The organism is Cohaesibacter gelatinilyticus, from assembly GCF_900215605.1.
Taxonomy (GTDB): domain Bacteria; phylum Pseudomonadota; class Alphaproteobacteria; order Rhizobiales; family Cohaesibacteraceae; genus Cohaesibacter; species Cohaesibacter gelatinilyticus.
In genome coordinates, this window is the sequence record NZ_OBEL01000004.1 from 57,672 (window position 1) to 115,342 (window position 57,671).

The window sequence follows — 57,671 nt, forward strand, 5'->3', positions numbered from 1 at the left end:
GTCCCTTGGCGGCATGTTCCGTCATACCTGCCATGGCGCGCTGAAAGGCATGACTGTGCAGGTTGGCGAGCGATGGCAGCAAAATATCGACCGAGCTATCCCCAGCTACTTTTGGGCTATTTGGCGTGATGGACGTGATTGATCCATCAGTCAGTTCAAGCCTTACATTCTGCGCCCAGCCACTTGCCAGATAAGCCTGATTGGCGAAAATTGCCACCATTGCCGAAATCCTTTTGTCTAGACATAGATAATATATGTCGCAATTTTGTATAGACATGAAAATTATATTATCATACAACTGAAGTACAAGAGCAAAAGCGGTGAAAAATCGTATCTGTTAAGTTTAATAGGAAATGTGAGGCTTATGGGAGAGACAGCACGCATTTTGCGCAATGGGGCGATAGCTACCATGCAGCAGGGCGAAGATGCCTACGGTCTGATTGACAAGGGCGCTTTGGTGATTGAAGGCAATAGGATTGCCTGGGTAGGGGCAGAAGCTGATTTGCCGGATGTGTATGCAGATCTTTATGCCGAGGATCTGCAAGGCCGCTTGGTCACACCTGCATTGATCGATTGCCATACTCACATTGTGCATGGTGGGGATCGTGCGCGCGAGTTCGAAATGCGCCTGAATGGTGCAAGCTATGAAGAGATTGCCAGAGCAGGTGGTGGCATTATTTCCACTGTGAGGGCAACGCGAGAGGCAAGCGAAGAGCAGTTGCTAGCCGATGCTCTGCCCCGCGTTGATACCCTGATTGGTGAAGGTGTCACTCTGCTGGAGATCAAATCCGGTTATGGGCTGGATATGGAAACCGAGCTGCGTATGTTGCGTGTTGCTCGCCGGATAGCTGATGAACGTCCTGTCGAAGTCCGGACCTCATTCCTTGGCGCTCATGCCGTTCCTGCAGAATATAAAGATCGAGCTGACGCCTATATAGATAAGGTCTGCATCCCCGCTCTGCGTCAGGCGCATGCTGAGGGGCTGGTTGATGCGGTAGATGGCTTTTGTGAGGGCATTGCTTTTGATGTTGCGCAGATGGAGCGGGTCTTTATCGAGGCCAAGTCTTTAGGTCTTCCCGTCAAACTCCATGCCGAGCAATTGTCCAATCTCGGTGGCACAAAATTGGCTGCTGACTATGGTGCTCTCTCCTCTGATCATATCGAATATCTCGATGAAGATGGTGTAAAAGCCATGGCCGGTGCCGGTGCCGTCGCTGTGTTGTTGCCTGGCGCTTTCTATTGCCTGCGCGAGACACAGGTTCCGCCGATTGCGCTATTGCGCGAGCATGAAGTTCCGATGGCGCTGGCAACGGATATCAATCCTGGTTCCTCTCCGATCAACAGCCTGCTTCTGACCATGAATATGGGCTGCACGCTCTTTCGTATGACGCCAGAAGAAGCTTTGGCTGGCACCAGCCGCAATGCGGCCAAGGCATTGGGGCTGAATGATCGTGGTATCTTGAGCGCAGATATGCGGGCGGATCTCGCTATCTGGGATGTGAAACACCCTGCCGAGCTTTCCTATCGCATTGGTTTCAATCCGCTACATAGCCGTATCTTTGGAGGGCGCTCATGAGCCAGTCTAACTCTCCTTTTGCCAAAAGCCTTGAGCTCACGCCCGGCGCAGTAACGCTGGAGCAATTGGCCGATATCTATTGGTCTGAATGCTCTGTCACGTTGTCACGTGATTGTAAGCCTGCAGTTGAGCGTGCGGCTGGCAAGCTCCATGATGCGGCGATGGGTAATGATGCTGTCTATGGCGTCAATACTGGCTTTGGCAAACTGGCCAGCCTGAAAATTCCACCAGAAGACACTGCCACTTTGCAGCGTAATCTGATTATTTCTCATTGTTGCGGTGTTGGTGAGCCGATCAGCCGCCGTATGGCGCGACTTGTGATGGTGCTAAAGCTTCTATCCCTGGGGCGTGGAGCTTCCGGTGTGCGATGGGAGTTGATTGAACAGATCGAAGCCATGCTGGCCAAGGGCGTGACACCGGTGATCCCGTCGCAAGGCTCTGTTGGCGCGTCCGGCGATTTGGCGCCGTTGGCTCATATGACGGCGACTGTCATTGGAGAAGGGCAGGCCGAGATCGGTGGCGAAGTGCTCTCGAGCCGTGATGCGCTGGCCAAAGCTGGATTGGAACCTATCGCTCTTGGCCCCAAGGAAGGTCTGGCTTTCATCAATGGCACGCAATTCTCGACTGCCTTTGCGCTGGCTGGTCTGTTCAAGGCTTGGCGGTCCGCCAGCGCAGCTCTTGTGACATCGGCCCTTTCGACCGACGCCATCATGGGCTCAACCGCGCCCTTGCAGCCCGAAATTCACTCGCTTCGTGGCCACAAGGGGCAGATTGAAGCCGCCAATGTGATGCGTGAGATCTTGGCTGGATCTGATATTCGCGAAAGTCATCGTGAAGGTGATACGCGCGTGCAGGATCCCTACTGTATCCGCTGTCAGCCTCAAGTAACCGGTGCTGCGATGGATGTGCTTCGCCAGGCAGCTGCTACGTTGGAGATTGAGGCCAATGCCGCGACAGACAATCCTCTGGTATTGACCGAGGCTGATCGCATTGTTTCTGGTGGCAATTTCCATGCAGAGCCGGTTGGCTTTGCTGCTGACATGATTGCGTTGGCGGTTTCTGAAATCGGTGCCATTGCCCAGCGGCGGATTGCACTGATGGTGGATCCGGCTTTGTCTTTCGATCTTCCACCTTTCTTGACGCCAAAACCGGGGTTGAATTCAGGTTATATGATTGCCGAAGTCACAACGGCCGCCTTGATGAGTGAGAACAAGCATCTTGCCAATCCATGTGTGACCGATAGCACCCCAACCAGTGCCAATCAGGAAGATCATGTTTCCATGGCTGCCCATGGAGCCTTCCGTCTAGGCAAGATGGTGGACAATCTCAATCACATTCTGGGTGTTGAGCTGCTTTGTTCTGCGCAAGGCGTTGAATTCCGGGCTCCTTTGGCAACCAGTCCTGCCCTTAAAAAGGTGATTGCGCATCTGCGTCTCTCAGTGCCGAGTTTGGAAGATGATCGCTATCTGGCACCTGAGTTGGAGGTTGCGGCCAGACTGATTGCCAACGACGCAGTTTCCGGTTCTAGCGAAATTCAAATGCCAATTCTGTAGGGATGACAGACATGACAGTCTTTGATGTGATTGAAGGGCATAGCCCCATCATCCTTGGCCAGCCTCATGGTGGCACGTATGTGCCAGATGACTTGCTTGCCCGCATGAATGATGTCGGCAATGTATTGGAAGATACGGATTGGCATATCACTAAGCTTTATGACGGCTTGCTGGATGGCACAACGGTCGTGAAATCCAACATCCACCGCTATGTGATTGATTGCAATCGTGATCCGGCAGGTGTTTCGCTCTATCCGGGTCAAAATACGACCACTCTGTGTCCGACTACCAGTTTTGATGGTGTTAATATCTGGCTTGATGGTCAGGCGCCAAGTGAAGATGAAATATTGGAGCGTCGCGCTCTGTATCATGTGCCTTATCATAAGGCGCTTGAGGAGCAGATCAGCCGCGTCAAAGCCAAACATGGCTATGCCATACTCTATGATTGCCATTCTATTCGTTCAAATATTCCATTTCTGTTTGAAGGCGAGTTACCGATCTTTTCCATTGGCACAAATCTGGGTGCAACTTGTGATGCGCGGATTGAGGCCATCGTCAAGAAAGTCTGCTTCTCTGATGACGCTAAAGCCAGCGGTTTTGACGCTGTGCTGAATGGTCGCTTCAAAGGGGGATGGACGACACGTCACTATGGCCAGCCCGATCAAGGTGTTCACGCCATTCAGATGGAGCTGGCACAGCGCGCTTACATGCTGGAACAGGCCCCATGGTCGTACCTGCCGGATGTTGCCAACAAGGTTCGGCAACCGCTTTCTCAAATTCTCAACCAGATCAATGATCTCGCTCGCTCGGACGCATTGCAGCCAGACGCTTGACGGCGCAAGGAGTTTTAAAAATGTCTGATAATCTCGATCGTAAAAACAGCCGTGATATTTATCCGCCGACCGGCACAGAGCTAAATGCCAAAAGTTGGCTCACCGAAGCGCCTCTGCGCATGTTGATGAACAATCTGCATCCTGATGTGGCTGAAAATCCCCATGAATTGGTGGTTTATGGCGGCATTGGCCGTGCGGCCCGCACATGGAAAGATTTTGACTGCATGGCGGCAACGCTGAAGGAACTGGAAGCTGATGAGACCATGGTGGTTCAGTCTGGTCGTCCTGTGGCTGTTGTCAAAACCCACAAGGATGCACCGCGGGTTCTGATTGCCAACTCCAATATCGTTCCCCATTGGGCCAATTGGGATCACTTCAATGAGCTCGATAAGAAGGGCTTGATGATGTATGGCCAGATGACCGCTGGTTCCTGGATCTATATCGGTTCTCAAGGCATTGTGCAGGGAACCTATGAAACCTTTGCCGAGGCGGGTCGTCAGCATTTTGATGGCGATCTGAAAGGCAAATGGATTCTGACTGGTGGTCTCGGTGGCATGGGTGGAGCACAGCCTTTGGCCGCCGTGATGGCTGGAGCTTGCTGTTTGGCCGTTGAATGCAATGAAGCTTCCATCGATTTTCGTCTTCGCACAAAATATGTCGATGAAAAAGCTGACAACCTTGATGAAGCACTGGAAATGATTGATCGCTGGACCAAGGCAGGCGAAGCCAAGTCCGTGGGTCTTCTGGGCAATGCAGCGGATATCTTCCCGGAACTTGTCAAGCGTGGTGTCCGTCCGGATATCGTCACCGACCAGACCTCAGCTCATGATCCAATCAATGGCTATCTGCCGCAGGGATGGACCATGGGTGAGTGGATCGCCAAACGTGAAAGTGCGCCGAAGGACGTTGAAAAAGCTGCCCGTGCCTCGATGAAAGTGCATGTTCAGGCAATGGTTGATTTCTGGAATGCTGGTGTTCCAACGCTTGATTATGGCAACAACATTCGTCAGATGGCGTTGGAAGAAGGGCTGGAAGATGCATTTGCTTTCCCAGGTTTCGTCCCAGCCTATATCCGTCCACTCTTCTGCAAGGGTGTCGGGCCATTCCGCTGGGCAGCTTTGTCCGGTGATCCGGAAGATATTTACAAGACCGATCAGAAGGTCAAGGAAATCCTGCCAGATAACAAGCATCTGCATAATTGGCTGGACATGGCGCGAGAGCGTATTTCCTTCCAAGGCCTGCCTGCCCGTATTTGCTGGGTTGGCCTTGGTGATCGTCATCGCCTTGGCCTGGCCTTCAACGAGATGGTCAAGAATGGTGAACTGAAGGCACCAATCGTGATTGGTCGTGACCATCTGGATTCAGGCTCGGTTGCTTCGCCAAACCGGGAAACGGAATCCATGAAGGATGGATCAGACGCGGTCTCCGACTGGCCATTGCTGAATGCCTTGGTCAATACCGCTTCTGGGGCAACTTGGGTGTCGCTTCATCACGGTGGTGGCGTTGGCATGGGGTTCTCGCAACATGCAGGTGTGGTCATTTGTGCAGATGGCACCGACGATGCCGCTGCTCGCCTTGAGCGAGTGCTATGGAATGATCCTGCCTCTGGCGTGTGGCGTCACGCTGATGCTGGCTATCAGGAAGCGATTGACTGTGCTCGCGAGAAGGGACTTCGCTTGCCAACGATCTTGGGGAATTAAGGAACAGTACCAATAGGTTATTGCCTTAATTCTATGCAATTCAGCGCCTCTCGATGGTTGAAATATGTTCATTGAGGGGCGCGCCTCACAAGGGCGGGGAAGAACAGCATCTTATGCCGCTTCATCGCCTTGACAGAAAATTATGGACAGACATAATAAAATAATAACAATCAATATATCCCTGCTGCCAATCTGTTCTGTTGCGGCTCGGGGCTCCTACGGCTTGGCGTGCTGCTCTCTTCTTCGCTCGCCATCTTTTCCAGATTTTCAGGTCAGTACCTGAAAACATGTTTCATATCTTCAATCCAGTTGGGGAGGTTTCCATGGATAGACGTTCATTTCTAAAAGCCGGTCTTGCAGGTAGTGCAGCCACAGGCGCAGCTTTGGCGACACCTGCCTTGGCCAGCGGCAAAATCAAATGGAATATGGTCACTGCCTGGCCAAAGAACCTTCCTGGCCCCGGTGTTGCTGCGCAGATGCTGGCAGACCGTATTGGCATTCTCTCAGGTGGCCGCATTGAGGTGAAGCTTCATGCCGCAGGTGAGCTGGTTCCAGGCCGTGGTGTATTCGACGCCGTCGGTGAAGGCACCGCTGAGCTTTATCACGCAGTGCCTGCTTATTGGGGTTCCAAATCCAAAGGTATTTTGCTGTTCGGTTCCCAGCCATTTGGACTTTTGGCGGATGAGCAATTTGGTTGGATGGCCCATGGTGGCGGTCAGGCACTCTATGACGAAATGTATGCGCGCTTTGACCTGAAACCTTTCCTTTGTGGTAACTCTGGTCCACAAATGGGTGGTTGGTTCCGTGAAGAAATCAAAAGCGCTGATGATCTCAAAGGTTTGAAATTCCGTACAACAGGCCTTGCATCTGAGATGTGCTCAAAAATGGGTATGGCAGTTCAGGCCATGGGTGGCCGCGATATGTTCCAGGCTTTGCAGTCTGGTGCGCTGGATGCGGGTGAATTCATTGGTCCATGGACTGACAGTGCTCTTGGCTTTTATCAGGTTGCGAAAAACTATTATTGGCCAGGTGTTGGCGAGCCATCTTCTGCTGAAGAATGTGGTGTGAATGCCAAGGTCTATAATGACCTGCCGGATGATCTGAAAAATGCCGTCTCCATGGCATGTGAGAGCCTTTATAACCCGGTCTGGACCGAGTATACCACCAAGCATGCTCTGGCACTGCAAAAACTGGTTGCCGAGCAAGGTGTTCAGCTGCGCGAGATGCCAGAAGATGTGATCATGGCCATGGGCAAAGCTGCAGGTGAAGTGATTGCGGAGTTGCGCGAAGACGAAGATGAGTTGGTCAAGCGCATCACCGAGAGCTTTGTTGCTTACCGTGATAGCGTTGGCGCATACAAGTCCAAGGCTGACAATGGTCAGATGAACGCACGTGCCAAGGTTCTTGGTCTTTAAGAACCGGGTCAACAAGAGATTGTGATCTCTTCATAAAATTTGCCATCCCGTACAAGGATCAAATCTTGTGCGGGATGGTCTTTATCACCGGTGTGATCCAATCTAGGCTAAGATTGATAAGTCTCCCCCACATAGGCCCTTGGCCTAAGCTAGTCCGAGGGCTGTGATGGAAAAATTTGCCTCATATCTCGACCAGATAAATCGCAGCGTCGGAATGACCGCGCGCTGGTTTGCGCTTGCCATGGTCCTGCTGCAATTTGGTGTGGTGCTGCTGCGCTATGTTTTTGGTTTTTCGTCCATCGCGCTGAATGAAAGTGTCTTGTATCTGCATTCAGCTCTCTTCATGCTCGGCGCTGGTTATACCCTTCTGATCGATGATCACGTGCGGGTGGATATCTTCTATTCCGGTCTTGGCCGTCCCGGAAAGGCGCGAATTGACGCTTTTGGCCATAGTCTGCTGTTGTTGCCTTCCATGGCGGCGTTGCTTTACTGGTCCTGGCCGTCGGTCCGCAACAGCTGGGCCATATGGGAGGGACCACTCTCCGTGGGTGGCATACCGGCTCTCTGGTTGATGAAAAGTCTGATCCCGGCCTTTTGTATCCTTCTCATCATTCAATCTCTGGCCTGCCTTTTGCGCCAGCTCATCACGTTAAAAGTATCTGACAATCATTCGGAAGAAGGCCCGGCAGTATGATTGAATATCTGGACCTCTTGATGTTTGCGGCCTTGATGGGCTGCATTCTGCTCGGCTTTCCTGTGTCCTTTTCCATTGCAGGCGTCGCCGTTGTCTTTGCCTATCTCGGCTGGGCTGCGGGCGAAATGAACATCGCCTTGTTGGGAGGCTTGGGACAACGTGTCTTTGGCATTCTCACCAATGATGTCTTGATCGCTATTCCGCTTTTCGTGCTTATGGGCGTGGTGCTGGAGCGCTCGCGGATTGCTGAAGAGCTGCTCGATACCATGGGCCGCCTGTTTAATCAGGTGCGTGGTGGATTGGGTATTTCCGTTGTTCTGGTTGGTGCCTTGCTCGCTGCCTCCACCGGAATTGTCGGCGCAACAGTGATTGCCATGGGCATGATTGCGCTGCCGACCATGTTACGCACGGGATATAACACCTCCCTTGCTTCCGGTATCGTCTGTACCTCCGGCACCTTGGGGCAGATTATTCCTCCATCCACTTTGCTGATTATTCTCTCAGATGTGATGTCATCGGCCTATCAGCAGGCGCAATATGAGCAGGGTAAATTCACTATCGAGACCATCTCGGTCGGGCAGATCTTTGCCGGAGCCCTGATGCCGGGTCTGACGTTGGTCGGGATTTATATTCTCTATATCCTCATTCGTGGCTTCTTTCGTCCGCAAGACATGCCGCCAGCTCCAGCCTTGGAAACCCCTCCGAGCCGGGCCGAGATTGCCGCCGCCATAGCTCCGCCAATCATGCTGATCATTGCTGTCCTCGGAGCTATCCTTGGCGGTATTGCGACCCCAACAGAAGCAGCTTCTGTTGGTGCTATTGGGGCCATTCTGCTAGCTGGTATCAAGCAAGGGGCAAGCAAAAAGCTGATGCTTGGCGGAATTTTCTCACTGCTGATTTTGGCTATTGCTGCGGGTGTTGCGCCCGTTCGTCTTCAGCGCAGCGATGTGACCATCGCAGACTATATGCTTGGGGGTGCTTATGTCACTCTGGCGCTCGTTGGGGGCTGGGCTATTCTACGTGCCCTGCTGTTATCCTACAAAAAAGAAGTGTTGGCTTCTGCTTTGACGTCGACCATGACGGTCACGGCAATGATCTTTGCCACGATCTTGACGGCTTCGATTTTCTCGCTGGTCTTTGTTGGCTTGGGAGGTGATGATCGTGTGGCCGAAATTCTTCAGGCTATGCCAGGTGGCCCAATTGGCGCGCTGATCTTCTGTATGATCCTGATTTTCATCCTTGGCTTCTTTCTGGATTTTGTCGAGATCACGGTGATCCTGCTGCCACTGATCGCACCGGTTCTGATCATCATGGGACATGACCCGGTCTGGTTAGCGGTATTGATTGCAATCAATCTGCAAACAAGCTTCCTGACACCACCCTTTGGCTTTTCGCTCTTTTACTTGCGAGGTGCGGCGCCACCGGAAGTTACCACCATGCATATCTATAAAGGCGTGGCACCCTTCATCCTGCTGCAAATTGTGGCCGTGATCCTGATCTGGTTCATCCCCCAAATCGCCACCTGGTTACCTAAATTAGTGTTTTAAAGCAGGGCAGGTGCGAATTTTGATATATTTTGCACCCGGGATTGAATTGTGAATAATCGTGTAAACGGATTTCTGACCTTCGGGCAGTGCTCCATCACTGGAAGTTACACTTCATTTTCTTTCATAAACGTCCTTGTAACGAGTAATATCGTCTTCTCCAAGATAGGTGCCGGTCTGGATCTCTATCAAGACCATCGGTATTTTCCCTGGATTTTCGAGCCGGTGAATTTCGCCCAACGGAATATAGACAGACTGATTTTCACTCACCAATTGCTCATTTTGGCCGATCGTGACTTTGGCTGTTCCTTCGACCACAATCCAGTGTTCTGAGCGGTGAAAATGGCTTTGCAAACTCAATGAGCCACCGGGTTTTACCACGATGCGTTTGACCTGAAATCGATCAGCTAACACGAGTGTCTCAAACCAGCCCCAAGGACGATGGTCGACCGGAAAAGTTTCTGCTTGTCGAATGGTTTTCTGTTTCAGGGTCTTAACTGCTGTTTTAACATCTTGCGCTTTGTCCTTATTCGCAATCAGAACTGCGTCAGGCATAGCAACAGCTATTAGATTTTCGAGACCTATCCCCACTAGGGTCAATCCCTCGTTTTCCGATCGAAGCAATGTATCTTTGCAGTCAATGGCCGTTGTATTTCCAGACAATGCTACACGGTTTTCATCTTGTTCACTTTCTCGCCAGACCGCATCCCAACCACCAAGGTCGGACCAGCCAGAAGAGAAAGGAACAACAGATAATTTATCTGCTTTTTCCATTACGGCATAATCAATTGAAATATCTTCAGCTTCCGCCCAGGCTGCCGGATCAAGCCGCAGAAAGCCAAGGTCTGGTTTTCCGTTCTGGATGGATTGCTCTACAGGGGTCAGAAGCTGCGGGCAAGACGTGCGGAATGCCTCGATGATTGTTTTCACCTTGAACAGGAATATGCCAGCATTCCAGAGAAAATTGCCAGATGCCAGCATCTTGTCTGCCGATTGTCGATCGGGCTTTTCAATGAATCTTGATAAGGGAATTGTACGGCTGTATTCACTGTCAATTTTTTCTGACAATTCCAGATATCCATATCCGGTTTCCGGATAAGTGGGTGTAATGCCGAACGTAACCAGATGTCCGGCATTTGCAGCTTCAATACTCACTGAGATGGCTTTGTGAAATGCAGCTACATCTGGAACGATATGATCGCTTGGTGCAATCAGCATCAGTGCTTCAGGATCATCTTTTTGCAACCAGAGGGCAGCCGCCAGAATGGCTGGTGCCGTGTTGCGGCTCTCTGGTTCAATCAGGATGGCAGATGGATCAATCCCGATTTCGGATAATTGTTCCGTCACTATAAATCTGAAATCGGAACTTGTCAGGATTACCGGCTTGCCAAACTGCTCGCCTGATAAGCGTTGAGCAGAGGATTGAAACATCGTTTCCTGACCCATAAGCCTCGCAAATTGTTTTGGATAGCTCTTGCGGGAAAGTGGCCAGAGGCGTGTTCCGGATCCACCACACAAAAGGATGGGTATAATCTTGTTTTCAACCGTCATAACAATAACTCAGCATCCCATGATGTGCATATGTCGCTTTCTCACATGGCCCATCGTGATGGCCTGACTGATTGGTCGTAAGACGCTCTGGCTGATATTTCAGATCGTCGGATGAGAAATCATACGGCCACAACTTTCACCAGAAAACCCGCCCCTTTACAAGACAGAAGACCATTTTCTCCAAATTTGTTCTCCGTTGGTGATGAGGGCGGCTTGTCAACATTGATACGCAAGACATCTTTTGCAAGCACTGAAAAGCGCTCATGACTCTTAAATCCAGTGTTGGTTTTGCAAGAATAGTTGCAGCTATTCTTGCAAAACTGGTTTATATAGTCCGTCGTTTTATGTGTGCAAAATATTCGAGATCCAGCCTTTTGACCAAGACAATCATACATCTGACAAGCAATAACGATCTAAAGAGCTTCATACGTCAGACCCCGGCCGGGGATGGCATATGGGATGACTATCAGTTTGATTTTGTCAATGGCAGGCATGACGCAGACTGGCTGATTGCGTTCGATGAACCTCATCGAGAATGCCAGACCAATCTCCCGAAATCACGCCGTATCCTGTTTCGCACCGAGCCTCAAAGTATCAAATTTTATTCTGCTGATTTTTTGAATCAGTTCGGAACGATTGTTGCGATTGATGCCAACCCATCTTTTCACGGCACCACCATTCTCTCTCAAACGGCTCTTCCATGGATGTATGGTCTTGACTTTTCAAATCCCGGCAAGGCTCTTCAATGGGATGCGTTGAGGACAAATCGGCCCCATACTGCCAAAGGAGAGATTTCTGTCGTTTGCTCAACCAAAAATATGAACATCAATCAGAGCCGCCGTATCCGGTTTTTGGGTCTATTGAAAGAAGCATTGGGCGAACGTCTGACAATTTATGGTCGGGGTTTTGAGCAGATTGCTGACAAGAAGGAAGCGATCGATGGATTTCGCTATCATCTTGTGCTGGAAAATAATCTTCTCACTGATGGCTGGACAGAGAAGCTGGCTGATCCCATTCTGGGGGGAGTATTCCCAATCAGTGCTGGGGCACCCAATCTGAACGACTATTTCGACCCGCAGGGATTTGCCAGTATTGATATCACCAAGCCCAAACAGGCTGTGGCTCAGGTTCTGAACATTCTCGAACAGGATCGTGCCGCTCTGGCTGGCGCGGCAATGGCTGAGAATAGAAGGCGCCTCATGTTTGAATATAACATGTTCCCGCTCTGTTGTAAGATAATTGAACAACTTCAGCAGGAACAGGAAACAAGTATCTTGCGCCCGAGTGAAATATATTCGTTTCACCCGAACATCAAACCCGCATGGAAAAAACTGCTTGCCATTCCAAAGCCTTTGCGCCCAATGGCGCGCAAGCTCTATCTTTCTCTGACAGAGACGCAATAATGAGTGATTATGCAATGGCTGAGCATCCAGACTATGACAAGATCATTGTCACCAAATTGCAAGGCGGTCTGGGGAATATCCTGTTTCAATATATTGCCGGTTTGTCATTGGCGCGTAAGCGTGATTGTGCGCTTTTTTGTGCACAGGATGGGGGCGTTATTCATCAATCGGGTTTGGAGCTCGTTGGTATCAATCCCAACTACCTTGATTTGCCGGCGGACTTGATGCGGCGCGCAAGGCGTAAAAAAGATCGCAGACTGAGCGAGCATTTCAAAAGTCGCTTGAGCCTGTGGCCCCTAAAACCGGTGTCAGAACCACATTTTCACTATTGGCCAGGCTTTGAAGATTTGCCGACAGGTATTCTGCTGTCCGGATATTGGCAGAGTTGCCGGTATTTTGATCTTTTTAAACACGAACTGAATGACATCATCAATCTGGAAGCGATTGTGCAGACATGTGATCCGGCTCTACTAGATACAATAACATGCAACAACACAGTTTCGGTCCATATCCGCCGTGGCGATTTCAGCAAAGATCCAACAGCGCTTTCGGTTCATGGCATTGTGGAAGAAGACTATTACGATTGCGCTCGAGCCTTGCTGGATCGAGAGGTCCAGCCCGATCTTTATTGTGTTTTTTCCGATGCTCCCGAGACGGCAAAGGAAATGTTGGCGCATTGGGATAAGACATTATTCATTGAAGGGAACAGTCAGCAGCAAGATCTGGCCTTGATGAGCTTGTGTCACCATAACATCATTGCGAATAGCAGTTTCAGCTGGTGGGGAGCCATGCTAAACAGACATTCGAAAAAGAATGTCTGTGCACCGAAGGCCTGGTTTACCCCTCATGCTCTGCAAACCCGTTCAACAGCAGATTTGTTTCCCGGGGACTGGAACGTAATCTGAAACCTCAGGATCATTGGCGCAGACAGAAGAAGAAATGCGAGCCTTTGCAAAGATAGGTAAAGTATGAAGAAAGCACTGATTACCGGAATCACAGGGCAGGATGGATCTTATCTCGCCGAGTTTCTGCTTGATAAAGGATATGAAGTTCACGGTATCAAACGGCGGGCGTCCAATTTTAACACCAGTCGTATTGATCATATCTTTCAGGATCCACATATTGAGGGCTCCCGTCTGAAATTGCATTACGGTGATTTGGCAGATACATCCAATCTGACCCGGATCATGGCCGAGGTGGAGCCGGACGAGGTTTACAATCTCGGGGCCCAGTCTCATGTGGCTGTAAGTTTTGAAAGTCCGGAATATACCGCGGATGTTGACGCGATCGGTACTTTGCGTCTATTGGAAGCCATTCGTTTTTTGGGTCTTTCCGACAGGACACGCTTCTATCAGGCTTCAACATCAGAGTTATATGGTCTGGTACAGGAAACTCCGCAAAGAGAAACCACGCCTTTCCATCCCCGCTCTCCTTACGCAGTGGCAAAGCTGTATGCCTATTGGATTACGGTTAATTATCGTGAGGCTTATGGGCTCTATGCTTGCAATGGCATTCTCTTCAATCATGAAAGTCCGCGTCGTGGTGAAACCTTTGTGACCCGCAAAATTACACGTGGGCTGTCCAATATCGCCCAAGGTCTGGATAAATGCCTCTATATGGGCAATATCGACGCCTTGCGGGATTGGGGTCATGCCAAGGATTATGTGCGCATGCAATGGATGATGTTGCAGCAGGATAAACCAGAGGATTATGTGATTGCCACAGGGCAGCAGTTCTCGGTGCGTGAATTCATCTATTGGAGTGCCGAGGCCCTGGGTATCAAATTGCGATTTGAGGGACAGGGATTGGATGAAGTGGCTATTGTAGAAGCAATCACGTCCGATAGAGCTCCAGCCTTGACTGTTGGGGATGTTGTCCTACGTATCGATCCACGCTATTTCCGTCCGGCGGAGGTGGAAACCTTGCTTGGAGATCCGACCAAGGCGAAGGAACAATTGAACTGGTTGCCAGACATCACCGCTCAGGATATGTGCCGGGAAATGGTTGAAGAAGATCTGAAAACTGCCCGCCGTCATGTGCTGCTCAAGGAGCATCAGCTTGATTTGCCGGTTCCGTCCGAAATTCAAGACTAATAGGGCAGAGGATCAATGAGCAAGCAACGCACTATCATGCTAACTGGCGGCCGTGGTATGGTCGGCTCCAATGTCAGGGAAAGGCTGGCCGGGTCTGATTGGAACCTGCTTGCTCCCTCGCACAGTGATCTGGATTTGCTGGATGCAGAGGCGGTGCACGACTATCTTGCTGTCCACCGCCCGGACATTATCATTCATTCTGCGGGTCTTGTTGGTGGCATTCAGGCCAATATAGCCAATCCCGTTGCATTTCTGGACAAGAACCTTGTTATTGGTCGCAATGTGATAATGGCGGCCTATGAGGCGAACATCGAGCAATTGATCAATCTGGCGTCAACCTGCGTCTATCCACGTTCAGCCTTAAATCCACTCTCTGAGGATATGATCCTTACCGGAGAACTGGAGCCAACCAATGAGGGTTATGCGATCGCCAAGCTAATGGCGTTAAGGCTTTGCCAATATGTGAATCGTGAACGGGGCAAGGCATGCTTCAAAACCATTATTCCTTGTAATCTTTATGGTAGGCATGACAAATTTGATCCTGCGCGCTCGCATCTGATACCTGCCATCATCCATAAGGTGCATCATGCCAAGCTGAACGGTAGCAAAGTGGTTGACATCTGGGGTGATGGTACCGCCAGACGTGAGTTCATGTATGCAGGAGATTTGGCAGACTTCTTGTACAGGGCTCTGAACAATTTCGATACTTTGCCAGATCTGACGAATGTCGGACTCGGGCATGATTTTTCGATAAACGATTATTATGCTGCTGTTGCCGAAGTGGTTGGTTGGACAGGGGAGTTCAGTCATGATCTTTCCAAACCTGTTGGCATGAAACAGAAACTGGCGTCCGATGCCAAACAGGCTGCATGGGGTTGGGCTCCAAAAACCAGCCTTAAAGATGGCATTCAAAAAACCTATGATTTCTATTTGGAGACACTGAACAAATGAGTGTTCGCTTTCCCCTTGCAACATCCACATGGGACGATGCTGAATATCAGGCATTACAGAATGTTATCGAGTCGGACCGGTTTTCCATGGGGCCGCAGGTTGCGCGCTTCGAGGAAGAGTTCAGCAAGGCATTTGGCAGCAGATACGCGATTATGGTAAATTCCGGGTCTTCTGCTAATCTTCTAATGGTGGCGGCGCTTTTTTTTAGCTCTAATCCGGATATCAAGCTTGAGCGGGGTGATGAAATCATCGTACCTGCAGTCTCTTGGAGCACAAGCTATTTTCCACTCTGCCAATATGGGTTGAAGGTAAAGTTCGTAGATGTTTCCTTGGAGACTTTGAATTTCGACCTTGGCGCCTTGAGCAGGGCGATCTCTGATAAGACACGCGCCATAATGGCCGTTAATCTCTTGGGAAACCCAAATGATTTTTCTGCCATTGGCGATCTGATAGAAGGTCGAAATATTGTATTATTGGAAGACAATTGTGAAAGCATGGGAGCCACATTCGAAGGGCGTCAAGCTGGTACATTTGGTTTGATGGGATCTTTTTCATCATTTTTCTCGCACCATATTTCCACTATGGAAGGTGGAGTGGTTGTCACCGATGACGAAGAGTTGCATCATATCATGTTGGCTTTGAGGGCTCATGGTTGGACGCGCAATCTGCCAAAGTTCAACAAGGTTACGGGTGAGAAAAGCGATGATCCATTTGAAGAAAGCTTCAAATTTGTTCTACCCGGTTATAATCTCAGACCATTGGAAATGTCGGGTGCTCTGGGTATCGAGCAGCTGAAGAAATTACCAGCGCTCATAGAAGGGCGCCGTAAAAATGGCGCTCTGTTCCAGGAGAAGATTGCTGATCATCCGCTATTTCTAATTCAGCAAGAAATCGGTCAGTCAAGCTGGTTTGGTTTTTCACTGATATTGCGCCCTGATACGTTACTATCTCGAAAAGATATTGTACGTCAGCTGGATGAGGCCGGATTTGAATGCCGTCCTATTGTTGCTGGAAATTTTGCCAAGAATGATGTTCTGAAATACTTCGATTTTGAGATATTTGAAACACTCGATAATGCTGATTATGCCGATCAAAATGGGCTCTTTATCGGAAATCACCACTATCCAATTCCTGATGCTTTTGATGTTTTGTCACGAATTCGATAAATCGACATCTTGTTGGTTACGCGAGAGCGGGACAAACTTTGGGATGCTAAAATGGCTTGAATTTGTGGCGTAGTGCGCGCGATGGGTTGAGTTTGAAGGCAAAGACCATTGCTTTTCGGCGCAGCTCTTTCAACTCTCTTCGCTTTGCTTCCTGCACCAAATGATGTGACAGCAACTGTCTGGATTTGGCGCTGCTGAAAAATCTTGTATGGATCATAATATCAAGTAGGAATGAAAGATCGTCGGATGGGAGAGCGTCAATTGCTTCTTGGTTCAGGATTTGATCTATAATGGAATAGGTGCGAAATAGCGTAAGTATGTCATTCGGTGCATTGGAGAGCTCTGGTGAATTGCTAGACCAGGAAAATTCAGGTGGTGTCGTCCAAGATTGAGAGGGATCAGGACGATCTGCCTCAATTTCGCGTGCAATCAGTATGATCATATCCTGAGAAAAGCGTTGGCGAACAAGATTGCGTTGGGTTACTTGCCCTGTATGTAGGCGATAATCTAGCAGCACATCCGAAAGGCCGACCAGTTTGGTTTTCTTGCTCATACGATACCATAGATCGAGGTCTTCAGCGCCTTTGAAGACTTCTCTATATCCTCCGGCGGCCAGCATTTCGGACTTGCGCGCCATGACGGTTGGATGATGAGGTAAGCAATTGCCTTCTTTAAGTGCTTTTGCGATTTCTTCTGCTGAAAGAGGGGTATTTGTCACCTTTTGAACTGGTGCACCCTGATCGTCAATTTTCCGCATCTGGGTAAAGACAAGTCCCACATCAGGATTGTTTTCCAGAAAGCGCCGTTGAATGGAGAAGCGGTTTGAATAGGAAATATCATCCGCATCCATTCGAGCAATGATATCAGCTTTTGCCTCTGCCAGCCCCCAGTTCAGGGCTGAAACCAGGCCAGCATTCTCTCGACTTAATATGCGGATACGATTGTCTTGGCGGGACATGCGTTCAAGAATTGCACCTGTGCCATCGATTGATCCGTCGTTTATTGCCAGAACTTCAAAGCTTCTAAAATCTTGTTCCAGTATACTAGCGAGAGCCTCTTCCAAATATTGCTCTCCATTATAAATCGGCAGAATAACGGAAATTTCAGGTAGGTTGGGCATAGTATAGCAGGTTCCAATCAAATCTGTCTTTTATCAATTTCTGGCTTTGGAAGCCTCGATCAGCTGGTGCTGATAGAATTTTGCGATGCGTATGAAACGTGAAAAGGCATAGTTAACCGACACCACAACACCCCACCAGCCATAAAGAAAGGCTTTGCGGGCAAAGTAGCTTTTGAAAAAGGCGAGAGGGAATTCGGTCAGAAGACGCCAGGAAGAGACGCTTCTGCCGCGTTTAATCATGTCTGCGACCTGCATGTCCGAATAGCGATTGAGCTTCTCGACAGAGAATTGGATGGATCGCTGGGAATAGTGATCGACCCGACCGGATAGTTTGGCCAGTTTGACATCTTCCTTGGGCCTGACTGTGTCATGGACCGGCGACTCGGAGAAGCGCCCTTTTCCCTTGTTATAAAGACGATATTGCCAATATCCAAAGGCCCAATCCTTGGCCGTTTTTTCATGCGGAAAGACATCGACGATATAAACTTTGTAAATATCATCCTCAGGTGCTGGAGTGAACAGAGAGATCATCTCTTGCGCCAGCTTTGGCGTAACCGCTTCATCAGCATCAATATTCAGAAGCCAGTCATTGCGACACTGATCCTCTGCAAAGCGCTTCTGATTACCATAGCCGTCCCATTCGTTGAAAAATACGATTGCTCCTGCGCCTTTTGCGATTTCAACTGTGCGATCAGTCGAGCCAGAATCGACAACAATGACTTCATCTACCCAGTCTTTGACGCTATTGATTGCCTTGAGGATCCGATCTTCTTCATCTTTGGCAATTATGAAGGCTGAAACGGGTAGCTGAGTATCCAAGAGACTATCTCGCAACTGAGGATGAATTCCAATTCGAGATATCGTATTGCCCTTGCTTTTGCAAGCTGCATCAACCGCGAGATTGAGTTGTATCAGCGTGCCTGGTCAGGTACGTAAAGTTCGGAAAAGGCCAGTTTTACGGCTGCTCGGACTTCTCCGCTTCGACGCTCGATATGGATGCGAATGGCACTGACCGTGTCATCCATATTGCGGGTTGCCAACGTATCCAGAATTTTGAGATGTTCTGCTGGGGTTCGCAAATGTTTGCTTTCCATATCGATGCTGCGCACAAACCGCATTCTTGCATTGATATTGGCAATCATACGCATCAGTTCATCACTTTGCGAAAGGGCAACAAGACTGGAGTGGAAGCTCTCATCCAGATCGACCATATCGGTAACAGAGGCATCCGCTTGATAGCCGGGTTCACTGTCGACAACTATTGTGCGAATTTTCGCGATGTCCTCATCCGTTGCGCGTAGGCAGGCAAGTCTTAAGGCTTCGCATTCCACTGCAACACGCGCTTCATAGAGGGAGAGAACCTTGTCAGGATCAAGAGAGCGGCAGAAGAAACCTTTGCCAGCTTCAAAGCGAATGAAGCCTTCCGCGGCCAGACGGTTCAGCGCTTCGCGAACAGGTGTGCGGCTGGCACCCAATTGTTTGGCGAGGGCTTTTTCGTTGATTTTCTGATCGGGCAGAAATTCGAAATCGGTGGCCTTTTTGCGAACAATTTCATAAATTGCATGAACGCTATTGGATGTCTCATTCATTCTGTCACACCTCTGATTGCAAGTGACGCGTTTCTTTGCAGGGTTGATGTGACCACGGGCTGTGAAAGAGCTGGAGTGTGATTTGATCAATTTCAGATCGTTGGGACATAGAGCCGGGAATAAGCGCGACGGACCGCTTCAGCTGCTTCTTCTCTGCGTCGTTTGATATGTTCGCGTATTGCCTCATAGGCTCTGTTTGCATCGCGTTGTTCCAGTATTTCCAGAATTTTCAGATGATCACTTCCTGCTAGATGCTTTCTCTCCTCCATATCAATCCAACGAATATATCGCAGTCGGGCATTGAGATTGGTGAGAATACGCTCCAGCTCCTGATTGTGGGAAAGGCGCAGAAGGCGCATGTGGAATTCCTCATCAAGAGCAACCAGAATATCCACCGGGGAGGCGCTGCAATAGGCTTCTTCACTCTTCTTGATAAAGGTCCGGATGGAGTGGAAGTCTGCGTCACTGGCGCGTAGCACAGCCAACTTCACCCCTTCACTTTCTATCGCCATGCGAGTTTCATAAAGATCGAGTACACTTTGAGGATCCAGCGGGCGGCAGGAAAATCCCTGTCCTTTTTTAAAGGCTAGAAAACCCTCGGCAACCAATCTGTTCAGGGCCTCACGCAAAGGTGTCCGGCTCGTTCCCAATTTGCGGGCCAGATTGCTTTCGTTAAGCGGTGCATCGGGTTTGAAGTCAAATCCGATAGCCATCTTGCGGACTTGTATGTATATGCGCTCAACATTGCTGATTTCCGCAGTCATTTTGCATTCCTCACGCTTTGTGCCTCATCTCCTTGTGAGCGGAGACAGGAGGTCAGTCATGGAAGCTGTCGGGTCAAACAACAAGATTTCAGAACAGAATGTCACCCCAGTGCATGACAATATATACAGGACGACAGATATGCACTTAGAGTATAATACATATCTGTATACAGAATGGAATGTTGATGGTCAACGTTGATCAGGATTTGTTTTATATGAGTTTTCGTCTCTTATCCGACTTGAGGCGGTCGTTAATACCAAAAATTGGTACATTCAATGGCCACCTACGAGATATAGACGGCCTGGATTTTTATCTTCACCGTTATGGATAGAACGGGTGTGGGCCATCAAAACGGCCGACCGGGATGACGTGAGAGACGAAACCATCGCGCCATTCATGCAGCATGAAAGCCCCGGGTTCCTTGGTCAGACAATTGGCGGCATCTTCACGCAAATCCATACTGACCGCGTGAGATGGTCCGGGGCAGGTCAGGCAAATACGGTTTGCAAACAGACTGGTGCTTGAGCGGTGCACATGGCCTGTTATCAGCCGAATGTCTCCCTCATATCGCTCTAGCAACTCGGTCAGGGCTTCTGTTTGCCAGAGATTATTCTGATCCATCACATGCAATCCGATGGTGACAGGGGGATGATGAAAACCGACAAGCAATGGTTTCCCGTCCGCAACATCCATCACATCTTCAAGATACTTTAGGTTCTGCCTGGATAATTCGCCATGGGATTTTCCCTGAACCAGACTGTCCAGACCGATGAGAATGAAGTTTTCCAATTCCATATGCCAACAGATGGGACCGGATGCCGGCATCCAGCTCTCGCCAGCGAAAGCGAAGCGCATATTGTCCCGACTGTCATGGTTTCCCGGTAAGGCGAGATAAGGCAATTGGAGTGGAGCCATGATCGCCTTGAAACGCTCGTAATCCTCCCGACTGCCATAGTCGGTGAGATCGCCGGTGATTGCGACAGCATCCACCGGTCCGATCGCGTCCAATATCGAATTGATCGTCTCCACAGTTGCTTCCAGTGCGTGGGTGGTATCCACGCGTCCATAGGCCAGATCGTTCGGCGGAACAATATGAGTATCGGTGATTTGCAGGATTTTTGACATGGCAATTCAGACTTCAGGAAGCTTCGAGTGTAAGTGTATTGAATTAGGCAGGATCGAGCATCAATAGTGCTGATGGATCGATGGAGAGTGAGACTGTTTCGCCTATGGCGGGAGCCGTTTGGCCGCTATGCAGGCAGTACAGTGCGTCTTCCATGATGCCTGAGAGAGCGATTTTGTAATGAGTGCCAAGGAATGTGACGCTGTTGACCGTCCCTTCCAAACTGCCGGTTTGATCGAGTGTCACATCTTCTGCTCGCACATAGAGATCCGGTGTGGAGGATGTTTTTGACTGGGCCTGTACAGGAAGGGCAATTTCCCCACCTTGCATCTTGAATTTCTTGTCTTGAAAATGACCGTCCAGCCGCATGGCATTTCCGACAAATTCTGCGACAAAGGCAGAAGATGGCTTGCGATAGAGAATTTCCGGGCTACCTACCTGGGCAATGACGCCGTCTTTCATCACCGCAACGCGATCGGCAATGGCAAGGGCCTCATCCTGATCATGGGTAACAAAAATGGCGGTGATGCCAAACATACGTAAAAGCAGGGCCAGCTCGTCGCGCAGTTCATCACGCAAGGCGGCATCAAGAGCAGAGAGTGGCTCATCCAGCAACAATATACGAGGGCGCGGGGCCACGGCGCGGGCCAAGGCGACACGTTGGCGCTGCCCGCCAGAAAGAGCATTGATGGAACGGTCTGCATAAGGTGTCAGATGGCAGAGTTCCAAAACATGGTCGACCCGTTCTGCAATCTCGGAGGTCGATAGCTTCTGCATCTTCAACCCATAACCGATATTGCCGCGCACAGACATATTGGGAAAGAGTGCATAGCTTTGAAAGACCATGCCGATGGCGCGTTTTTCAACCGGAAGCGCGGTGACATTGTCTGTGTCGAAGAAAATGTCACCTCCCTTGTCCGGTGTTTCCAGACCCGCAATAAGCCTCAACAATGTTGTCTTGCCACAACCAGAAGGTCCTAGCAGCGAGAGGATTTCTCCCTGTTCAACCTCCAACTCGGTCGGAAGCAGGGCTTTGGTGCCATCAGGATAGGTTTTGGCGAAATTTGAAACTTTAAGTGTCATGATGCAATCCTTTGTGCCCGGCTGGAGGCCCATTGCATGGCACTCAACAGCGGAACAATCAGAACAAAGAAAATCAGGGTATAAGCGGAGGCGATTTCAAGTCGCATGGATGCGTAGGAATCGGCCAATCCAACCGGCAGGGTCTTGAGATAAGGTGTATGCAACATCCAGGTAAGATTGAACTCGCCAATTGAAAGCGTGACCACCGTCAGTGATCCAGCCAGAATGCCAGGCATGGCATTCGGCACGATGACATCGCGAAAGCGTTGCCATGGCGAGGCACCAAGGCTGGCCGCTCCCTCTTCCAGACTTTTTAGATCCATGGCGGAGAGTACGGCCAGAACGGAGCGGATCATGAATGGTAAGGTATAGAGAACATGTCCCACCAGAATGAATGTCCAGTTGGTACGAAACCCCTTCATGGAGCCATAAAGTTGCAATAGGGCGAGAGCCAAAGCCAATCCGGGAATGGCAAGCGGCAAGGAGATGAATTCCTCCAAAAGGCGCGCCATACGGCCTTGATGTCGGGCCAGGCCATAGGCTGCCGGGACGCCAATGATCAGGGTCACTATAAGACAGGTTAGTGCCAGCCACAGAGACAGCAGAACGCTATCGGCATATAGCCCCCAGACCTTGTCGACCCATTTCAATGTGAAGCCGGATGAGAGACCGCGAAAGTAATTGACCGTAAGGCCTGCAAGAATGGACTGAATGGCGGGTACCAGCAAAAATGCACAGGTGAGCAGAGTGATGAAAATCTGAAAGGCGCGGATTTGAGTACGCATGATCTAACCTCCTGCCGCTGAAACGGTGCCCGAAAAGGATCGGGCGATAAGAAGCAGAATCCAGGTTACCAGACCGAGCAGTACGGACAGTGCGGATGCCATGGCGATATTCGCGGACAACGTAAATTCGGTGTAGATGACCATGGGTAATACATCGATGTCTGTTGCCAATGTGAAGGCAGTGCCAAAGGCGCCCATGGCGGTAGCAAAGGCGATGGCACCAGCTGCAATCAGTGAAGGAGCCAAACCAGGCAGGATCACATCCAGGACGACCCGGTAAGGAGGTGCGCCAAGAGAGCGGGCGGCTTCTTCCAGGGCCGGATCCAGCTTTTCTGTTGCAGCCATCACGGTGAGCAGGACGCGAGGAATGGAGAAATAGAGATAACCAAGAAACAGTCCGAACATGGAGTAGGCAAAGACGACATGTCCTGGCGTCAGCTGATTGATCAGGCCTTGCCGACCGCCAAGCAGGATGATCAGAAAGCCAATGACAACGCCGGGAAAGGCAAGAGGAAGCGTCAGGATAGAGACGAGTATACCGCGACCCCAAAAATCATTGCGTGCCAGAAACAGTCCGACAATGGTCGAGATAACAAGAGCCGTAAAGGTAACGGCAAGTGAGACCAGAACTGTCTGGACCAGACTATCCAAATAGCGTTCATTGCCAAGAATTTCACGATAGATCTGCCAGCCATATTCGCCTTCTCCAGACGCCAGAAACAGCTTCGCAATTGGCAATGCCAAAAAGGCGAAAGAGAAGATCAAAAGAGGAAGCAGACAAAGAAAGATGAATGTTCGTGCTGTCATGCCAATTCCAGATGATATGAAAGACGGGCGGATTGCAGATCGCCCATTGCCGGTTGCAGGGTCCGGCGGACAGACCCAATTCCCTCCGCCGAACCCGTTCACTGTCCGAAGTTCTACTTCACTTCAGACAGATAGCGCTCGCCAAAGCCTTTCTGGGCTTTTTCCATGGCAGCATAATCAACTGCCTTTGCACGGGCGTAATCGCTGGCTGGCAGGAATTTGGCGGCAACCTCTTTTGGTAGCTCGACAGGGCGAGCGGGCTGGAGATAGGCATTGGTCCAGATGGCCTGTCCCTCATCAGAGAGAATGAAATCCAGTACCTTCTTGCCTAGTTTTGGATTTGGACCATTGTTGACCAAGCTCATGACATAAGGCACACGCACGGACCCTTCACATGGCAGCACGAATTCAAACTTGCCGTCTTCTTCATATTTGCCGCGGTAGGCGTTGAAGTCATAATCGAACAGGATTGGAATTTCGCCGGACACAACGCGTGCATAAGAAGTCTGTTTTGGCACGATCGGATCATTCTTGGCCAGATCCTTGAAATATTTGATGGCAGGATCAAAGTTGGTAAGATCGCCACCAAAGGCCATATTGGCGGCAACGGCGCCGGCATAGCCAACAAAGGCGGAAGATGGATCCAGATAGCCAACCATGCCTTTGTAGGCTGGTTTCTTCAAATCGGCAAAGCATTGTGGCACAGGGGCATCGCCAAGGGCTTCGACATTCACGAAGAAGCCCAGTGTGCCATAATGGATGGCGAACCATTTGCCATCGGCGTCTTTCAGGCCTTCCGGGATTTCATCGAAGCCTTTTGGCTTGTAAGCGGTTGCTACCCCTTGATTGCCGGCCTTGATGCCGGTCGTTACGCCATAATAGGCGACATCGGCAACCGGATTATCTTTTTCCGCTAGCAGCTGACTAAGAGTCTGGCCCGAATTCTTGTTGTCATGTGGCATCTGCACATCGATTTTCTCATCAATGGCTTTCAACATGGAAGCCCAATCAGCCCATTGTGGGGGACAATTATAACAAATGGCATCTTCTGCCTGGGTTGGAGCTACCAGAGCGGTTGTCATCAGGACAGCGGTCAGGATATGTTTCACGGGTCGTTCTCCCTGAGGTTATGAAGAAATTGAGGGTGTGGGATGGCATGACGGTGAGGAAGTTGCAGCTTCTTCGCCGTCCGTTGTTTTCACTTCGGGCGGGGCAAGGCTTCCACCGGAGCGAAAATGGTAGGGAAGGCGCAAGGCCTTCTGATCGGGCTCTATCAATTTGAGAGTATCCGATTTGGCGTCGTTGACGAGCCGGGCAAGGACATGCCGGGCAGCCATGCAGCCCATTTGACGAGCATTGGTTTCAATTGTCGCCAGACTGGGGTCAACCATACGTCCGATCTCAATGCCGTCAAAACCGACAATTGATAGGTGCTGCGGCACCTGTCGGCCAAGGCTTTTGGCTTCACGAATAGCGGCAATCGCCAGAAAATCGTTGGAGGCAAATATACCAGTTAGGCCACCGTGGGCGGCCAACAATTCATGAAGCAACAGTGAGAGATCTCCGCTTTGCTCTTCGATCTGAAGCAGAACTGGTTCCGCCATACCAAATGACTGACAACCTTTTTGAAATCCCATGAAACGCTCACGAGAGCGATCAGAACTCTGGAAATTCAAGGCCAAAAAGCCCGTATGGTGATGACCTTCGGCGTGAAGCGCTTGCGCCACCCTGTGAGCTGCGGCGAAGTTATCGATGCCGCTGGCCGGGAAATCCGAAACTGAGCGGTTGAACATCAGACATGCGGGAATGCCGCGATCTCTGATCATGTCGAGTGCTTTGCTTGTCCCGGTGTCATTGACAGTTAAAATGATGCCATCCACCTGTTTGGCAATCAAAAGCCGTGTTACATTCTGCTCTTCTTCTGCGTCATATTTGGAGCATGCCAAAAGCAGTTGATAGCCCTGTTTTTGCACTTCTTCCTGAATGCCCTGAACGGCATCGGCAAAAATCGGATTGGCCAGTGATGGGACAATGCATCCAATGGTGCGTGTGGTGCTGGATTGAAGCGAGCGACCAATATCGCTGAAAACAAAGCCAAGATCTTCAGCTGCAGCAAGGACCTTTTTGCGTGTTTTCTCACTGGTGGAGCCAGTCCCATTGAGTACTCGGCTGACGGTTGCAACACCGCATCCGGCTTTTTGAGCTACATCCTTTATGGTCACTTTGCTCTTCACAAATCTACCTGTCACTCTCGTATTAAATCAGCCAAGGAACAGCATGATGATAATATGGAAACGTTTCCAAAAGCAATAGCAAGAGTAAATGAAGGTTATGTGACGATCAGATTTCAGTCCAAAGACATCGAAAGAATAGTGTGAAAAATCTCCGCTTTGATACCAAAATCTGACCTGGATCGAGTGCTTTTCAGGTCAGGTTTTTCATAGAGAAGTCAAAGATATCAGCTGGTGATTTGATATTCTCAAACGCACTTTTGTTCTGGCGTGGTTGTTGCTTTTTAGAAATGTCGGAGCGCAAATAATCTCATAAAAACGTTTGCGCAAACGTTTTTATGAGATTATAACGGATTTCAGAGAACAGAACTGAGATGGATGTCGTGAAGAAATCTGCTTTGTTAAATTCTGATATTACACGGGTCATTGGCACAATGGGTCATGGTGATGGGTTGGCCATTGCTGATGCCGGATTGCCCATTCCATCTTCAGCCCAGCGTATTGATCTCGCCCTGACCCAAGGCGTTCCAGCTTTTTTGCCAACCTTGTCGGTTATTGGAACGGAATTGTTCGTCGAGAAGGTTTTGCTGGCAAACGAAGTGATCGATGTCAGTCCTGATTTTCATGCAGCGCTTCTTGTCCAAGTCAGGGATCTGTCCGAAAAGCAGGGCAGCGCGATTTCTATCGATTATCAGTCTCATGAAACCTTCAAGACGCGTTTGGCTGATTGCAAGGCCGTGGTCCGCACTGGGGAATGTACCCCTTACGCCAATATCATTCTCTATTCCGGGGTGACCTTCTAGCGATTGGCGAATGGGAGAAAGACAATGACGGCACTTCTGGAACTGGAACAGGTAAGTAAGTCTTTCTCGACGGTGTCTGTGCTCAAGCAGATTGATTTTCGCGTTGATGCAGGCCGGATTGTGGCGCTGGCTGGTGAGAATGGTGCCGGCAAATCCACCATGATGAAACTCATCACCGGCATTTATCCTCGTGATGAAGGTGTGATGAGGCTCGGTGACCGTGAGGTCAATTTCTCCTCTGCCCGACAGGCCATGGATGCCGGGATCGCGATGATCCATCAGGAACTCAATCTTCTACCAGAACTGAGCGTTGGTGAGAATATATTCCTTGGCCGCGAGCCGACTGATGCATTTGGTCGTATCCTCTGGAGTGAGATTGAAAGTCAGTCCCGCCGTTGGTTGGAAGAATTGAAGCTGAGCATTGATCCAAAGGAAAAGCTCGCCAATCTCTCCATCGCGCAGCAGCAGATGGTGGAAATTGCCCGAGCGCTTTCCATGAATGCCGACATCATCATCATGGATGAGCCAACCGATGCACTGACCGATATTGAGACCACGATCCTTTTTGAGATTATGGATCGCTTGCGCCAGAGCGGAAAAGGTTTGGTTTTTATCTCCCACCGCTTGGGAGAGATTTTTCAGATTTGCGATGACATTGCTATTCTGCGTGACGGCCAGATGGTGCATCAGGGACCGGTTGCTGAGATCAGCGAAGATGATTTGATCCGCCATATGGTTGGGCGCGAACTGACGGACCAGTATCCTTACGAAGCATTGCAGCGCGGTGATGTGCGTCTTTCAGTCTCTAATCTGGTTGCCCATAATGTGAAGGGTGTTTCCTTTGAAGCTCATGCTGGTGAGGTTCTTGGCTTTGCCGGTCTGGTCGGAGCAGGGCGAACCGAACTAGCCAAGGCCATTTATGGTGCCAATTCAGTCAAATCCGGAAGCATAGAGATTAACGGCAAGTCCTGTCGTCTGAAATCTCCCCAAGACGGAGTAAAGGCGGGCATCGGCTATGTGACGGAAGATCGAAAGCATGAAGGCTTGATCCAGATGCATGCCCTAAGTGCCAACATGTCTCTGACCGGTCTTTCGCGATTTCTCAATCGCCTTGGTATTCTTGATAAGGCCAGTGAGCGAGAACAGATTGAAAAATATATCAAGGCCTTCTCGGTGAAGACCCATGGCATGGATGCCCAAATTTCACAATTGTCCGGGGGTAATCAGCAAAAGGTCTCCATCGCCAAATCCCTGATGCCACGTCCGGATATTCTTATTCTTGATGAGCCGACACGAGGCGTGGATGTCGGTGCTCGTCGAGAAATCTATACCCTCATCAATACACTCAAGAGTCAAGGTTTGTGCATTTTGCTGATGTCGTCCGACATGCCCGAATTGCTCGGTATGTCAGATCGCATCCTGGTGATGTCCGAAGGCAAGCTGACCGGGGAATTTTCCCGTGACGAAGCCGATCAGGAAAGCATCATGCGCTGCACCGTTGCCGAACATGTCTAGGAACCGATTTCCATGAACCTGAAATCCTTCTTTTTCAATAACATTCCGCTGTTCGGCCTGCTGGTGCTCATGGCATTGGTCGCCATGATCAGCCCCAGTTTCCTGACGGTTGACAATCTTCTGAACATTCTGCGGCAAACGTCCGTCAATGCGATCATCGCAGCTGGCATGACCTTCGTCATTCTGACAGCAGGGATTGATTTGTCCGTTGGCTCAATCTTGGCTTTTGCAGGCGCGATCTGTGCCTCCATGATTGCCATGGATATGCCAATCTTTGCAGCTTTCTCTGCAACCATTGCCATTGGTGCCGTGCTTGGAGCTACACAGGGCAGCATCATCAGCTATTTTGGCGTTCAGCCATTCATCGCAACCTTGGTGGGCATGACGATGTTCCGGGGGGCGACCTTGGTTTATACCAATGGTCGCCCAATTTCGACCGGGGATTTTGATGTTGCCGAGACCTTCTATCAGTTGGGTGGTGGCTATATAGCGGGCATCCCGGTGCCGGTTGTTATGGCCTTTGTGGTTTTTGTGGGTTGCTGGTTCATTCTCAATCACACAGCTATCGGGCGCTATGTCTATGCCATCGGCGGCAATGAGCAAGTGGCCAAGTTGGCCGGTATCAATGTCAACCGCGTCAAGATCATTGTCTATGCATTGTCCGGTGCACTGGCGACTCTCGCCGGGTTGGTTTTGACCGCCCGCCTGGAATCCGCCCAACCAACGGCGGGTCTTGCCTATGAGCTGGATGCCATCGCAGCCGTTGTGCTTGGAGGAACGTCCCTCGCTGGCGGTAAAGGGCGCATCACGGGTACTTTGATCGGTGCGCTCATCATTGGCACGCTCAACAATGCGCTCAATATTCTCGACGTCTCATCCTATTACCAGATGATCGCCAAAGGCGGCGTCATTCTTCTTGCCGTGATGCTGGATCAGCGCGGCAAGGCGGACAGATAAGCAGACCCAATACACTTTTATTCAGACACTATATACAGGGAGTGAAATCATGAAAAAGTTTATCGGTATGGCACTGGCAACCAGCCTGATGCTTGGCACCTCCGTTTCCGCCAAGGCTGAGGAAACACTGGCGCTGGTCATCTCCACCTTGAACAATCCGTTCTTCGTGACCCTCAAGGAAGGCGCTGAAAAGAAAGCGGCTGAGAAGGGTTATAAATTGTTGGTTCTGGATAGCCAGAATGATCCTGCGAAGGAACTGGCCAACGTTGAGGATGTGCTGAACAAGAAGATCTCTCTTATGATGATCAATCCGACAGATTCTGACGCTGTGCGCAGTGCCATCAAGGCAGCGAACCGCAAGAATGTGCCGGTTGTGACCCTCGATCGTGGTGCCAATGGTGGTAAGGTTGCCTCCCATATTGCTTCTGATAATGTTCAGGGCGGCGAGATGGCAGGTAAACTCATCGTTGATATGCTGAAAGGTAAGGGTAAGGTCGTTGAACTACAGGGCGTGCCTGGCACTTCTGCTGCTCGTGATCGCGGCGAAGGTTTCAACAAGGCCGTTGCCATGGCATCTGGTATTGAAGTGGTTGCAAGCCAGGCCGCTGACTTTGACCGCACCAAAGGCCTGAATGTGATGGAAAACATCCTGCAGGCTCAGCCAGAGATCAATGCGGTCTTTGCTCATAATGATGAGATGGCGCTGGGTGCAATCAAGGCGATTGAAGCTGCCAAACGTGACATTTTGGTCGTCGGTTTCGATGGCACCGATGATGCCGTTTCTGCCGTGAATGAAGGTACTCTTCTGGCAACGGTTGCCCAGCAGGCTGCGAAAATCGGTTCCATGGGTGTGGATGTGGCAGAACAAATTCTCAAAGGTGAGAAAGTTGCCGACTATACTCCGGTAGCCTTGAAGGTTATCAAGAAATAAAGGATAGTCCGGCTCCGCAACTTATGAGAGCTGGATTCTTGAATCTGGATCCGGTGCCGATAAGCGCCGGATCATCAACCTCGATCACTGTGGGTGGACATGATAAGTATCAAAGATGTGGCGCGAGCCGCCGGAGTCTCTCCCTCCACCGTGTCTCACGTCATCAACAAGACCCGATTTGTCGCGCCTGAAACCAAGGTAAAGGTTGAAAAGGCCATCGACGAGCTGGGCTACCAGCCAAGCTCTCTGGCCCGTGCTTTGAAGATCAAGAGCACCCGTACAATCGGCATGCTTGTCACCTCCAGTACCAACCCCTTCTTTGCCGAAGTTCTTCGTGGTGTGGAAGAGGGCTGCTACCACAATGATTACAGCCTCATCCTTTGCAATTCCGGCGATCAACATGAGCGTCACATCAGCTATCTCAAGGCTCTGATCCAAAAGCGTATCGACGCGCTCATCGTCATGACGACGTTGGCCGATGAGATTTTTTACGAAAAGCTCGCGGCATTGGACAGTCTGCCAAAGGTTGTTCTGGATTCCGAGCAAACCGGTTTTGCCTGCACCATTGGTGACGATTCCGTTCATGGCGGTGAATTGGCAACCGAGTTTTTGCTCAAGCGCGGCTTTAAGCAGATTGCCTGTTTGACCGGGCCTGCGGGCCATCCTCGTTCGCGCGATCGTCTTCGTGGTTTTCATCGCGCCATGAACGAAGCCAAGGTTGAAGTGAATTCGAGCCTGATTATTGAAAGTGAATTGACCGCTCCTGGTGGTTATGAGGCCATGAGTAAGCTGTTGCAATCAGGTCAGCAGGTTGAAGCTGTCTTTGCTTTCAACGACATGATGGCAATTGGTGCCTATAAAGCTGCGCAGGAACGTGGTTTGGCAATCGGCAAGCATATCTCGATCATAGGCTATGATAATCTCGAATTGTCCAAATATATCACCCCAACGCTGACCACGGTAAACCAGCCAAGCTATGAATTGGGGCTGAAAGCGGCAGGTCTGCTGATCGACCATCTGGAGAATAAAAGCGAGCTCCCAAAAGTCATTGAGATGGAGCCAAGCTTGATTGTTCGTCAGTCTGTTGCAGATAAATTCGAATAAAACCCGATACTCTTACAAATCCAAGGAAGCCTCATGTCCATTTCAGTGTTTGGCAGCATCAATATCGATCTGACTACCTATGCTCAGACACTTCCGGCTCCCGGTGAGACTTTGCTGGCGGACCGTTATGTCCTCGGTCTTGGTGGTAAGGGCTGCAATCAAGCGGCGGCTGTTGCCAAATTGGGCGCTGATCCTGTTCTGGTTGGGCGTGTGGGTGTCGATAGTTTCGGTAAAAGCGCTCTGGAAGAAATTGGCAAGCTTGGCTTGTCCACCTCTCATGTTCATATTGATCAAGACAATAATAGCGGTTTGGCCGTGATCGGCGTTGATGCCAAGGCGGAGAACTCCATTTCCGTGATTGGCGGAGCCAATATGGCGATTGATCAAAGTGATGTCGCTCGAGCCGACGATGTATTCAAGGCTGTCAACATTCTGCTTTTGCAAATGGAAATTCCACTGAAGGCCGCAATGCAGGCTGCTGAGAAGGTACGTACCAATGGCGGATTGGTCGTACTGGATCCAGCTCCAGCCCCAAAGGTTGGATTGTCGGAAGATATTCTCGGACACATCGATATCATCACACCGAATGAGACGGAAACAGAAATCCTGACCGGAATTCGCCCAAGGAATCGTGAAGAAGCGGCGCAAGCCGCTCGCCTGTTGCGAGAGAGAGGCGTTTCAATTGCTATCATCAAGCTGGGTGCAAAGGGGGTCTATTTCCAAAGTAGCCATGAAGAAGCTTTCGTGGAGCCGTTCAAGGTCAGCAGTATCGATAGCGTTGCTGCGGGAGATTGCTTCAATGGCGGTTTGGCCTTCGCGTTGGATGAAGGCATGCCATTGGTTGAGGCTGTTACCTTTGCTTCAGCCTGTGGGGCGCTTTCCACCACAAAGAAAGGGGCATCCGCTTCTGCCCCAACCAGAGAAGAGGTTGAAACACTTCTTAGGTCTTGCATGTTCAATCCGTGAGGTCATCAGGTATAGGATATAGTAGTGCATCACCATTCTTATAATTTTACCTTTTGATAAAATTATAAGAATGGTGATGCTATTGGTAATTAAAAAATTAGTTGTAATATCTGATTGTGCTCTTTTGGGGTTGTTATGGCGAATAAGGATTTTAGCTAAGATTTTTATGATGTAGAGAAATTTTTCTAAATATTATTTTTCAAAATAAGAATATATGAAAAGTATCTCCTAAAATTGATATGATAGGCTCATTCAATCGGCTTGTGTTGAAAATTTGTCCAGCCATATCAAATATCTATTCTGAAGATTATTATTATTATTTTTTTACCAATTGATAAATTTAATTTATCCACTAGAATATCCAAAACCAAGATTGGTATCCTGAAAAGAATAGCGGCCCTGTGGCTGCTTTTTTGCGGTCGCGAACAGCCCGACTTCAGAAGTATCAAGGGGAGGCGCCTGATATGGTATTTGATCTGATCATTCGAAATGCATCCTTACCGGATGGGCGCACAGGTGTCGATATAGCTTGCGACAAGGGATATATCGCATGTTTGGAACCCAATATCAGTGCCGAGGCGGTAGAGGTAATTGACGCCCACTCCATGCTGGTTTCACCGCCCTTTGTGGATTCCCATTTCCATCTGGATGCCACTTTGTCTCTTGGACGACCCAGACTGAACAGATCGGGCACCTTGTTGGAAGGTATCGCTCTTTGGGGTGAGTTGAAACCACTTCAGAGTGTTGAGGAAATTGTGGCAAGGGCGCTTCGCTATTGTGATTTGGCTGTAAGTCAGGGGTTGTTGGCCATTCGCACTCATGTGGATGTGAGCGATCAGGACCTGAAAACCGTCGAAGCCCTGTTGCAGGTTCGTGACAAGGTGAAAGATTATATCGATTTGCAATTGGTGGCCTTTCCCCAGGATGGAGTGTTTCGCGCCAAAGGGGCTGATGAGCATCTTTTGCGAGCATTGGATATGGGGGTGGATGTCGTGGGAGGCATCCCGCATTACGAACGTACCATGGCGGATGGAGCCCGGTCGGTGCGTTGGTTATGCGAAGTGGCTGCGGAGCGCGGGTTGCAGGTCGACATGCATTGCGACGAGTCTGACGATCCGCTGTCACGACATATTGAAACTCTGGCCTATGAGACCCAGCGTTTGGGTTTGCATGGACGGGTTGCGGGTTCGCATCTGACATCCATGCATTCGATGGACAATTATTTTGTTTCCAAACTGATGTCATTGATGGCGGAGGCGGGCGTGCAGGCAATCGCCAATCCGCTGATCAATATCATGCTGCAGGGGCGTCATGACACCTATCCCAAAAGACGGGGGCAGACACGGGTGCGTGAATTGCGCGATGCGGGCATTTCTGTGGCCTTCGGGTCTGATTGTGTCATGGATCCCTGGTATTCATTAGGATCGGCAGACATGTTGGAGGTCGCTTCCATGGGGCTGCATGTGGGGCAATTGTCGTCACGAGAAGACATGCGTTGGTGCTTTGATGCGGTGACGGAAATTCCGGCACGGATCATGGGGTTGGAGGGATATGGCCTGAAAAAGGGCAAAAAGGCCGATATGGTTTTGTTGCAGGCCCATGATCCGATTGAGGCCATCCGCATGAAGCCCAACCGGCTGGCGGTGATCCGTGCAGGCAAGGTCATTTCCCAAATGGAGAGGCGCGTTGCGCATCTGGCATTGAGTGATCGGCCTGCATTACTTGATCCGACAGATTATCGCCCTCAAGAATAGCAATGCCTCTGTTCTGTCCGGAGGTATTTATTTGGCAGGCAGAGTTTCAAATCATAGAGCAAGGCCAAGACAATCAAAAACCCATAAATCGAACATTCCAGAATCTTGAACGGAGGTTGATCATGAAGAAATATCATATCAATAGAAGACGCTTTCTTAAAACCGGGGCGACCTTGGGCGCTGTTTCATTGCTTCCAGCGCCGGTGGTGTTGGCACAATCGCCTGTTAAGGTTGCTGGAATTCACTCTTCTCCGGTAGAGAATGCTTGGAATTCTCGCTTGCATGTTGCAATGCTGGAAGCGGCAAAACGTGGCGAAATCGATTATGTCTTTTCCGAAGGGATTGCCGGAACCGATTATTCCCGTGCGATGCGCGAATATGCAGAGCAAGGTGTCGAGGTGATTGTCGGGGAGGCCTATGCGGTCGAACGTGAAGCAAGGCAGGTGGCGGGTGATTATCCCGATACGACCTTCCTCATGGGCTCAAGTGGCAAACCTCATGGTGATAATTTTGCAACCTTTGGAACCTGGAATCATGAAGCGGCCTATCTGTGTGGCATGCTGGCAGGAAAGATGAGCAAGTCCGGAATTTTCGGTTCGGTCGGGGCTATTCCCATTCCTGAAGTGAACATGCTCATCCATGGTTTTCGTCAGGGTGTGAATGCGGTGCGTCCGGATGCAAAACATCTGATCAATTTCATTGGAACGTTTTTTGATCCTCCCAAGGCACGGGAGGCCGGTTTGGCACAGATTGATTCCGGTGCGGATATTCTATTTGGGGAGCGTATTGGTACTGCCGATGCTGCCAAGGAGCGTGGCATCAAGGCCATTGGATCGCTCACTGATTATTCTGCTCGCTATCCGGAAACAGTCTTTTCCAATGCCATCTGGAATTTCGGGGCCATTCTTGCAGCGGCTCTGGCGGATCGCAAGGCGGGCAAATCCAATGGTCAGGAATATACCCGTTTTGGCCTCATGAAAGAGGGCGGCAATGATATCAGCTATGTGAAATCCATGGTGCCTGCCGATGCCATCGAGCCGATGGAAAAGGTAAGAGCCGCCATCAAGGCAGGTGAGTTTGAGGTGAAGATCGATTTCAGCGAACCAACTTGATCCTCTGTTCATTGATGGTTGGCGTGAGACAGTCCCACGCCAACCCTTTGTCATATCTCTGAAGGAGGCATGGACATGGCTGAACCTGTCGTGCTGCATTTGGATTCGATTACCAAGCGTTTTGGATCTTTTGCCGCCAATGATGCCATTTCGATCGAACTGCGTCGCGGCGAAGTGATTGCCCTTCTGGGGGAGAATGGCGCAGGCAAGACGACCTTGATGAACATACTGTTCGGGCATTATGTGCCAGATGAAGGAGAGGTCTATATCGAGGGCAGAAAAATTCCCCATGGGAAACCCAAAGAGGCCATAGCTGCAGGAGTGGGTATGGTGCATCAACACTTTTCGCTGGCCAAGAATTTAAGCGTGCTTGAAAATGTTATGACCGGGACCGAACCCCTGAGCAGCTGGAGATCGGAAACGGCAAAGGGTAAGCGCAAGCTTAAAAGTCTTGAAGAGAAGTTTGGCCTGCTTGTCGATACAGATGCCCGGGTGGGGGATTTATCGGTTGGGGAGCAGCAGAGGGTGGAGATTCTCAAGGCTCTTTACAATAATGCGCGCATTCTGATTTTGGATGAGCCAACGGGCGTCCTCACCCAACAGGAGGCTGAGGGACTTTTCAAGACCTTGCGAGCCATGGCAAAGGATGGCTTGTCCATCATTTTTATCTCGCACAAATTGCATGAGGTTATGAGTGGGGCCGACAAGGTGGTCGTGTTGCGCGCAGGCAAGGTGATTGCGGAGCGAAATACAGATGCAACCAGTAAGGAAGAATTGGCGGAACTAATGGTTGGCCGTCAGGTGGAACGTCCGGTACGCGAAGCTTCCAAGCCCGGAGACGTGGTTGTCCAGGCGCGTGATGTAGCCTTGCATGCTGGTTCTACGGCGCGCCTTACAGATATCACTTTTGATATTAGGGCAGGTGAAGCCCTTGGAATTGTTGGTGTTTCGGGTAATGGTCAGGCTGCACTTTGTGACCTGGTTGCCGGTGTGGCACATGCCGATCACGGAACCTTTGAGATCAATGGCCGCGAAGTCAGTCACATGACACCTCGTGACCTCAGTTCGATGGATGTTGGACGTACGCCGGAAGATCGTAACAGTCAAGGTGCTGTCGGAGAGTTGACGCTCTGGGAAAATGCTGTTCTGGAGCGGATCAATGATAGACGTTTTTCCAAACATGGTTTTTTGAACAAGCGCGAAGGGCGATCCTATTGTCAGGATCTGATTGATCGTTTTGATGTGCGCGGTGGTACGCCCAACAGCCGGATCAGTCTCTTGTCGGGTGGTAATATGCAGAAATTAATCCTTGGAAGAAGTCTGTCCAAGCACCCTGTCTTTCTTCTGGCCGCGCAACCGACCCGAGGGCTTGATGAAGGTGCCATAGCGGCTATTCATCAGGATATTCTTGAGGCCCGAAAAAATGGCACTGCAATTTTGCTGGTTTCGGAAGATCTGGATGAAGTGGTGTCACTGTCTGACCGGATCATGGCGATCCATGGGGGTCGGTTGTCACCGGCGGTGGATGCAAAAGAGGTGGACTCGCGTCAACTGGGTTTGATGATGGCAGGTGAATGGGGAGGCCTGGGCTGATGCGTATAGAGCGACGGGAAACACAATCGCGATCCTTGATGTTTATCGTGCCCTTGTTGGCAGTGGTGGCTTCGCTGGGCTTGGCGGGTATTCTGATTGCCTTGGCGGGGGCGCCTGTCTTTTCTGCCTATAAAGCTCTGTTTTTGGGAGCATTTGGGTCGAAGTTTGCCATAACGGAGACACTGACCCGGGCTACGCCCTTGATTGTTACCGGATTGGCGGCGGCGGTCGCCTTTCGCGCCCGGATCTGGAATATCGGGGCGGAGGGGCAGTTTTATATGGGCGCGTTGCTGGCAACGTTGCTTGGCTTCCAGAACTTTCTTGATCTTCCGAGCTTTGCTCTGATTCCCTTGCTGATTCTGGCCGGAGCTGTTGCCGGAATGGTGATGCTTGTTATTCCTCTTGGTTTGCGGTTGCGTTTTGGTGTCGATGAAGTGGTGACAACCTTGTTGCTCAACTTTGTTGTGTTGTTGTTTGTTTCCATGATGCTGGATGGTCCGATGAAAGATCCATTGGCTTTTGGCTGGCCGCAATCGGTGCCCGTGGTTGATGAAGGATTGTTGCCCAAGATTGTTGAACGTTCGCGTCTGCATCTTGGTCTGATCATAGCGATTGGTGCGGCTCTGCTCGTCTATGTTCTGAACTCCTACACGGTGTTTGGCATGGAATCCAAAGCCGCTGGCTTCAATCCCATGGCTGCGAGATTTGCAGGGGTGCCATTTGAGAAAACGCTGATCAAGGTTGCATGCCTGTCCGGTGGCCTGGCCGGGCTTGCGGGTGCAGTGGAAGTCTTGGGGGTCAAGGGTCAGGTTTCCAATGATCTTTCCGCTTCTTTTGGTTATGCGGGAATTGTTGTGGCCATGCTTGCAAGCCTCAATCCCATAGGAGTTATTTTTGCCGCGATCTTTACTGCCACGATGTTTGTTGGCTCTGAAAGCATGAGCCGGACATTTGGCATTCCCAGCTTTATTGCCGATGTGGTGGTCTCGCTTTCCCTGATCACCATGCTGGTTGCCATCTTTCTCTCCAACTACAGGATCCGCCGATGACCGATATTATCGATATTCTCTTTACGGTTGGGTTATGGTCCTCTGTTTTGCGTATTGCCACACCGCTTATTTTCGGGACGCTTGGAGCCCTGTTGTGCGAACGGGCCGGAGTGCTCAATCTGGGTATTGAAGGAATCATGACCTTTGGTGCAATGATTGGATGGTTGGCCGTTTTTCAAGGGGCAGATCTTTGGACAGGGTTGCTGGTTGCAGCTCTGTGCGGTGCTCTGTTTGGCTTGCTGCATGCCAGTCTGACGGTAACCCTTGGCCTGTCTCAGCATGTGACAGGTCTGGGAATCACGCTCTTTGCATCCAGTTTCAGTTATTATATTTTCCGTATTGCTATTCCGGCCCAGAATACACCACCCACAGTGGAGCCATTCCAATCTCTTGATATACCATTTTTATCTGACCTTGCTTTTGTCGGCCCAGCTCTGTTCACTCAAACTGCCCCAACCTATCTGGCTATTTTCGTGGCCTTGATCATGGCTTATCTGCTAGCCAGAACCCCTCTTGGACTGGCCATTCGCATTACGGGGGAGAACCCGCATGCAGCAGAAGCGCAAGGCGTTGACCCCATTCGCGTGCGTTATGGTTCAGTCATCGTGGGCAGTGCATTGATGGCAGTGGGTGGGGCATTCTTGACGCTTTCCGCTTTCAATTCCTTCTTTCCTACCATGATGCAGGGGCGAGGCTGGATCTGTATTGCGCTGGTGGTCTTTTCTACCTGGAAACCAAGCAGAGCGATTTTGGGAGCAGTTTTATTTGCCTTGTTTGATGCCTATCAGCTGCGTCTTCAAAATGTGCTGGGTCAGGCCGTGCCTTATCAGATCTTTTTGATGATGCCTTATTTGCTTTCCATTCTGGCGCTGGTCATCATGTCTCGCAGTGCTCGTGTTCCTCAAGCCTTGATGCAGCCTTATCGCAAGGGAGAACGATAGAAGAGTTTTCGCGCATCGTGAAACAGGATTTGAGAATGAGCAAAGACAGGATGATTTGTCAGAAAGCAGTTAATCGCCAAGTGGTTGAGGGCCTGTGCGGCCATGATAGGCCGTCAAAGATGCTCGGATGCGGCGCAGATTTTCGTTGGTTCTGTCCGATAAAGTCTGTGCCACTGCCAAGGCAAGTGCATCAATGAGTATCAGATGTGCATATCGTGATGCAGTGGGCTTATGAATGTCCGGATCTTCCGGCAGGTTCGCTACAATGGCGATATCCGCCAGATTGGCGAGGGAAGTATTTGGCTTGGTGATGCAGATAACCTTGGCGCCATAGCCCGATGCAATTTCAGCTGCACTCAGAATTTCCCGCGCCTCGCCGCTATTGGAAACCAGCAAAAGAGTATCCTGTGTTTCCAGCGTCGCTGCTCGCATTTGCAGCATATAGCTATCATTCACTGCAATTGATGGAATGCCGAGCCTGAAAAAACGATTGGCTGCTTCATGAGCCACCATGGCTGAACCCCCACCGATGCCAGCCAAGAGCAATTGTCTGGTTTGGATTAATTGTTCTTTTGCTGCATCCAGAATTCCCGGATCTATCTGTTGGCGCATCACATTGGCAGTTGCATAAAGCGCGCCCAGAATGTGATCGACCGCAGTTTCGCTATTAACCGGGCTGGTTGTGGTGCCTGGATCCAGATATTGCAGACTTACAGCCAGATTTTGTGCCAAGCGCAGTTTGAAATCGCGAAAGCCATCACATCCCAGAGATCGGCAAAAGCGGATCACGGTCGGGGTACTCACCGCGCATGCTTGTGCCAGTTGCGCAATCGTCATCGATGAGATGCTCTCGAGATTGACGCTTACATAATTGGCGACCTTCTGCTCTCGTGCTGCAAGTTGACCATTTTTCTGCCGGATGGCCGAAATCAGATCGATTGCTGGCTTATCCAGCATCTCAGCCTTACCTGTGCCACCATCCGTCTGATCACTTCTCTCACTCATGGTTTGCTTTCGTGTGTCTTATCCGACTCATTACCAGTGCTTTTGTACTTTAAGTACATTTATTATTCAAATTTATGACCTTTAGATCTCAAAATGTATCAAAAATGTACTTAAAGAACAAATTTTCATTGACAATATCGGATTTTGCCATCATTTTTCTATCTTAATTACAAAATTGTCTCTGGGAGGAGAGAATGAAAGATTGGACAGGGCATCTAAGCCGACGCACCAATCAAGCCGTGGAGGCCATCGTAGCAATATTGATGGCGGCACTGGTTCTTGATGTTTGGCTTGGCGTGGTGGATCGATATTTCTTTCACTGGCAGCTGCCTTGGCCTGAGGTTCTGGCAAGATATCTGATGATCTGGGCTGCCATGCTCGCTGTATCCTGCGGCATAGCCCATAGAGAACATATCGGCCTGACAACTTTTGTCTTCATGATGCCACTAAAGCTACGTCGCCTGGTTCTGATCATCATGGACCTGTTGGCACTTGCTCTCTTCGCCTATCTCTTTTGGTTCGGGCTTGGATTTGCCCAAAGCGGTGCCAACCGATTTGCGATGATATTTGGTGCGAGCCTTCGCCCATTCTATGCCGCTATTCCAGTCGCAGCCGCTCTCGCATGTTTTCAGTTGATGCTCGTTCTCATTCGAGATCTTGGAGAGCAACTGGAGCTGGACCCCGATCAGGATGACCCGCAAGCACAAACCACCGGACCTGCACAATGATTGTTGGATTGACCTTTGTTGGCTTGATCATTCTGGGTATGCCCATCGGCTTTGCGATTGGTTTGGCCGGGCTTGTCGGTCTCATCGATATGGGCGGCAGTCAGTTCCTGGCCGTAGGACCTGGTAAGGTTTTCAATGGCTTGAACATATTTCCCTTCCTAGCCATGCCATTCTTCATCCTGGCCGGCGAGATCATGAACCATATCGGGATTACGGATCGGTTGGTAAAGCTGGCGCAGGTTCTGGTTGGCCATTTCAGAGGCGGGCTCGCGCACACGAATATGCTGGCCTCCGTTTTCTTTGCAGGCTTGACCGGGTCTGCGACTGCGGATGCCGCCGCTTTTGGTCGAACCCTTGTTCCAGCGATGGTCAAGCAGGGCTACAAACGGGACTATGCCTGTGCGGTCACTGCAGCGGGCTCAATCATCGGGCCGACCATTCCACCGTCTGGATTGATGGTGGTCTATGGATCTTTGATGGGAGTTTCCATCGGTGGCCTGTTTGCAGCAGGTATTCTGCCCGGATTGGTCATTTGCGGAATTTGCATGATGGTCATTGCGCTTGGGGCCAAACGCAACAAGCTGCCAAAGTCCGAGGAAAGTGCAGGTTTCAAAGAAATCATCGACACTTTCATCTCATCTTTCACGGCTCTGATGATGCCAATCATCATTCTGGGCGGCATTCTGGGTGGGATCGTCACCCCAACTGAAGCTGCATCCATTGCCGTTGCTTATGCTCTTTTCATTGGCACCTTTGTCTATCGCACGCTGAGCTTTGGTGCGCTCTATCGCATGCTGGTCAGCACTGCTCGTATTACCGGCGTGATCTTTGTGATCATTGCTTTTGCCGGAATTTTGGGATGGTGGATGAGTTTCGAGCGTATACCTCAGGCAATCGCGGAATCCATTCTGGTTATCTCCGACAATCGCTATGCGGTCATCGCAATTATCATTGGCACATTGCTGGTGGTCGGCATGGTCATGGATATCACCGCCATCCTGATCATTCTTGCCCCTGTTCTGGTGCCGTTGACTGAGCAAATCGGGCTTGATCCCATTCATGCGGGTATCGTTTTCGTTGTGGCGCTCAATATTTCTTTGATGACGCCGCCGGTAGGAGCCTGTCTCTTCGTGCTCTCCTCAGTTACCGGCGAAAAGCTGGAACGCATAGCCGTCAAGCTGATGCCATTCCTGCTGGCAGAGGTCGCCATACTCTTCATCTTCGCATTCTGGTCGGACGCAGCGCTCTTCCTGCCGCGCCTGTTCGGGTTTGCCAGCTAAATCAAAGGTCGAAAGACCATCAATTCACCAATACCTGTCTCAATCTAGTGGAGGATTAAAGAATGAAAAAGGTATTCAAGGGACTGGCCGTTAGTCTTGTTGCACTTTGTGCCGCAACAAGCGCCATGGCAGACGGCAAAGTTCTGAAGTTTGGCCATGACAACAAAGCTGATCCGTTTGAGAATCCGGCCCATGCTTGTACTGCTGTCTTTTCCAATATTGTCGGTGCAGACACGAATGGTAAGGTCAAGGTTGAAGTGTTTCCATCCAACCAGCTGGGCTCAGCAGCCGAGCATGTCCAAATGGTTCGAGATGGTGTCATTCAGGCCACGTTGACCTCAACCGGTGCCTTGGCCAGCTACTATCCGCGCATCGATGTACTTAACTTGCCATTTGCATTTGGCAGCAATGCCGCCACCTATAATGTGTTTGATGGTGAATTTGGCAAGACACTGGCCGACGATATTGAAGCAAGCCTTGGTGATGTCGTGGTGCTTGGTTTCCCAGATACTGGTGGCTTCTTTGCCGTTACCAACTCCAAGCGCAAGATTGCTGATCTGAAAGACTTTGACGGTGTGCGCATTCGTACGATGACCCTGCCATCTCATCAGGCCATCATCAACGCTTTGGGGGCTGAAGCTTATCCGCTGAGCTGGGGTGAAGTTTATTCCGGTCTTCAGACTGGTGTGATCGATGGGCAGATGAACCCGGTTCCGATTATCTCCTTCGCCAAATTTTCTGAAGTACAGAAATATATGACGCTGACCAACCACCTGTTCTCGCCTTACACCTTCATGGTCAATCGTGCTTTCTATGAGGGCTTGAGCGATCAGCAACAGGCAACCTTGCGCTATGCGGCACAAAGCTGTGTTGCTGCGAGCCGTGGTTTGTCTCGTATCATCGAAGCGTCTGATCGTGGTTTGGCTGGTTTGATGGACAAGATTGAAGTGACTGCATTGTCAGATGATCAGCGCAAAGCCATGGCCGGTGCAACACAGCCTGCCTTTGAGAAACACATCAAGGAAAATCAGGATGCAAAAGCTGGCGAACTGCTGACGCTGTTCAAATCTGAAGTCAAAAAGGCCAATGACGCGAGCTATATCGACTAGTTCACAAGCGGGCAGGTCATTGTACTGAATGACCTGCCCCTGAGTGGAGTGTCAAAGCCCCACTTCTCACGACACATATGTCATGGCAGGCCGCTATGAGTGAAGCCCTACGGCCTGCCGCATTACTTTATCAGACAATGAGGGATGGAACAGCCGAACTTTTTATCTGGTCTGTCAAATCCCAAGGATTTTCGAATGCGGGTTTTTTGCGCCTCTATCGCAACCGAGACCAATACCTTTTCGCCGTTGCGCACGGATCTGAGTGATTTCACCCAGAGTTTCTACGCGCCTCCGGGAAGCCATCCGGAAACTCCTACTCTCTGCACCGGAATTTTCCCTGAATTGCGTCGGCGTGCTCGTGGCGGGGAAATCGAGTTGATTGAGGGCACCGCAACCTGGGCGGAACCTGGTGGCTTGGTGAATGCCAAGACATGGCATCATCTTCGCGATGAAGTTCTTGGCCAATTGCGCGCAGCCTTGCCGGTGGATGCAGTTCTTCTGGGACTGCACGGTGCCATGATTGCTGATGGATGCCTTGATTGCGAAGGAGAACTCCTCAAAGCGGTGCGAGAGATTGTTGGGCCAAATACCAAGATCGGCGCCAGTTTTGACCCCCATAGCCATTTGAGCGAAAAGCGGGTGATGAATGCTGATGTCATCACCGTGTTCAAGGAATTTCCCCATACCGATTTTGTCGAAGCCGGGGAGGCCTGTGTGGATCTCACCTTGCGGGCTGCCCGCGGTGAGATCTCACCTCATATCTCGGTGTTTGATGTACGCATGATGGATGTCTTGCCGACCAGTCAGGACCCTATGCGAGGTTTCGTTGATAAAATGAAAGCGTTTGAAGCAGCCGGCGAAGCTTTGTCCATATCGACTATTCACGGCTTCATGGCAGGCGACTCTCCTGATCTGGGTGCAAAGATCATTGTCATTACTGATAGCGATGCTGCCCATGGGGATGACTTGGCACAGGCGCTGGGCCATGAATTGTTCAGCTTCCGAGGGCGTGCGCGACCAGAATTCCTGGAACCGCTTGATGCTCTGAACAAAGCTCAGGCATTGTGCGGGAGCTCGAACAAACCTGTCGTGATCGCAGATGTTTGGGACAATCCAGGTGGCGGTGTCGCTGGAGATTCGACCATTCTGGCAAGGGCTGTACTGGAACAAGGACTGCAGAATGTTGCGCTTGGCACCATCTGGGATCCCATGGCTGTTCGTCTTTGTCAGGCCGCAGGCGAGGGCGCGAGTTTGGAGCTTAGATTTGGTGGAAAGACGTCAGCCCGCGCTGGCAATCCTATCGATGCCACCGTCGAAGTTTTGAAAATCGTGCCCGATGCAGTGCAGTCATTCGGGGCGTCCATTGTTCCGCTGGGGGATAGTGCGGCCATTCGAGTGGATGGTTTGGAAGTTGTCCTGAATTCCAATCGTTCGCAGGCATTTTCGCCTGATCTTTTCACCAATATGGGGATTGATATTGATGAAAAGGATCTTCTGATCGTGAAGAGCACCAACCATTTTCATGGTGCCTTTGCTCCCATTGCGTCCCATATTTTGTATGCAGCGGTAGATGGGCCTTACCCGAATGATCCACGGATCAACGGATACCGGTCACTGAAGCGGGCTATCTGGCCGCTGGTCGAAAACCCACATGAGATTGTCTCATCTGAACAACAAATAAGACTGTGATTGCGTTGCTTGTCTCTACCCGTATACAAGATTGGGTAAGAGACAGGAGGAATGGATGTCACAGTCGCTGGATTTGGAAAAGATTGCTGTCAGTGCTCTATCGGGGCTTTCAAAAGGCATGCGCGGTTCGCAATCTGATTTGGCAGTCTCGAATGTTGCCAAACAAGGCTGGAACATTCTGAACGAGGATCTGCCTTTTCCTCTTCCTGTCATCAAGCTCTCAGCATTGGAGAAGAACCGCGCCTATATGCGTGCTTTTTTGAAGCAAACAGGGGCTTGGATTGCACCACATGGCAAGACATCCATGGCGCCTCAGTTGTTCCAGATGCAATTGGATGATGGAGCGTGGGCGATTACAGTTGCCACTGCGCACCAGATGGCAGTTTGCAGAGAGTTCGGTGTCTCGCGCATTTTCATGGCCAACCAGCTGGTTGGGAAGCAGAATGTCGATTATGTCATCAATGCCTTGAAGGATGACCCGAATCTGGATTTCTATTGTCTGATCGATTCCGAGGCTGGAGCGCGCCTTCTGGCCAATGCTGTGAAACAGCATGGCTTGTCTCGTCCCCTCAATGTCCTGATCGAGATGGGGATGGAAGGTTATCGCACCGGATTTCGGTCTGTATCAAATGCTCTTGAACTGGCCCGAACAATCAAGCTCGAACTTCCTGAACTCAGCCTTCGTGGTGTGGAGGGATATGAAGGTGTCTTTTCCGATTGCTGCGTGAAGGGCAAGGAGGACAAGGCACAAGAGTTGTTCGCCAAGATGCGCGCTCTCGCCAAACGTGCAGATGATGAGAAACTGTTTGCTGATGGGCCGATCATACTGACAGCCGGGGGCAGTGACTTCTATGACTTTGCTGCCAGAGACCTTGCCATCGATATGGAGACGCTGAATATCCAGATCGTCATTCGCTCTGGTTGCTATCTCACCCATGACGATCTCTTTTATGAGCGCGCCCAGCAGCGCTTGAAGGAACGCTCTCCAGAATTTGCCAACATCGATCCCGGTCTGACCCCAGCGATCGAAGTTTGGGGTTGTGTTCAATCAAAACCTGAAGAGAGACTAGCTTTTGCCTCCTTGGGCAAGCGCGATATTTCATTTGATTTTGAGCTACCAACCCCGACAGGACACATGAAGTCAGGTAAGCCGGACAGTCATTGCTCCTTGTCAGAGGAATATTCAGTGTTACGCCTCAATGATCAGCATTGTTATGTGCAATTGCCAGCGGACAATGACATTGAGGTCGGCGATCTGATGAGTTTCGGAGTGGCACATGTCTGCACCACCTTCGATAAATGGCAGTATCTGATGCTTGTCGACGATGACTATAATGTCGTAGGGGCTATCCGCACCTATTTTTAGATCTGATGTAATGAAGTGTGCCGCTGATCAAGGGAACAAAGTGACCAGCGACATGGTTGTATCAAAGGCGATGCATTGAACATCGGAACAAAAGATCAAAGCTGTACCCAGCCTTCTGGTGGCTTGCCTTTTCCGGGATGGACGCTGCCGCATTTCTTGCAGGTCCGAGCTTCGACATTGGCATGGAATGCGTCGTAGATCTTTGGAAGTGCGCTGACGATCCCCTCAATGCCATCGAGCGTCACCTCTTCACGATGCAAAAGAGCCTCACATTCAAAGCAATACCATTCAAAGCCTTCTTTCATGCCTGGTACACGCGGCGCTTCGACAACAATGCCGAGCGAGCCTTCCTGAGGGCGCTGCGGTGCGTGGCGGACATGAGGTGGCAACATGAAGACTTCTCCTTCACGAATTGGAAGGTCATAGATCTTGCCGCCATCGGCAATCTTGATCATCATGTCGCCCTTGATCTGGTAGAACCATTCTTCAACGGGATCATCGTGAAAATCACAGCGTGCAGTGGGCCCACCAACCACCATGACAATCATGTCACCTTCTTTGTGTAGCAATTGATTGCCGACAGGAGGCTTCAGTTTGTCAGCATTCTCTTCGACCCATTTTTGAAAATTGAAGGCTTTGAGTTTTGGATGGTGTGCCATATGCGTTTCCTCTCTATGCGAGATCCAGGCTTATTCTTTGGATTTTAAACAATCTTGCGCGTGTGCCAGACATTCTTGACTGTCAAATAGCTTTCCAGTCCCTCTGTGCCGCCTTCTCGGCCATAGCCACTGGATTTGACACCACCAAATGGCGTCTCCGGTAGAGAGGCTTCGAGGGTATTGATCGAGAAATTGCCAACCTCCACTTCATCGATCATCTGATCGATATAGTCGGCACGGTTGGTGAAGGCATAGCCGGCAAGTCCGTAAGGAACGGCATTTGCTTGGGCAATTGCCTCATCAAGATTGGCAACAGGATTGAGAACTGCGATCGGACCGAACGGTTCTTCTTGCATGATTTGGGCGGAGTGAGGGACGTTGGTTAAAACAGTTGGTTGGAAGAAGTAGCCAATGTCACCATGACGACCACCACCAGTCAAGAGTTCGGCCCCTTTGGCAACCGCGTCCTCAACCAGTTTGGTCAAAACAGGAATACGACGCTCATTGGCTGTTGGACCCATCTCAACCCCTTGATTGATGCCGTTGCCAACTATTGTGGCTGCGGCGCGTTCAACAAAATGGGCTTTGAACTCCTCAAAGATGCTTTCATGGATGAAATAACGCGTTGGTGAGGTGCAAACTTGCCCTGCATTGCGCATCTTGCGAATAGCTCCGCTGATCGCGGCTTTTTTGACATCGGCATCTTCGCAGACAATGACCGGAGCGTGACCGCCAAGTTCCATCAGGACCCGAGTGTCATATTGGGCGGCTATGCTTGTCAGATGACGACCCACTATTGTGGAACCGGTGAGCGCCACCAGTTTGATGTCAGGTTGAGGGATGAGAAATTCCGAGATTTCGGAAGGAACCCCAAATACGAGATTGAGAACTCCAGCCGGAAGGCCTGCATCTTCAAAGGCCCGAACGATATGAACAGCTCCACCCGGTGTTTCTTCAGCTGCTTTCAAGATAATGGAGCAACCGGAAGCCAGGGCACCAGCGATCTTGCGAGCGGGTTGGCTCATCGGAAAGTTCCAAGGGGAGAAGGCTGCGACCACACCGATTGGATGATGATGGACAGAGAGTTTGGAGCCATGTGCTGCCGGGATCACACGTCCATAGGTGCGCATGGCTTCGCCCGCATCCCATTCAAAGAATTCAGCCCCCCGAATGACTTCCAGACGCGCTTGAGCAAGAGGTTTGCCATGCTCGGCCGTAATCGTTTGCGCAATCTCTTCCTGTCTCTCGCGCATCAGGCTTGCTGCTTTGAGGATGATATCTGCGCGTTTGCGAGGAGAGGTTTCTCTCCAGATCTTGAATCCTTTTCTGGCAGCGCTCAGAGCATCCTCCAGATCATCGATATCAGCACAGGGAAGGCGCCCCAGCTCTTCTTCCGTAGCTGGATTGACGACGGGGACGTCGCGTTTGGCTTTGCGCCATTTGCCATCAATGAACAGATGTAAATCGGGATACATAAACGAGCGCCTCCTTGAAAGTTCCTTCCAATTCGCGCAGATTTGCTATCCGTTTCAATCTAATCCAAAGAATTCAGATATCGGATTTTTGAATATCAAAGATGCCGATCTGGTTCAGATGCCTCAATTCGATCAATCGTTCTTGCCTTCGACCTCGTCGAAAAATTCACGGGTAAAGCCGACATGCTCGATTAGCAATGCCTTTGCCTTGGCTTCGTCACGTTCAATAACCGCATTCATCAGCAGGGTATGATGCTCGATGCCCAGAAAGCTGCGGCTCTTGCTCAAAAGACCATCATCTCCGAGATATTTGTCGCGATGGCTGCCGGTGAACATACTGAAGAAATGACGGTCCAGATGGTTCGAGATCTGATCATAAAAGAGCTTCAGCCAAGGTGAGTTAGCTGCACTGAGGATGCATTTGTGAAACTCTCTGTGACGCTCGCTCCATGTTCTCAGGGCTTCGAAGTCCGTCACCTCTGTGGGGTTGGGTGCTTTGCTCAGCAAATGATGGGCTGACAGAATGCTCCCTTCCCACCTGTCATCGCCATGTTTCATGGCCTCCACCATAAGAGCTGTTTCGACCACAAGGCGGCATTTTTCCAGATCTGCAAGCTCGGTTTGAGTGACCGGTGCGGCGCGAAACCCACGATTATTCTCCATAATCACAAATTTCTCGCTCTCTAACTGGCGAAGCGCTTCACGAATTGGCGTTGCACCCAGTCCGCTTTCTTTTCCAAGGGGTTGGATGCGTATTGGAGCGTTTGGAGGGATCTTGGCTTCGACAATTTGTTTGAGCAAAAACTGGTAGGCCAGCTCCGATTTTGAGCTGTTGGAAGCGTCCATGGATTGACTCCGATTAAGAATCATATACGATTTATAAAATCATATATAATTTGATCTATTCAGGTGAATTACCTGTCGCACATATAGTTTGAGAAGGAAAGTCGATGTCTCTTCATATCAGCCGTGAGCATGCAGAAATGTTGGATAAGAAAGATCCAATAGCCTGCAAGCGCGATGAATTCTTTATTGAGGAAGGCACGATTTATCTGGATGGCAACTCCCTCGGGCCAGCACCAAAATCTGTTTTTGACAGCATTGATGTGACCATGCGTGAGGAATGGGCCAAAGGCCTGATCCGCAGTCACAATACGGCGGGCTGGTTCATGCTGACTGATACCTTGGGAGATAAGATCGCAAGGTTGCTTGGTGCAGGGCAGGGTGAGATTGTTGTGTGCGATACGACGTCCCTGAATATTTACAAAACACTGCATGCTGCCCTGTCCATGCAGCCGAACCGAAAGAGGATAGTGGCGGAAGCTACATCTTTCCCAACCAATCTCTATATGGCGGAAGGTGTTGCTTCAACGTGCAGGGATGTGAGTATTGCCCTGGAGGGGAGCGACGGTGACGCGATTGAAGATCTGATCGATGAAGACACCGCAATCGTGATGCTCAACCATGTTGATTATCGCTCTGGTGTCATTCGTGACGTGAAAGCCATCACGGAACTGGCCCATTCAATGGGGGCGATGGTGATGGTGGATTTGTGTCATTCCGCTGGCGTGATCCCCGTTGATTTGCGTGATCTGAATGTCGATTTTGCTGTCGGCTGTACCTACAAATATCTCAATGGTGGCCCAGGTTCTCCTGCCTATGCTTATGCCGCGAAGCGTCATCATGGCAAATTCACCCAGCCATTGTCCGGATGGCACGGCCATGCCGCTCCTTTCAAGTTCGAACAATCCTATCGTCAAGGTGAAGGCGCGCGCGCCCTACTGTGCGGCACCCAGCACACTCTGTCCATGCGTGCCTTGCAATCGGGGCTCGCCATTTTTGACGATGTGAGCGTCAGTGAGTTGTATGAGAAGGGCAAAGCCCTATCCGATTTCTTTGTTTCCCTGGTCGATGGATTTGCCGATGAGCTTGGCGTTGGGTTTTACAGCCCAAAAGATGTGAACCTGCGCAATGGCCAGGTGTCTCTTACCCATGAAACCGGTGGCTATGCCATCGTTCAGGCCCTGATTGAGCGTGGCGTGATTGGCGACTTCCGTCAGCCCAATGTGATGCGGTTTGGTTTTGCACCGCTCTACTTGCGCTATGTCGATATTTGGGATGCGGCCAATCATTTGCATGATGTGCTCAAAAGCAAAGAGTGGACCCATGAACGTTTCAATGTCGTGGCGACAGTTACCTGATCATCTGGTGTCAAGGGAGCATGAACGGGATGGCAATCAAAAACATTCTTGTCGCTTACAATGGTGGTGCTGCATCAGATGCAGCCCTTCACCTGGGTGTGCAGATGGCTCGCAAATATGATGCGCATCTGACTGGCATCATGGCACACGGGATTTCATCAACGACCAGGCATATGCCTGCTTGGCTGTCGGCTCATATTCGCCAAAGCATAGAAGAGACATTTGAAGGGCATGGGGCGGATGTTCGACGCCGCTTCCATGAACAGGTTACGGCAAATCTGACGGCTGATCGAACGCATTGGTTGGAAGTTGAGGATGATCCGGACCGCAGTGTCGCAACATTTGCGCGCGTGTTCGATATCACGCTGGTTGGGCAATATGAAAATTTGTCGGAACAGGATGCAATGCTGCTCCATCCCGATCGCATTGCTTACGATGCCGCGCGCCCGGTGATCATCGCTCCCAAGAGCTATAAGGCAGAAAGGCTCAATGAAAGGGCGGTCATTGCTTGGGACGGTGGAAAGACGGCCGCGCGCGCAATGATGGATGCGATGCATGTTCTGGAGACCAAGGAATTTGTCTCGGTTGTGACAATTGGAGAGGATTGTTTCAATCGCATCCCGAAAAGACTTGATATCTGCGCGCTTCTTGCTCGTCACGGCATCCGAGCCGAGCATCAGATATTGCCGCTCAAACGAGAGGGAGCGGCCGCGACACTGCTTGATTATTGTGACACATCTGACTTCGGCTTGCTTGTCATGGGGGCTTATGAACGCGCCAAATTTGCCGAGGATTTGACCGGTGGCTTCACCGAAAGGGTTCTTCGCAACATCACACTGCCGACCTTCGTTTCGCACTGACGAACGTAAAATATTGTCGAAAAAACCAGTTTCAGAATGGGAGGAAACCATGAAACTTGCAAACTTTGTAAAAGCCACCGCCATTGCGGCCATGGCGTCAATCACAGCCCTGGCAAGCCCTGTTGTCGCTGCCGGTTGGGCTCCTGATGAGCCGATTGTGCTACGCGTCGGGTTTGGTGCAGGCGGCGAAACCGACACGATGGGGCGTGTGTTGGCTGCGACAATCGAAAAACAGACCGGTTGGGATGTGGTTGTAGAAAACCGTCCAGGCGGCGGCGGTGTCGCCATGTTAAGCGGTCTGGTTTCGGAAAAACCAAATGGTCTTGTTCTTGGTATGGCCGTGAATATTCCGCCGCTCATGATGCTGAATGAACGGCCGGACACTCTACCCTTCAAAATCGATAGCTTTGATTATATCGGCACCATTGCACTGGCTGAAACATCGCTGATTTCCAGCTCAAAGGCCAAGTTCAACTCTGTTGAGGAGTTGGTTGCCTATGCAAAGGAAAAAGGCTCTGCCTCCATTGCTTGGGATGCTCCGGATCTGAAAGCTGTGATGCAAAAAGTAGGGGCAGATGAGGGTGTGAAGTTCCGCATGGTGAAAGCCGAAAGCGGAGCGGAAATGATTAAGCTCTTGTTGGGCGGGCAAGTCGATGCGGCATTTGGCACGGGCGCTCACCTGCCATTTGTCGAGGATGGACAGGTCAAGATTCTCTCCAGTCTTTCAGACAAGCGCTTGAGTTATGCGCCTGAAATCCCGACCCTGATCGAAGCAGGTCACAATTTTTACATCGCACCTTACTTCTATGTGGCCGCACCGGGAAACCTTCCTGCTGATGCCAAGGAAGCTCTAGCAAAGGCGATGGAGAATGCGGTCGCTCATGAAGACGTAAAGACTGTTGTCCAGAATACCGTGCGTGCGCCTGCAAATAATCTGGGACCGGACGGCACACGCAAGATGATGCATGATGCCTTTGGTCCAATCGGCAAGCTTTTTGCCAAATAATTGACAACGCCTTAGCCAGATCTTTGCTGGCTAGGGCATTTTGCGTTGGGGGACCCATGTCGCTTCACCGTGCCTCTGGCATTTTTTTTCTGATATTTGCAGCTGCAATGTATTGGGTGGTTATTCCGGCACAAACCCATGTTGTTTATCCGGATGGATCTATTCCGCCCGCTGTTCTGCCGACATTCTATTCCCTTCTGATTGGAGCCTTTGCGTCGATTGTCGCTCTGCAATCAGATGGTGAGACCGACTTCGATATGGTGCAAATGGCAAAGGTAGCTGCCTTTTTCCTGCTCACCACAGCGGGTGTCTGGTCAATGAAGCGTCTTGGATTTGAATATGTGGCACCCGTCATGGCTGGACTGTTGCTTCGGGTCGTTGGAGAGCGTCGGCCTCCTTGGATCATCCTTGGCGCATTTGTCTCTCCGCTGCTCATCTGGGCATTTTTCGAAATCGCTCTTGGTCGTTTGCTTCCATAAGGAAAGTTAGAGATGGTACCTTTCGATGTGATTATGGCGGGCTTGTCCGGTAGCTTTGCACCTATGGTTCTGCTCTATATTTTTGCCGGTGTGGTCATCGGACAGTTTGTCGGGGCGGTGCCGGGCATTGGGCCGATCATGGCCATAGCCATTGCTATTCCATTCACCTTCGTCATGGACCCGTTGGTCGGAATTGCATTTCTTGTGGGCATAGGAAAGGGTGGCCTTGTCGGTGGGGCGGTGCCCGCTGTTCTCATCAATACACCTGGCACTCCAGATGCGGCAGCTACGGCGCTTGATGGCTTTCCACTTGCAAGGCAGGGGAAGCCGTTGAAAGCGATGCGGATGGCGCTCTATTCTTCCGTGACTGGCGATACGGTCAGTGACATCGTTCTCATCACAATCTCGGCGCCACTTGCAATCGTTGCTTTGCAACTTGGTCCTGTAGAAATTCTCTTTCTGTTGTTGTTTGCCTTTACTGTCATTGTATGTCTGGTCGGTGGTTCTGTCACAAAAGGTGCCATAGCGCTGTTGCTCGGATTGCTTTTTGCGACTATTGGCCTTGATCCGGAATATGCGACCCCGCGTCTGGTTTTCGGCTTCACCCAGCTTTATGACGGTGTGCCGCTGGAGGCGATTGCTCTTGGTATTCTTGTGATGCCAGAGGTTCTGCGCCGCCTTGCTGATGGAATAGGCATTGCTCGCCCTGCAGTGGTTATTCCGGATGATCAACCAAAAGCCGACAAACAGATCTCATGGGTCGAATATTGGGAATGTCGTTTCGCCATGATGCGTGGCGCTTCCATCGGGACATTGCTTGGTGCATTACCCGGGATCGGTTCAACCGCAGCAGCTTTTATTTCCTATGCTTCGACCAAGGAAAGTTCGGATGATCCCAAATCCTTTGGTCGTGGGAACATAGCTGGCATTGCCGCGGCAGAATCCGCCAATTCAGCTGTGGTTGGGGCCAATTTGATCCCGCTTCTCACCCTCGGAATTCCCGGAAGCGTCGGCGCAGCTCTGTTGATCGGTGCCTTCAAAATCCATGGCATTCAGCCAGGGCCGCTATTGTTCAAACAGCAAGCCGAACTCATTTATGGATTATTTGGTGCCATGATCATCGCCAACTTCTTCAATTTCTGGGTTGGGCAAGTCGGAATGCGCGTTTGGGCAACAGTCGTGAAGGCGCCTGAGGCTTTCATTTTCTCGATTGCATTGCTGCTCTGTATTGTTGGCGTTTATCTGGGAGCTGGGGGCATGTTCGGCATCTATGTGATGCTGATTTGTACCGTGATCGGATTGGCTCTCACCGCTGCTGGTTATTCCGTTATTGTCTTCATCATCGCTTTTTTCCTCGGAAGCCGTTTTGAAACGACCATTTCCCAAGCTTACTCTCTGACAGAAGGCCATCCCGCAGAATTGTTGAACTATCCGGTTGCTGTCGCACTGCTGGCGGTCAATCTATGTTTCCTGTTTCTCTTTGCGCGCAAGCGTTTTAGAGAGGGCAAAAATGCAAGAGAGCGGGCGTGATTTGATCTTGCCATCTGCCATCGAGGATCCTTTCCAAGAACGACTTTGTCTTGGTATAAGATTTATCGATGGCAGAATATCAAATTCTTCGTTGTAGTTATTGCAGAAGATCTCCCATCATCGTGGCACTCACAATGGGAGGTGATAATGAAATATTGGAACGTAATGAAATCTGGCTTGGCTGCTGCAGCTCTGGCTTGCGGGCTGGCTTCATCGGCACAAGCGGCAGAGTTCCGCCTCGGCCTGTTGACCCCGCCACCGCACATCTGGACGAAAGCAGCACAAAGCTTTGCGGATGATTTGAAGAAGACATCAGGTGGCAATCATAGCGTTACGGTCTTCCCGGCGCGCCAATTGGGCAATGAAGCGCAAATGCTGCAGCAATTGCAGACTGGTGCATTGGATATGGCCTTTTTGACAGTGGCTGAAGTCTCCAACCGCGTACCTGATCTGGGTGCCTTTTATGCGCCCTATCTTGCAAAAGACATCAGTCATGCCGGACGTATCTTGCGCTCAGAGCCAGCCAAAGATCTCTTGAAAACCCTGCCGGGCAAGGCCGGTGTGGTCGGGCTTGGCTATGGAATGGCAGGTTTGCGCCAAATCGTATCGCGTGTGGATGTTGCCTCCGCCAAGGATTTGAGTGGCCTGAAACTTCGGATCACGCCTTTTGCACCTATCTTTGATTTCTATGAAGCGATTGGTGCAGCTCCAACGCCGATGCCGCTGCCAAGTGTATATGACGCGCTTGCCAATGGTCAGGTGGATGCCATCGATATGGATGCTGAACTGATCTGGGTGCTGAAATATTATGATCATGCCAAGATGATTGTTCAGAGCGATCACATGATGTTCCCGATGGTGGCGCTTGTCTCTGCACGTGTCTGGAAGACCATGTCCAAGGAAGATCGTGCCATGATTGGCAAGTTGATGGCCAAGCATGTTGATGGCACCATTGATAGCTATATCGCCAAGGAAGCTGACTGGTTGCAAAAAATTCAGGGCACGGACCGTTCTTTCAAGAAAGTTGGTCCGGATTTCTTTGGGGACGCATTGAGCGCGTGGGAAGCGAAATGGAGCAAGAAAGCACCATCTCTTGCTGCCATTCGTAAAGTGGCAGAAGAAACCAAGTAATCAATGCTATAAGGCGCAAGTGGGGGCTTGCGCCTTATATTTTGTAATTTTCCCTTTCTGGGCAAAGTGAGGTCTGGATGATCAGGCGATTTTCGACATTTTGGGCCGAGCTGGAACTCAAATGCGCTGCATTGCTGGCTGCTGGTATTACTCTTCTCATTCTATTGAATGTGATCACCCGCACCATTGGCATTGCCCTGTTCTGGGTGGATGAACTGGCAATCTATCTCATGATCTGGATGACCTTTTTTGCGGCATCTGCTGCTATTCATCACAAGAATTCAGTAGCGGTGACACTTCTGGCGGATGCCTTGGATTACAAGCAGCGCCGTCTATTGATGAGATGTGTTGATGTTATTCTGTTCGCCATGGCTCTGGGTATGATCTATTTCTGCTGGCGCTGGTTTCTGCCTTTGGATTTGCTCCAGGCAGGATTGGACATCGAAGTATTTCAGGGTGAAACCTTCAATTTCATCTATTCCGAGATCACCAATACTCTGCCGATCCGAAAGGTCTGGGTCTGGCTCATCATGTGGTTCTTTGCCTTTGGCCTGTTTCTGCACAGCCTGAACAATCTGCTACATCCTGCCGATCAACATGCTGACCAATCTGGAACATCCTGATGACTGCTATCGTTTTTGCGCTTGGCCTGTTGATGGCCGTTCCTGTTGCATTTGTGCTGATCCTGACAGCCATCTGGTATGTGTTTGAAAGCGGTAATACCGTTCTGTACGATAGTTTTGCCCAGCAGCTTTTCTCAGGTCTTGAGAATTATGGCCTGCTTGCTATTCCGCTTTTCATGATTACTGGCGAATTGATGAATGAAAGCGGCATGACAACGCGTCTGGTGAACGCAGCGCGTGTCTTTGTCGGTGGCTTTCGTGGTGGCCTTGCTTATATCAACCTTCTCGCCAACATGTTCATGGCGGCCATCATCGGCTCTGCAGCCAGTCAGATTGCAGTCATGAGCCGGGCCATGGTGCCAGCCATGGAGAAGGACGGTTATAGCCGTGGTTTTGCGGCTGCAACGACGGCGGCAGGAGGATTGTTGGCTCCCGTCATCCCACCATCCATGTTGTTCGTGATTTATGGTGTATTGGCTCAGTTGCCCATCGGCGACATGTTCATTGCTGGCATCATTCCCGGGCTGTTATTGTCCCTTGCCTTTGCCGTGGTGGTGACTATCATCGGCTTGGTTCAGGGATTTCCCAAAGGGGAGTGGATGGTGCGATCCGAGGCAATATCTGCCCTTATCTCTTGCCTTCCTGCCAGTTTGATCCCACTGACGATCATCGGAGGCATTCTGTTTGGCATTGCCACACCAACGGAATCTGCTGCTGTTGCGTCCTTCGTGGCCTTCCTGATGGCGCGCTTCTCATCCGAGAAGCTCTCCTTGTCGCGCCTTTTCACCTTGTTGCGCCGAACGGCTGTCAATTCTGGCATGGTGATTTTCATGATTGCGGCGGCGAATGTCTTTGGCTGGGTGGTAATCTATGAGGCATTGCCGCAGAAACTGGCCAGCTTGATCACAACCATCACGTCCGATCCGTTCATGTTCCTGTTGATCGTGAATGCAGTGCTGCTGATTGTTGGCATGCTGATTGATGGCATTGCAGCAGTTATTCTGGTCACGCCGATCCTGCTGCCTATCGCGACGGGTTCTTACGATATCGATCCGTTCCAGTTTGGCGTGGTCATTTGCATCAATCTGGTGCTGGGTCTGCTGACGCCTCCGGTCGGAGTGGGGCTGTTCATTGCCTCCACAGCCAGTGGAGCACGCATAGGCGAGATCTTGGCTTCGCTCTGGCCATTCCTTCTGGCCGTGGCGGTGATCCTGATCATGCTGTGTTATTGGCCGTCCTTATCGACGATGCTGCTTTGAGCATCGACAGCGATATCTTGCAAGGCGCGCAACAAAGCCTGCGCAGCAGGAGAGAGGCGCGCCTTTGCATTATAGGACACCCCCACCGGACCGGAGCCAAAGGGAACTTCCCAATCCAGAATGGCGAGATTGCCCTGAGCCACATCCTGTTCAGGCACATGGCTCGGCATTAAGGAAATCAGGGGTTGGGTCTGCAAAAGTGCGCGATTGGCCAGATAGGATACTGACTCTAGCGATACAGCAGGTGAAGCCACATCTTGTGAGATGAAAAAGCCATCCACCCGGCGGCGCAAACTGGTTTCAGGTGGTGGCAGGATCCAGCCGTAATCCTTAAGCTGCTCGAAACTAAGATCTTTGGTTTCTGCCAGAGGATGATGGCTCCCTACTACGGCAACAATGCTTTCATCAAACAGTTTTTGCTGAGCAGTGCCATCGCGATGGCGGCTGACGGGCAAACGTCCGACAACCATGTCAATCTCGCCGGTACGCAAGGCTGGCATCAGGGCATCATTGGTGCCTTCGACCACTTTGATCATCACGTTGGGACGCTCTGCCAACAGGCGT

53 protein-coding genes (2 of these 53 cut by a window edge) are annotated in these 57,671 nt (G+C 50.6%); 36 read left to right on the plus strand and 17 right to left on the minus strand.

Going from position 1 to position 57,671, the window contains the following annotated elements:
* A protein-coding gene (locus CRO57_RS16255; RefSeq protein ID WP_097154549.1) for a formimidoylglutamate deiminase crosses the window boundary here: on the minus strand, positions 1-220 show its beginning. 1,139 nt of this gene lie to the left of the window's left edge; 220 of the gene's 1,359 nt are visible here — the first part of the coding sequence; it begins with the start codon at positions 218-220; its stop codon lies off the left edge, out of view.
* Positions 221-364: 144 nt separating this feature from the next.
* Here CRO57_RS16255 and hutI point away from each other — a divergent pair, with 144 nt between their 5' ends.
* The 7 genes from hutI (at position 365) to CRO57_RS16290 (ending at position 9,318) form a co-directional block, all read left to right on the plus strand.
* On the plus strand, positions 365-1,576 hold the full coding sequence (hutI, locus tag CRO57_RS16260; RefSeq protein ID WP_097154550.1) for an imidazolonepropionase: 1,212 nt from the start codon (positions 365-367) through the stop codon (positions 1,574-1,576).
* The gene (gene hutH, locus CRO57_RS16265) at positions 1,573-3,129 is read left to right on the plus strand and encodes a histidine ammonia-lyase (RefSeq protein ID WP_097154551.1); all 1,557 of its coding nucleotides are present in this window, start codon (positions 1,573-1,575) and stop codon (positions 3,127-3,129) included. Before hutI ends, hutH begins: the two co-directional genes overlap by 4 nt.
* 11 nt (positions 3,130-3,140) lie before the next feature.
* Positions 3,141-3,962, plus strand: a complete 822-nt coding sequence (hutG, locus tag CRO57_RS16270; RefSeq protein ID WP_097154822.1) for an N-formylglutamate deformylase — start codon at positions 3,141-3,143, stop codon at positions 3,960-3,962.
* Between the two features lie 20 nt (positions 3,963-3,982).
* Complete coding sequence (hutU, locus tag CRO57_RS16275; RefSeq protein ID WP_097154552.1) at positions 3,983-5,662, plus strand: urocanate hydratase; 1,680 nt, start codon at positions 3,983-3,985, stop codon at positions 5,660-5,662.
* Between the two features lie 323 nt (positions 5,663-5,985).
* Positions 5,986-7,077, plus strand: coding sequence for a TRAP transporter substrate-binding protein (locus CRO57_RS16280; RefSeq protein ID WP_097154823.1), 1,092 nt, complete (start codon positions 5,986-5,988; stop codon positions 7,075-7,077).
* A 166-nt stretch (positions 7,078-7,243) separates the two neighbouring features.
* Complete coding sequence (locus CRO57_RS16285) at positions 7,244-7,771, plus strand: TRAP transporter small permease subunit (protein WP_097154553.1); 528 nt, start codon at positions 7,244-7,246, stop codon at positions 7,769-7,771.
* Entirely contained in the window at positions 7,768-9,318 is a 1,551-nt protein-coding gene (locus CRO57_RS16290; protein ID WP_170956145.1) for a TRAP transporter large permease, read from the plus strand. The genes CRO57_RS16285 and CRO57_RS16290 overlap by 4 nt, the downstream gene beginning before the upstream one ends.
* A gap of 111 nt (positions 9,319-9,429) precedes the next feature.
* Here CRO57_RS16290 and CRO57_RS16295 read toward each other — a convergent pair whose 3' ends face one another.
* Positions 9,430-10,866 carry a mannose-1-phosphate guanylyltransferase/mannose-6-phosphate isomerase gene (locus CRO57_RS16295; protein ID WP_097154554.1) on the minus strand — a complete coding sequence of 479 codons (1,437 nt, stop codon included), beginning with the start codon at positions 10,864-10,866 and terminating at the stop codon, positions 9,430-9,432.
* Positions 10,867-11,129: 263 nt separating this feature from the next.
* Here CRO57_RS16295 and CRO57_RS16300 point away from each other — a divergent pair, with 263 nt between their 5' ends.
* From CRO57_RS16300 to CRO57_RS16320, 5 genes are all read left to right on the plus strand, one after another.
* Positions 11,130-12,269: a glycosyltransferase family 10 domain-containing protein gene (locus tag CRO57_RS16300; protein ID WP_097154555.1), complete on the plus strand. Its 1,140-nt coding sequence runs from the start codon at positions 11,130-11,132 to the stop codon at positions 12,267-12,269.
* Positions 12,269-13,174 (plus strand): alpha-1,2-fucosyltransferase, encoded by a 906-nt coding sequence (locus tag CRO57_RS16305; RefSeq protein WP_170956146.1) that lies wholly within the window; start codon positions 12,269-12,271, stop codon positions 13,172-13,174. Before CRO57_RS16300 ends, CRO57_RS16305 begins: the two co-directional genes overlap by 1 nt.
* 63 nt (positions 13,175-13,237) lie before the next feature.
* A complete protein-coding gene (gene gmd, locus CRO57_RS16310; protein ID WP_097154556.1) occupies positions 13,238-14,362 on the plus strand; it encodes a GDP-mannose 4,6-dehydratase in 1,125 nt (374 codons plus the stop codon).
* A gap of 15 nt (positions 14,363-14,377) precedes the next feature.
* Entirely contained in the window at positions 14,378-15,313 is a 936-nt protein-coding gene (locus tag CRO57_RS16315) for a GDP-L-fucose synthase family protein (protein ID WP_097154557.1), read from the plus strand.
* Positions 15,310-16,479, plus strand: coding sequence for a DegT/DnrJ/EryC1/StrS family aminotransferase (locus CRO57_RS16320; protein ID WP_097154558.1), 1,170 nt, complete (start codon positions 15,310-15,312; stop codon positions 16,477-16,479). Before CRO57_RS16315 ends, CRO57_RS16320 begins: the two co-directional genes overlap by 4 nt.
* 46 nt (positions 16,480-16,525) lie before the next feature.
* On the opposite strand, the gene CRO57_RS16325 is transcribed toward CRO57_RS16320, so the two are convergent.
* The 10 genes from CRO57_RS16325 to CRO57_RS16370 form a co-directional block, all read right to left on the minus strand.
* Entirely contained in the window at positions 16,526-17,599 is a 1,074-nt protein-coding gene (locus CRO57_RS16325; RefSeq protein ID WP_097154559.1) for a glycosyltransferase, read from the minus strand.
* Positions 17,600-17,632: 33 nt separating this feature from the next.
* Complete coding sequence (locus CRO57_RS16330; protein WP_097154560.1) at positions 17,633-18,418, minus strand: glycosyltransferase family 2 protein; 786 nt, start codon at positions 18,416-18,418, stop codon at positions 17,633-17,635.
* A gap of 92 nt (positions 18,419-18,510) precedes the next feature.
* Complete coding sequence (locus CRO57_RS16335) at positions 18,511-19,188, minus strand: GntR family transcriptional regulator (protein WP_097154561.1); 678 nt, start codon at positions 19,186-19,188, stop codon at positions 18,511-18,513.
* A gap of 92 nt (positions 19,189-19,280) precedes the next feature.
* The gene (locus CRO57_RS16340) at positions 19,281-19,952 is read right to left on the minus strand and encodes a GntR family transcriptional regulator (RefSeq protein WP_097154562.1); all 672 of its coding nucleotides are present in this window, start codon (positions 19,950-19,952) and stop codon (positions 19,281-19,283) included.
* A 322-nt stretch (positions 19,953-20,274) separates the two neighbouring features.
* Complete coding sequence (locus CRO57_RS16345; RefSeq protein ID WP_097154563.1) at positions 20,275-21,078, minus strand: phosphodiesterase; 804 nt, start codon at positions 21,076-21,078, stop codon at positions 20,275-20,277.
* A gap of 43 nt (positions 21,079-21,121) precedes the next feature.
* Positions 21,122-22,159, minus strand: a complete 1,038-nt coding sequence (locus CRO57_RS16350; RefSeq protein ID WP_097154826.1) for an ABC transporter ATP-binding protein — start codon at positions 22,157-22,159, stop codon at positions 21,122-21,124.
* Positions 22,156-22,944: an ABC transporter permease gene (locus CRO57_RS16355; protein WP_097154564.1), complete on the minus strand. Its 789-nt coding sequence runs from the start codon at positions 22,942-22,944 to the stop codon at positions 22,156-22,158. Before CRO57_RS16355 ends, CRO57_RS16350 begins: the two co-directional genes overlap by 4 nt.
* A gap of 3 nt (positions 22,945-22,947) precedes the next feature.
* The gene (locus tag CRO57_RS16360; protein ID WP_097154565.1) at positions 22,948-23,751 is read right to left on the minus strand and encodes an ABC transporter permease; all 804 of its coding nucleotides are present in this window, start codon (positions 23,749-23,751) and stop codon (positions 22,948-22,950) included.
* Positions 23,752-23,864: 113 nt separating this feature from the next.
* Positions 23,865-24,833, minus strand: coding sequence for an ABC transporter substrate-binding protein (locus CRO57_RS16365; protein ID WP_210200919.1), 969 nt, complete (start codon positions 24,831-24,833; stop codon positions 23,865-23,867).
* 45 nt (positions 24,834-24,878) lie between these two features.
* Positions 24,879-25,973 carry a LacI family DNA-binding transcriptional regulator gene (locus CRO57_RS16370; protein WP_210200907.1) on the minus strand — a complete coding sequence of 365 codons (1,095 nt, stop codon included), beginning with the start codon at positions 25,971-25,973 and terminating at the stop codon, positions 24,879-24,881.
* Between the two features lie 383 nt (positions 25,974-26,356).
* Between CRO57_RS16370 and rbsD the strand changes: the two genes are divergently transcribed.
* The 11 genes from rbsD (at position 26,357) to CRO57_RS16425 (ending at position 38,707) form a co-directional block, all read left to right on the plus strand.
* Complete coding sequence (rbsD, locus tag CRO57_RS16375; protein ID WP_244580128.1) at positions 26,357-26,785, plus strand: D-ribose pyranase; 429 nt, start codon at positions 26,357-26,359, stop codon at positions 26,783-26,785.
* A 24-nt stretch (positions 26,786-26,809) separates the two neighbouring features.
* Positions 26,810-28,300, plus strand: a complete 1,491-nt coding sequence (locus CRO57_RS16380; RefSeq protein WP_097154568.1) for a sugar ABC transporter ATP-binding protein — start codon at positions 26,810-26,812, stop codon at positions 28,298-28,300.
* Between the two features lie 12 nt (positions 28,301-28,312).
* The gene (gene rbsC, locus CRO57_RS16385; protein ID WP_097154569.1) at positions 28,313-29,257 is read left to right on the plus strand and encodes a ribose ABC transporter permease; all 945 of its coding nucleotides are present in this window, start codon (positions 28,313-28,315) and stop codon (positions 29,255-29,257) included.
* A gap of 49 nt (positions 29,258-29,306) precedes the next feature.
* Complete coding sequence (gene rbsB, locus CRO57_RS16390; RefSeq protein ID WP_097154570.1) at positions 29,307-30,188, plus strand: ribose ABC transporter substrate-binding protein RbsB; 882 nt, start codon at positions 29,307-29,309, stop codon at positions 30,186-30,188.
* 99 nt (positions 30,189-30,287) lie between these two features.
* Positions 30,288-31,292, plus strand: coding sequence for a substrate-binding domain-containing protein (locus CRO57_RS16395; protein ID WP_097154571.1), 1,005 nt, complete (start codon positions 30,288-30,290; stop codon positions 31,290-31,292).
* 33 nt (positions 31,293-31,325) lie between these two features.
* On the plus strand, positions 31,326-32,258 hold the full coding sequence (gene rbsK, locus CRO57_RS16400) for a ribokinase (RefSeq protein ID WP_097154572.1): 933 nt from the start codon (positions 31,326-31,328) through the stop codon (positions 32,256-32,258).
* 464 nt (positions 32,259-32,722) lie between these two features.
* Positions 32,723-34,012 carry an amidohydrolase family protein gene (locus CRO57_RS16405; protein ID WP_097154573.1) on the plus strand — a complete coding sequence of 430 codons (1,290 nt, stop codon included), beginning with the start codon at positions 32,723-32,725 and terminating at the stop codon, positions 34,010-34,012.
* 119 nt (positions 34,013-34,131) lie between these two features.
* Positions 34,132-35,124, plus strand: a complete 993-nt coding sequence (locus CRO57_RS16410; RefSeq protein WP_425291289.1) for a BMP family protein — start codon at positions 34,132-34,134, stop codon at positions 35,122-35,124.
* A 75-nt stretch (positions 35,125-35,199) separates the two neighbouring features.
* Positions 35,200-36,717, plus strand: a complete 1,518-nt coding sequence (locus tag CRO57_RS16415) for an ABC transporter ATP-binding protein (protein WP_097154574.1) — start codon at positions 35,200-35,202, stop codon at positions 36,715-36,717.
* Positions 36,717-37,766: an ABC transporter permease gene (locus CRO57_RS16420; protein ID WP_097154575.1), complete on the plus strand. Its 1,050-nt coding sequence runs from the start codon at positions 36,717-36,719 to the stop codon at positions 37,764-37,766. Before CRO57_RS16415 ends, CRO57_RS16420 begins: the two co-directional genes overlap by 1 nt.
* Positions 37,763-38,707 (plus strand): ABC transporter permease, encoded by a 945-nt coding sequence (locus CRO57_RS16425; RefSeq protein ID WP_097154576.1) that lies wholly within the window; start codon positions 37,763-37,765, stop codon positions 38,705-38,707. The genes CRO57_RS16420 and CRO57_RS16425 overlap by 4 nt, the downstream gene beginning before the upstream one ends.
* Positions 38,708-38,776: 69 nt before the next feature.
* On the opposite strand, the gene CRO57_RS16430 is transcribed toward CRO57_RS16425, so the two are convergent.
* Complete coding sequence (locus CRO57_RS16430; RefSeq protein WP_097154577.1) at positions 38,777-39,712, minus strand: MurR/RpiR family transcriptional regulator; 936 nt, start codon at positions 39,710-39,712, stop codon at positions 38,777-38,779.
* 194 nt (positions 39,713-39,906) lie between these two features.
* Between CRO57_RS16430 and CRO57_RS16435 the strand changes: the two genes are divergently transcribed.
* The 5 genes from CRO57_RS16435 to CRO57_RS16455 all read left to right on the plus strand — a co-directional run bounded on the left by CRO57_RS16435 (position 39,907) and on the right by CRO57_RS16455 (position 45,884).
* Positions 39,907-40,440 carry a TRAP transporter small permease gene (locus tag CRO57_RS16435; protein ID WP_210200908.1) on the plus strand — a complete coding sequence of 178 codons (534 nt, stop codon included), beginning with the start codon at positions 39,907-39,909 and terminating at the stop codon, positions 40,438-40,440.
* Positions 40,437-41,720: a TRAP transporter large permease gene (locus CRO57_RS16440; protein WP_097154578.1), complete on the plus strand. Its 1,284-nt coding sequence runs from the start codon at positions 40,437-40,439 to the stop codon at positions 41,718-41,720. The genes CRO57_RS16435 and CRO57_RS16440 overlap by 4 nt, the downstream gene beginning before the upstream one ends.
* A 62-nt stretch (positions 41,721-41,782) precedes the next feature.
* Positions 41,783-42,829, plus strand: a complete 1,047-nt coding sequence (locus tag CRO57_RS16445) for a TRAP transporter substrate-binding protein (RefSeq protein WP_097154579.1) — start codon at positions 41,783-41,785, stop codon at positions 42,827-42,829.
* Between the two features lie 195 nt (positions 42,830-43,024).
* The gene (locus tag CRO57_RS16450; RefSeq protein WP_097154830.1) at positions 43,025-44,518 is read left to right on the plus strand and encodes a M81 family metallopeptidase; all 1,494 of its coding nucleotides are present in this window, start codon (positions 43,025-43,027) and stop codon (positions 44,516-44,518) included.
* Between the two features lie 55 nt (positions 44,519-44,573).
* A complete protein-coding gene (locus tag CRO57_RS16455) occupies positions 44,574-45,884 on the plus strand; it encodes an amino acid deaminase (protein WP_097154580.1) in 1,311 nt (436 codons plus the stop codon).
* A gap of 95 nt (positions 45,885-45,979) precedes the next feature.
* Here the strand turns inward: CRO57_RS16455 and CRO57_RS16460 are convergent, their stop codons facing one another.
* The 3 genes from CRO57_RS16460 to CRO57_RS16470 all read right to left on the minus strand — a co-directional run bounded on the left by CRO57_RS16460 (position 45,980) and on the right by CRO57_RS16470 (position 48,864).
* The gene (locus CRO57_RS16460) at positions 45,980-46,543 is read right to left on the minus strand and encodes a 3-hydroxyanthranilate 3,4-dioxygenase (RefSeq protein ID WP_097154581.1); all 564 of its coding nucleotides are present in this window, start codon (positions 46,541-46,543) and stop codon (positions 45,980-45,982) included.
* 44 nt (positions 46,544-46,587) lie between these two features.
* Positions 46,588-48,018, minus strand: coding sequence for an NAD-dependent succinate-semialdehyde dehydrogenase (locus CRO57_RS16465; protein ID WP_097154582.1), 1,431 nt, complete (start codon positions 48,016-48,018; stop codon positions 46,588-46,590).
* Positions 48,019-48,150: 132 nt separating this feature from the next.
* Positions 48,151-48,864 (minus strand): GntR family transcriptional regulator, encoded by a 714-nt coding sequence (locus tag CRO57_RS16470; protein ID WP_170956147.1) that lies wholly within the window; start codon positions 48,862-48,864, stop codon positions 48,151-48,153.
* Positions 48,865-48,968: 104 nt separating this feature from the next.
* Here CRO57_RS16470 and kynU point away from each other — a divergent pair, with 104 nt between their 5' ends.
* From kynU to CRO57_RS16510, 8 genes are all read left to right on the plus strand, one after another.
* Positions 48,969-50,219 carry a kynureninase gene (kynU, locus tag CRO57_RS16475; protein WP_097154584.1) on the plus strand — a complete coding sequence of 417 codons (1,251 nt, stop codon included), beginning with the start codon at positions 48,969-48,971 and terminating at the stop codon, positions 50,217-50,219.
* Between the two features lie 29 nt (positions 50,220-50,248).
* The gene (locus tag CRO57_RS16480) at positions 50,249-51,079 is read left to right on the plus strand and encodes a universal stress protein (RefSeq protein WP_141401265.1); all 831 of its coding nucleotides are present in this window, start codon (positions 50,249-50,251) and stop codon (positions 51,077-51,079) included.
* Positions 51,080-51,128: 49 nt separating this feature from the next.
* Positions 51,129-52,085: a tripartite tricarboxylate transporter substrate binding protein gene (locus tag CRO57_RS16485; RefSeq protein WP_097154586.1), complete on the plus strand. Its 957-nt coding sequence runs from the start codon at positions 51,129-51,131 to the stop codon at positions 52,083-52,085.
* Between the two features lie 56 nt (positions 52,086-52,141).
* Complete coding sequence (locus CRO57_RS16490) at positions 52,142-52,564, plus strand: tripartite tricarboxylate transporter TctB family protein (RefSeq protein WP_097154587.1); 423 nt, start codon at positions 52,142-52,144, stop codon at positions 52,562-52,564.
* Between the two features lie 12 nt (positions 52,565-52,576).
* Positions 52,577-54,094 carry a tripartite tricarboxylate transporter permease gene (locus tag CRO57_RS16495; protein WP_097154588.1) on the plus strand — a complete coding sequence of 506 codons (1,518 nt, stop codon included), beginning with the start codon at positions 52,577-52,579 and terminating at the stop codon, positions 54,092-54,094.
* A 147-nt stretch (positions 54,095-54,241) separates the two neighbouring features.
* Positions 54,242-55,225 (plus strand): TRAP transporter substrate-binding protein, encoded by a 984-nt coding sequence (locus tag CRO57_RS16500; RefSeq protein ID WP_097154589.1) that lies wholly within the window; start codon positions 54,242-54,244, stop codon positions 55,223-55,225.
* A 77-nt stretch (positions 55,226-55,302) separates the two neighbouring features.
* Positions 55,303-55,848: a TRAP transporter small permease gene (locus CRO57_RS16505; RefSeq protein ID WP_097154590.1), complete on the plus strand. Its 546-nt coding sequence runs from the start codon at positions 55,303-55,305 to the stop codon at positions 55,846-55,848.
* Positions 55,848-57,107, plus strand: coding sequence for a TRAP transporter large permease (locus CRO57_RS16510; protein ID WP_097154591.1), 1,260 nt, complete (start codon positions 55,848-55,850; stop codon positions 57,105-57,107). Before CRO57_RS16505 ends, CRO57_RS16510 begins: the two co-directional genes overlap by 1 nt.
* On the opposite strand, the gene CRO57_RS16515 is transcribed toward CRO57_RS16510, so the two are convergent.
* Positions 57,074-57,671, minus strand: the 3' portion of a protein-coding gene (locus CRO57_RS16515) for a LysR substrate-binding domain-containing protein (protein WP_097154592.1). It continues 377 nt past the right edge of the window; 598 of the gene's 975 nt are visible here — the last part of the coding sequence; the start codon falls outside the window, past its right edge; the stop codon is at positions 57,074-57,076. The genes CRO57_RS16510 and CRO57_RS16515 overlap by 34 nt on opposite strands.

Coding starts and splice junctions, on each gene's coding strand:
- hutI (WP_097154550.1), top strand. CDS start 365: ATGGGAGAGACAGCACGCATTTTGCGCAATGGGGCGATAGCTACCATG.
- hutH (WP_097154551.1), top strand. CDS start 1,573: ATGAGCCAGTCTAACTCTCCTTTTGCCAAAAGCCTTGAGCTCACGCCC.
- hutG (WP_097154822.1), top strand. CDS start 3,141: ATGACAGTCTTTGATGTGATTGAAGGGCATAGCCCCATCATCCTTGGC.
- hutU (WP_097154552.1), top strand. CDS start 3,983: ATGTCTGATAATCTCGATCGTAAAAACAGCCGTGATATTTATCCGCCG.
- CRO57_RS16280 (WP_097154823.1), top strand. CDS start 5,986: ATGGATAGACGTTCATTTCTAAAAGCCGGTCTTGCAGGTAGTGCAGCC.
- CRO57_RS16285 (WP_097154553.1), top strand. CDS start 7,244: ATGGAAAAATTTGCCTCATATCTCGACCAGATAAATCGCAGCGTCGGA.
- CRO57_RS16290 (WP_170956145.1), top strand. CDS start 7,768: ATGATTGAATATCTGGACCTCTTGATGTTTGCGGCCTTGATGGGCTGC.
- CRO57_RS16295 (WP_097154554.1), bottom strand. CDS start 10,866: ATGACGGTTGAAAACAAGATTATACCCATCCTTTTGTGTGGTGGATCC.
- CRO57_RS16300 (WP_097154555.1), top strand. CDS start 11,130: ATGACTCTTAAATCCAGTGTTGGTTTTGCAAGAATAGTTGCAGCTATT.
- CRO57_RS16305 (WP_170956146.1), top strand. CDS start 12,269: ATGAGTGATTATGCAATGGCTGAGCATCCAGACTATGACAAGATCATT.
- gmd (WP_097154556.1), top strand. CDS start 13,238: ATGAAGAAAGCACTGATTACCGGAATCACAGGGCAGGATGGATCTTAT.
- CRO57_RS16315 (WP_097154557.1), top strand. CDS start 14,378: ATGAGCAAGCAACGCACTATCATGCTAACTGGCGGCCGTGGTATGGTC.
- CRO57_RS16320 (WP_097154558.1), top strand. CDS start 15,310: ATGAGTGTTCGCTTTCCCCTTGCAACATCCACATGGGACGATGCTGAA.
- CRO57_RS16325 (WP_097154559.1), bottom strand. CDS start 17,599: ATGCCCAACCTACCTGAAATTTCCGTTATTCTGCCGATTTATAATGGA.
- CRO57_RS16335 (WP_097154561.1), bottom strand. CDS start 19,188: ATGAATGAGACATCCAATAGCGTTCATGCAATTTATGAAATTGTTCGC.
- CRO57_RS16340 (WP_097154562.1), bottom strand. CDS start 19,952: ATGACTGCGGAAATCAGCAATGTTGAGCGCATATACATACAAGTCCGC.
- CRO57_RS16345 (WP_097154563.1), bottom strand. CDS start 21,078: ATGTCAAAAATCCTGCAAATCACCGATACTCATATTGTTCCGCCGAAC.
- CRO57_RS16350 (WP_097154826.1), bottom strand. CDS start 22,159: ATGACACTTAAAGTTTCAAATTTCGCCAAAACCTATCCTGATGGCACC.
- CRO57_RS16355 (WP_097154564.1), bottom strand. CDS start 22,944: ATGCGTACTCAAATCCGCGCCTTTCAGATTTTCATCACTCTGCTCACC.
- CRO57_RS16360 (WP_097154565.1), bottom strand. CDS start 23,751: ATGACAGCACGAACATTCATCTTTCTTTGTCTGCTTCCTCTTTTGATC.
- CRO57_RS16365 (WP_210200919.1), bottom strand. CDS start 24,833: ATGACAACCGCTCTGGTAGCTCCAACCCAGGCAGAAGATGCCATTTGT.
- rbsD (WP_244580128.1), top strand. CDS start 26,357: ATGGATGTCGTGAAGAAATCTGCTTTGTTAAATTCTGATATTACACGG.
- CRO57_RS16380 (WP_097154568.1), top strand. CDS start 26,810: ATGACGGCACTTCTGGAACTGGAACAGGTAAGTAAGTCTTTCTCGACG.
- rbsC (WP_097154569.1), top strand. CDS start 28,313: ATGAACCTGAAATCCTTCTTTTTCAATAACATTCCGCTGTTCGGCCTG.
- rbsB (WP_097154570.1), top strand. CDS start 29,307: ATGAAAAAGTTTATCGGTATGGCACTGGCAACCAGCCTGATGCTTGGC.
- CRO57_RS16395 (WP_097154571.1), top strand. CDS start 30,288: ATGATAAGTATCAAAGATGTGGCGCGAGCCGCCGGAGTCTCTCCCTCC.
- rbsK (WP_097154572.1), top strand. CDS start 31,326: ATGTCCATTTCAGTGTTTGGCAGCATCAATATCGATCTGACTACCTAT.
- CRO57_RS16405 (WP_097154573.1), top strand. CDS start 32,723: ATGGTATTTGATCTGATCATTCGAAATGCATCCTTACCGGATGGGCGC.
- CRO57_RS16415 (WP_097154574.1), top strand. CDS start 35,200: ATGGCTGAACCTGTCGTGCTGCATTTGGATTCGATTACCAAGCGTTTT.
- CRO57_RS16420 (WP_097154575.1), top strand. CDS start 36,717: ATGCGTATAGAGCGACGGGAAACACAATCGCGATCCTTGATGTTTATC.
- CRO57_RS16425 (WP_097154576.1), top strand. CDS start 37,763: ATGACCGATATTATCGATATTCTCTTTACGGTTGGGTTATGGTCCTCT.
- CRO57_RS16430 (WP_097154577.1), bottom strand. CDS start 39,712: ATGAGTGAGAGAAGTGATCAGACGGATGGTGGCACAGGTAAGGCTGAG.
- CRO57_RS16435 (WP_210200908.1), top strand. CDS start 39,907: ATGAAAGATTGGACAGGGCATCTAAGCCGACGCACCAATCAAGCCGTG.
- CRO57_RS16440 (WP_097154578.1), top strand. CDS start 40,437: ATGATTGTTGGATTGACCTTTGTTGGCTTGATCATTCTGGGTATGCCC.
- CRO57_RS16445 (WP_097154579.1), top strand. CDS start 41,783: ATGAAAAAGGTATTCAAGGGACTGGCCGTTAGTCTTGTTGCACTTTGT.
- CRO57_RS16450 (WP_097154830.1), top strand. CDS start 43,025: ATGCGGGTTTTTTGCGCCTCTATCGCAACCGAGACCAATACCTTTTCG.
- CRO57_RS16455 (WP_097154580.1), top strand. CDS start 44,574: ATGTCACAGTCGCTGGATTTGGAAAAGATTGCTGTCAGTGCTCTATCG.
- CRO57_RS16460 (WP_097154581.1), bottom strand. CDS start 46,543: ATGGCACACCATCCAAAACTCAAAGCCTTCAATTTTCAAAAATGGGTC.
- CRO57_RS16465 (WP_097154582.1), bottom strand. CDS start 48,018: ATGTATCCCGATTTACATCTGTTCATTGATGGCAAATGGCGCAAAGCC.
- CRO57_RS16470 (WP_170956147.1), bottom strand. CDS start 48,864: ATGGACGCTTCCAACAGCTCAAAATCGGAGCTGGCCTACCAGTTTTTG.
- kynU (WP_097154584.1), top strand. CDS start 48,969: ATGTCTCTTCATATCAGCCGTGAGCATGCAGAAATGTTGGATAAGAAA.
- CRO57_RS16480 (WP_141401265.1), top strand. CDS start 50,249: ATGGCAATCAAAAACATTCTTGTCGCTTACAATGGTGGTGCTGCATCA.
- CRO57_RS16485 (WP_097154586.1), top strand. CDS start 51,129: ATGAAACTTGCAAACTTTGTAAAAGCCACCGCCATTGCGGCCATGGCG.
- CRO57_RS16490 (WP_097154587.1), top strand. CDS start 52,142: ATGTCGCTTCACCGTGCCTCTGGCATTTTTTTTCTGATATTTGCAGCT.
- CRO57_RS16495 (WP_097154588.1), top strand. CDS start 52,577: ATGGTACCTTTCGATGTGATTATGGCGGGCTTGTCCGGTAGCTTTGCA.
- CRO57_RS16500 (WP_097154589.1), top strand. CDS start 54,242: ATGAAATATTGGAACGTAATGAAATCTGGCTTGGCTGCTGCAGCTCTG.
- CRO57_RS16505 (WP_097154590.1), top strand. CDS start 55,303: ATGATCAGGCGATTTTCGACATTTTGGGCCGAGCTGGAACTCAAATGC.
- CRO57_RS16510 (WP_097154591.1), top strand. CDS start 55,848: ATGACTGCTATCGTTTTTGCGCTTGGCCTGTTGATGGCCGTTCCTGTT.